Source organism: Streptomyces sp. NPDC031365 (assembly GCF_055569765.1).
In genome coordinates, this window is sequence record NZ_JBVIIM010000036.1 from 1 (window position 1) to 54,182 (window position 54,182).

The 54,182-nt window shown below is 71.4% G+C and carries 56 protein-coding genes and 7 pseudogenes (1 of these 63 running past the window's edge); 26 read left to right on the top strand and 37 right to left on the bottom strand.

Annotated features, from left to right (window positions below; genetic code table 11):
- Positions 1-377: 377 nt before the first annotated feature.
- From ACZ5C2_RS33945 to ACZ5C2_RS33960, 4 genes are all read right to left on the bottom strand, one after another.
- Positions 378-722 (bottom strand): hypothetical protein, encoded by a 345-nt coding sequence (locus ACZ5C2_RS33945; RefSeq protein ID WP_468799929.1) that lies wholly within the window; start codon positions 720-722, stop codon positions 378-380.
- A gap of 202 nt (positions 723-924) precedes the next feature.
- Complete coding sequence (locus ACZ5C2_RS33950; protein ID WP_468799931.1) at positions 925-1,629, bottom strand: WbqC family protein; 705 nt, start codon at positions 1,627-1,629, stop codon at positions 925-927.
- Positions 1,571-2,260, bottom strand: coding sequence for a YdcF family protein (locus ACZ5C2_RS33955; protein WP_468799933.1), 690 nt, complete (start codon positions 2,258-2,260; stop codon positions 1,571-1,573). Before ACZ5C2_RS33955 ends, ACZ5C2_RS33950 begins: the two co-directional genes overlap by 59 nt.
- A complete protein-coding gene (locus ACZ5C2_RS33960) occupies positions 2,257-3,300 on the bottom strand; it encodes a helix-turn-helix domain-containing protein (RefSeq protein ID WP_468799935.1) in 1,044 nt (347 codons plus the stop codon). Before ACZ5C2_RS33960 ends, ACZ5C2_RS33955 begins: the two co-directional genes overlap by 4 nt.
- A 119-nt stretch (positions 3,301-3,419) precedes the next feature.
- Between ACZ5C2_RS33960 and ACZ5C2_RS33965 the strand changes: the two genes are divergently transcribed.
- The 7 genes and pseudogenes from ACZ5C2_RS33965 to ACZ5C2_RS33995 all read left to right on the top strand — a co-directional run bounded on the left by ACZ5C2_RS33965 (position 3,420) and on the right by ACZ5C2_RS33995 (position 7,013).
- Positions 3,420-3,836 (top strand): hypothetical protein, encoded by a 417-nt coding sequence (locus ACZ5C2_RS33965; protein WP_468799936.1) that lies wholly within the window; start codon positions 3,420-3,422, stop codon positions 3,834-3,836.
- Positions 3,836-4,249 (top strand): hypothetical protein, encoded by a 414-nt coding sequence (locus ACZ5C2_RS33970; RefSeq protein WP_468799937.1) that lies wholly within the window; start codon positions 3,836-3,838, stop codon positions 4,247-4,249. The genes ACZ5C2_RS33965 and ACZ5C2_RS33970 overlap by 1 nt, the downstream gene beginning before the upstream one ends.
- A gap of 14 nt (positions 4,250-4,263) precedes the next feature.
- Positions 4,264-4,481 (top strand): annotated as a pseudogene (locus tag ACZ5C2_RS33975) (DUF7848 domain-containing protein).
- On the top strand, positions 4,469-4,609 hold the full coding sequence (locus ACZ5C2_RS33980) for a hypothetical protein (RefSeq protein ID WP_468799939.1): 141 nt from the start codon (positions 4,469-4,471) through the stop codon (positions 4,607-4,609). Before ACZ5C2_RS33975 ends, ACZ5C2_RS33980 begins: the two are co-directional and overlap by 13 nt.
- A gap of 103 nt (positions 4,610-4,712) precedes the next feature.
- Complete coding sequence (locus tag ACZ5C2_RS33985) at positions 4,713-5,873, top strand: radical SAM protein (protein ID WP_468799941.1); 1,161 nt, start codon at positions 4,713-4,715, stop codon at positions 5,871-5,873.
- The gene (locus tag ACZ5C2_RS33990) at positions 5,870-6,082 is read left to right on the top strand and encodes a hypothetical protein (protein ID WP_468799943.1); all 213 of its coding nucleotides are present in this window, start codon (positions 5,870-5,872) and stop codon (positions 6,080-6,082) included. The genes ACZ5C2_RS33985 and ACZ5C2_RS33990 overlap by 4 nt, the downstream gene beginning before the upstream one ends.
- Before the next feature lie 121 nt (positions 6,083-6,203).
- Positions 6,204-7,013: a phosphotransferase family protein gene (locus tag ACZ5C2_RS33995; RefSeq protein WP_468800071.1), complete on the top strand. Its 810-nt coding sequence runs from the start codon at positions 6,204-6,206 to the stop codon at positions 7,011-7,013.
- On the opposite strand, the gene ACZ5C2_RS34000 is transcribed toward ACZ5C2_RS33995, so the two are convergent.
- The 4 genes from ACZ5C2_RS34000 to ACZ5C2_RS34015 form a co-directional block, all read right to left on the bottom strand.
- Positions 6,984-7,790: a nuclease-related domain-containing protein gene (locus ACZ5C2_RS34000; RefSeq protein WP_468799945.1), complete on the bottom strand. Its 807-nt coding sequence runs from the start codon at positions 7,788-7,790 to the stop codon at positions 6,984-6,986. The two genes, ACZ5C2_RS33995 and ACZ5C2_RS34000, sit on opposite strands and share 30 nt — an antisense overlap.
- Positions 7,791-8,114: 324 nt before the next feature.
- Entirely contained in the window at positions 8,115-9,425 is a 1,311-nt protein-coding gene (locus ACZ5C2_RS34005; protein WP_468799947.1) for an MFS transporter, read from the bottom strand.
- Positions 9,422-10,813 (bottom strand): NAD(P)-binding domain-containing protein, encoded by a 1,392-nt coding sequence (locus ACZ5C2_RS34010; RefSeq protein WP_468799949.1) that lies wholly within the window; start codon positions 10,811-10,813, stop codon positions 9,422-9,424. The genes ACZ5C2_RS34005 and ACZ5C2_RS34010 overlap by 4 nt, the downstream gene beginning before the upstream one ends.
- Before the next feature lie 30 nt (positions 10,814-10,843).
- Entirely contained in the window at positions 10,844-11,014 is a 171-nt protein-coding gene (locus tag ACZ5C2_RS34015; protein ID WP_468799951.1) for a hypothetical protein, read from the bottom strand.
- 84 nt (positions 11,015-11,098) lie between these two features.
- Here ACZ5C2_RS34015 and ACZ5C2_RS34020 point away from each other — a divergent pair, with 84 nt between their 5' ends.
- The gene (locus tag ACZ5C2_RS34020) at positions 11,099-11,464 is read left to right on the top strand and encodes an ArsR/SmtB family transcription factor (protein WP_468799953.1); all 366 of its coding nucleotides are present in this window, start codon (positions 11,099-11,101) and stop codon (positions 11,462-11,464) included.
- A gap of 216 nt (positions 11,465-11,680) precedes the next feature.
- Here the strand turns inward: ACZ5C2_RS34020 and ACZ5C2_RS34025 are convergent.
- The 4 genes and pseudogenes from ACZ5C2_RS34025 to ACZ5C2_RS34040 form a co-directional block, all read right to left on the bottom strand.
- A pseudogene (locus ACZ5C2_RS34025) lies at positions 11,681-11,950 on the bottom strand (hypothetical protein); the annotation flags it as partial.
- A gap of 13 nt (positions 11,951-11,963) precedes the next feature.
- The gene (locus ACZ5C2_RS34030; RefSeq protein WP_468799955.1) at positions 11,964-13,049 is read right to left on the bottom strand and encodes an ArsO family NAD(P)H-dependent flavin-containing monooxygenase; all 1,086 of its coding nucleotides are present in this window, start codon (positions 13,047-13,049) and stop codon (positions 11,964-11,966) included.
- On the bottom strand, positions 13,046-14,143 hold the full coding sequence (gene arsB, locus ACZ5C2_RS34035; protein WP_468799957.1) for an ACR3 family arsenite efflux transporter: 1,098 nt from the start codon (positions 14,141-14,143) through the stop codon (positions 13,046-13,048). The genes ACZ5C2_RS34030 and arsB overlap by 4 nt, the downstream gene beginning before the upstream one ends.
- A complete protein-coding gene (locus ACZ5C2_RS34040) occupies positions 14,140-14,448 on the bottom strand; it encodes an ArsR/SmtB family transcription factor (protein WP_468799959.1) in 309 nt (102 codons plus the stop codon). The genes arsB and ACZ5C2_RS34040 overlap by 4 nt, the downstream gene beginning before the upstream one ends.
- Before the next feature lie 74 nt (positions 14,449-14,522).
- On the opposite strand from ACZ5C2_RS34040, the pseudogene ACZ5C2_RS34045 reads away from it, so the two are divergent.
- From ACZ5C2_RS34045 to ACZ5C2_RS34070, 6 genes and pseudogenes are all read left to right on the top strand, one after another.
- Positions 14,523-14,675, top strand: a pseudogene (locus ACZ5C2_RS34045) (arsenate reductase ArsC); the annotation flags it as partial.
- Positions 14,676-14,820: 145 nt separating this feature from the next.
- Positions 14,821-15,153, top strand: a complete 333-nt coding sequence (locus tag ACZ5C2_RS34050) for an arsenate-mycothiol transferase ArsC (protein ID WP_468800073.1) — start codon at positions 14,821-14,823, stop codon at positions 15,151-15,153.
- Between the two features lie 40 nt (positions 15,154-15,193).
- Entirely contained in the window at positions 15,194-15,601 is a 408-nt protein-coding gene (locus ACZ5C2_RS34055; protein WP_468799961.1) for an arsenate reductase ArsC, read from the top strand.
- Positions 15,602-15,769: 168 nt separating this feature from the next.
- Complete coding sequence (locus tag ACZ5C2_RS34060) at positions 15,770-16,111, top strand: DUF6153 family protein (RefSeq protein WP_468800075.1); 342 nt, start codon at positions 15,770-15,772, stop codon at positions 16,109-16,111.
- Positions 16,112-16,233: 122 nt separating this feature from the next.
- Positions 16,234-16,872, top strand: coding sequence for a DUF305 domain-containing protein (locus tag ACZ5C2_RS34065; protein WP_468799963.1), 639 nt, complete (start codon positions 16,234-16,236; stop codon positions 16,870-16,872).
- A 127-nt stretch (positions 16,873-16,999) separates the two neighbouring features.
- Positions 17,000-17,518, top strand: coding sequence for a DUF4396 domain-containing protein (locus ACZ5C2_RS34070; RefSeq protein ID WP_468799965.1), 519 nt, complete (start codon positions 17,000-17,002; stop codon positions 17,516-17,518).
- A 341-nt stretch (positions 17,519-17,859) separates the two neighbouring features.
- On the opposite strand, the pseudogene ACZ5C2_RS34075 reads toward ACZ5C2_RS34070, so the two are convergent.
- Positions 17,860-18,015 (bottom strand): annotated as a pseudogene (locus ACZ5C2_RS34075) (winged helix-turn-helix transcriptional regulator); the annotation flags it as partial.
- On the opposite strand from ACZ5C2_RS34075, the pseudogene ACZ5C2_RS34080 reads away from it, so the two are divergent.
- Positions 17,968-18,228 (top strand): annotated as a pseudogene (locus tag ACZ5C2_RS34080) (imine reductase family protein); the annotation flags it as partial. The pseudogenes ACZ5C2_RS34075 and ACZ5C2_RS34080 overlap by 48 nt on opposite strands.
- Positions 18,229-18,267: 39 nt before the next feature.
- Here ACZ5C2_RS34080 and ACZ5C2_RS34085 read toward each other — a convergent pair.
- A pseudogene (locus ACZ5C2_RS34085) lies at positions 18,268-18,387 on the bottom strand (sigma factor-like helix-turn-helix DNA-binding protein); the annotation flags it as partial.
- Positions 18,388-18,495: 108 nt separating this feature from the next.
- Positions 18,496-18,900, bottom strand: coding sequence for a MerR family transcriptional regulator (locus ACZ5C2_RS34090; RefSeq protein ID WP_468799967.1), 405 nt, complete (start codon positions 18,898-18,900; stop codon positions 18,496-18,498).
- 385 nt (positions 18,901-19,285) lie between these two features.
- Between ACZ5C2_RS34090 and ACZ5C2_RS34095 the strand changes: the two genes are divergently transcribed.
- Positions 19,286-20,794 carry a SulP family inorganic anion transporter gene (locus tag ACZ5C2_RS34095; protein ID WP_468799969.1) on the top strand — a complete coding sequence of 503 codons (1,509 nt, stop codon included), beginning with the start codon at positions 19,286-19,288 and terminating at the stop codon, positions 20,792-20,794.
- Here the strand turns inward: ACZ5C2_RS34095 and ACZ5C2_RS34100 are convergent.
- Positions 20,788-21,147 carry a hypothetical protein gene (locus tag ACZ5C2_RS34100; RefSeq protein WP_468799971.1) on the bottom strand — a complete coding sequence of 120 codons (360 nt, stop codon included), beginning with the start codon at positions 21,145-21,147 and terminating at the stop codon, positions 20,788-20,790. The two genes, ACZ5C2_RS34095 and ACZ5C2_RS34100, sit on opposite strands and share 7 nt — an antisense overlap.
- Before the next feature lie 74 nt (positions 21,148-21,221).
- On the opposite strand from ACZ5C2_RS34100, the gene ACZ5C2_RS34105 reads away from it, so the two are divergent.
- Positions 21,222-21,857 carry a glyoxalase gene (locus tag ACZ5C2_RS34105; protein WP_468799973.1) on the top strand — a complete coding sequence of 212 codons (636 nt, stop codon included), beginning with the start codon at positions 21,222-21,224 and terminating at the stop codon, positions 21,855-21,857.
- Between the two features lie 7 nt (positions 21,858-21,864).
- On the opposite strand, the gene ACZ5C2_RS34110 is transcribed toward ACZ5C2_RS34105, so the two are convergent.
- From ACZ5C2_RS34110 to ACZ5C2_RS34145, 8 genes are all read right to left on the bottom strand, one after another.
- A complete protein-coding gene (locus tag ACZ5C2_RS34110) occupies positions 21,865-23,808 on the bottom strand; it encodes a sigma-70 family RNA polymerase sigma factor (protein ID WP_468800077.1) in 1,944 nt (647 codons plus the stop codon).
- Positions 23,809-23,978: 170 nt separating this feature from the next.
- Entirely contained in the window at positions 23,979-24,686 is a 708-nt protein-coding gene (locus tag ACZ5C2_RS34115) for an AAA family ATPase (protein ID WP_468799975.1), read from the bottom strand.
- 71 nt (positions 24,687-24,757) lie between these two features.
- Entirely contained in the window at positions 24,758-26,026 is a 1,269-nt protein-coding gene (locus tag ACZ5C2_RS34120; RefSeq protein ID WP_468799977.1) for an ArgE/DapE family deacylase, read from the bottom strand.
- A 199-nt stretch (positions 26,027-26,225) separates the two neighbouring features.
- A complete protein-coding gene (locus ACZ5C2_RS34125) occupies positions 26,226-27,692 on the bottom strand; it encodes a HAMP domain-containing sensor histidine kinase (protein WP_468799979.1) in 1,467 nt (488 codons plus the stop codon).
- The gene (locus ACZ5C2_RS34130; protein WP_468799981.1) at positions 27,693-28,418 is read right to left on the bottom strand and encodes a response regulator transcription factor; all 726 of its coding nucleotides are present in this window, start codon (positions 28,416-28,418) and stop codon (positions 27,693-27,695) included.
- Between the two features lie 345 nt (positions 28,419-28,763).
- Positions 28,764-29,390 carry an FMN reductase gene (locus ACZ5C2_RS34135; protein WP_468799983.1) on the bottom strand — a complete coding sequence of 209 codons (627 nt, stop codon included), beginning with the start codon at positions 29,388-29,390 and terminating at the stop codon, positions 28,764-28,766.
- Complete coding sequence (locus ACZ5C2_RS34140; protein ID WP_468799985.1) at positions 29,387-30,481, bottom strand: LLM class flavin-dependent oxidoreductase; 1,095 nt, start codon at positions 30,479-30,481, stop codon at positions 29,387-29,389. Before ACZ5C2_RS34140 ends, ACZ5C2_RS34135 begins: the two co-directional genes overlap by 4 nt.
- Before the next feature lie 98 nt (positions 30,482-30,579).
- Positions 30,580-31,470, bottom strand: a complete 891-nt coding sequence (locus ACZ5C2_RS34145) for an NADP-dependent oxidoreductase (RefSeq protein WP_468799987.1) — start codon at positions 31,468-31,470, stop codon at positions 30,580-30,582.
- 125 nt (positions 31,471-31,595) lie between these two features.
- Here ACZ5C2_RS34145 and ACZ5C2_RS34150 point away from each other — a divergent pair, with 125 nt between their 5' ends.
- On the top strand, positions 31,596-31,997 hold the full coding sequence (locus ACZ5C2_RS34150) for a winged helix-turn-helix transcriptional regulator (RefSeq protein ID WP_468799989.1): 402 nt from the start codon (positions 31,596-31,598) through the stop codon (positions 31,995-31,997).
- 71 nt (positions 31,998-32,068) lie between these two features.
- On the opposite strand, the gene ACZ5C2_RS34155 is transcribed toward ACZ5C2_RS34150, so the two are convergent.
- Positions 32,069-32,578 carry a MarR family winged helix-turn-helix transcriptional regulator gene (locus ACZ5C2_RS34155; protein WP_468799991.1) on the bottom strand — a complete coding sequence of 170 codons (510 nt, stop codon included), beginning with the start codon at positions 32,576-32,578 and terminating at the stop codon, positions 32,069-32,071.
- A gap of 88 nt (positions 32,579-32,666) precedes the next feature.
- Here ACZ5C2_RS34155 and ACZ5C2_RS34160 point away from each other — a divergent pair, with 88 nt between their 5' ends.
- The 3 genes from ACZ5C2_RS34160 (at position 32,667) to ACZ5C2_RS34170 (ending at position 34,019) form a co-directional block, all read left to right on the top strand.
- The gene (locus tag ACZ5C2_RS34160) at positions 32,667-33,002 is read left to right on the top strand and encodes a YnfA family protein (protein ID WP_468799993.1); all 336 of its coding nucleotides are present in this window, start codon (positions 32,667-32,669) and stop codon (positions 33,000-33,002) included.
- 85 nt (positions 33,003-33,087) lie between these two features.
- Complete coding sequence (locus ACZ5C2_RS34165) at positions 33,088-33,864, top strand: SDR family NAD(P)-dependent oxidoreductase (protein WP_468799995.1); 777 nt, start codon at positions 33,088-33,090, stop codon at positions 33,862-33,864.
- On the top strand, positions 33,864-34,019 hold the full coding sequence (locus tag ACZ5C2_RS34170; protein ID WP_468799997.1) for a hypothetical protein: 156 nt from the start codon (positions 33,864-33,866) through the stop codon (positions 34,017-34,019). Before ACZ5C2_RS34165 ends, ACZ5C2_RS34170 begins: the two co-directional genes overlap by 1 nt.
- A gap of 43 nt (positions 34,020-34,062) precedes the next feature.
- Here ACZ5C2_RS34170 and ACZ5C2_RS34175 read toward each other — a convergent pair whose 3' ends face one another.
- The gene (locus tag ACZ5C2_RS34175; protein ID WP_468799999.1) at positions 34,063-35,256 is read right to left on the bottom strand and encodes an RtcB family protein; all 1,194 of its coding nucleotides are present in this window, start codon (positions 35,254-35,256) and stop codon (positions 34,063-34,065) included.
- A gap of 216 nt (positions 35,257-35,472) precedes the next feature.
- On the opposite strand from ACZ5C2_RS34175, the gene ACZ5C2_RS34180 reads away from it, so the two are divergent.
- From ACZ5C2_RS34180 to ACZ5C2_RS34190, 3 genes are all read left to right on the top strand, one after another.
- Positions 35,473-36,273: a DUF3558 domain-containing protein gene (locus ACZ5C2_RS34180; protein ID WP_468800001.1), complete on the top strand. Its 801-nt coding sequence runs from the start codon at positions 35,473-35,475 to the stop codon at positions 36,271-36,273.
- Positions 36,274-36,391: 118 nt separating this feature from the next.
- Positions 36,392-37,252, top strand: coding sequence for a DUF3558 family protein (locus tag ACZ5C2_RS34185; RefSeq protein ID WP_468800003.1), 861 nt, complete (start codon positions 36,392-36,394; stop codon positions 37,250-37,252).
- A gap of 88 nt (positions 37,253-37,340) precedes the next feature.
- A complete protein-coding gene (locus ACZ5C2_RS34190; protein WP_468800005.1) occupies positions 37,341-38,645 on the top strand; it encodes a DUF2637 domain-containing protein in 1,305 nt (434 codons plus the stop codon).
- A 61-nt stretch (positions 38,646-38,706) separates the two neighbouring features.
- On the opposite strand, the gene lysS is transcribed toward ACZ5C2_RS34190, so the two are convergent.
- On the bottom strand, positions 38,707-40,449 hold the full coding sequence (lysS, locus tag ACZ5C2_RS34195) for a lysine--tRNA ligase (RefSeq protein WP_468800007.1): 1,743 nt from the start codon (positions 40,447-40,449) through the stop codon (positions 38,707-38,709).
- Between the two features lie 218 nt (positions 40,450-40,667).
- Between lysS and argS the strand changes: the two genes are divergently transcribed.
- Together argS and ACZ5C2_RS34205 are read left to right on the top strand one after the other, a co-directional pair.
- The gene (gene argS, locus ACZ5C2_RS34200; protein ID WP_468800009.1) at positions 40,668-42,416 is read left to right on the top strand and encodes an arginine--tRNA ligase; all 1,749 of its coding nucleotides are present in this window, start codon (positions 40,668-40,670) and stop codon (positions 42,414-42,416) included.
- 93 nt (positions 42,417-42,509) lie between these two features.
- Positions 42,510-42,956: an HIT family protein gene (locus ACZ5C2_RS34205; protein ID WP_468800011.1), complete on the top strand. Its 447-nt coding sequence runs from the start codon at positions 42,510-42,512 to the stop codon at positions 42,954-42,956.
- On the opposite strand, the gene ACZ5C2_RS34210 is transcribed toward ACZ5C2_RS34205, so the two are convergent.
- The 10 genes and pseudogenes from ACZ5C2_RS34210 to ACZ5C2_RS34255 form a co-directional block, all read right to left on the bottom strand.
- Entirely contained in the window at positions 42,933-43,349 is a 417-nt protein-coding gene (locus ACZ5C2_RS34210) for a hypothetical protein (protein WP_468800013.1), read from the bottom strand. The two genes, ACZ5C2_RS34205 and ACZ5C2_RS34210, sit on opposite strands and share 24 nt — an antisense overlap.
- Positions 43,346-44,701, bottom strand: coding sequence for a hypothetical protein (locus ACZ5C2_RS34215; RefSeq protein WP_468800015.1), 1,356 nt, complete (start codon positions 44,699-44,701; stop codon positions 43,346-43,348). Before ACZ5C2_RS34215 ends, ACZ5C2_RS34210 begins: the two co-directional genes overlap by 4 nt.
- Positions 44,702-44,716: 15 nt before the next feature.
- Entirely contained in the window at positions 44,717-45,976 is a 1,260-nt protein-coding gene (locus ACZ5C2_RS34220) for an OmpA family protein (RefSeq protein ID WP_468800017.1), read from the bottom strand.
- Positions 45,973-46,875 (bottom strand): hypothetical protein, encoded by a 903-nt coding sequence (locus ACZ5C2_RS34225; RefSeq protein ID WP_468800019.1) that lies wholly within the window; start codon positions 46,873-46,875, stop codon positions 45,973-45,975. The genes ACZ5C2_RS34220 and ACZ5C2_RS34225 overlap by 4 nt, the downstream gene beginning before the upstream one ends.
- Before the next feature lie 267 nt (positions 46,876-47,142).
- Entirely contained in the window at positions 47,143-49,416 is a 2,274-nt protein-coding gene (locus ACZ5C2_RS34230) for a hypothetical protein (RefSeq protein WP_468800021.1), read from the bottom strand.
- Complete coding sequence (locus tag ACZ5C2_RS34235; protein ID WP_468800023.1) at positions 49,413-50,150, bottom strand: TIR domain-containing protein; 738 nt, start codon at positions 50,148-50,150, stop codon at positions 49,413-49,415. Before ACZ5C2_RS34235 ends, ACZ5C2_RS34230 begins: the two co-directional genes overlap by 4 nt.
- 467 nt (positions 50,151-50,617) lie before the next feature.
- Complete coding sequence (locus ACZ5C2_RS34240; protein WP_468800025.1) at positions 50,618-51,937, bottom strand: helix-turn-helix domain-containing protein; 1,320 nt, start codon at positions 51,935-51,937, stop codon at positions 50,618-50,620.
- Positions 51,938-52,134: 197 nt separating this feature from the next.
- Positions 52,135-52,274, bottom strand: a pseudogene (locus tag ACZ5C2_RS34245) (PLP-dependent aminotransferase family protein); the annotation flags it as partial.
- A 9-nt stretch (positions 52,275-52,283) separates the two neighbouring features.
- The gene (locus ACZ5C2_RS34250; protein ID WP_468800027.1) at positions 52,284-53,186 is read right to left on the bottom strand and encodes an SAM-dependent methyltransferase; all 903 of its coding nucleotides are present in this window, start codon (positions 53,184-53,186) and stop codon (positions 52,284-52,286) included.
- An 88-nt stretch (positions 53,187-53,274) separates the two neighbouring features.
- Positions 53,275-54,182: the 3' portion of a helix-turn-helix domain-containing protein gene (locus ACZ5C2_RS34255; protein ID WP_468800029.1), read on the bottom strand. The gene runs 490 nt beyond the window's last position; 908 of the gene's 1,398 nt are visible here — the last part of the coding sequence; the start codon falls outside the window, past its right edge; its stop codon occupies positions 53,275-53,277.

Consider the following 54,182-nt stretch of genomic DNA (forward strand, 5'->3'; position numbering starts at 1 on the left):
CAACGTCCCTGATGGGGTCGTTTCCGCGCGGTCCCGGGCCCGCCTCCAGGCCAGGTGCCGCGTATTCGCATCCGATGCAATTGGCGTCGGTAGGAACAACGGAGCAGCTGTTAGCGCTAAGGGCTTGATCTTGGTCGCTTAGCACAGAGGTCCTGGGGTAGCGGAGACCGACCTTCCCTTGTCCTGCTTGACGAATTTGGAGCAGTCGCACTTGGTGCAGGAGCTGAGCCTGTGACCACTTCGTCAGTCGTGCAGGAGCACGAGCAGGGCATCGCTGCGGGCCTGGTGTCCGCTCGCAGCGGCTACCGGGGAATGGAGGAGGACGTCCGCCGGGAACTGCGCGAGGACTCCCCGTGCGGGTTCTCCAACAAGACGGGTCAGTCGGCCGGGCCGCGGGTCGGCCTCTCGACCAACTCGCCGAGGACCTGCTCCAGCTCACGGGCGAGCGCAGCTGCGCGCTTCGTCTTTCCCTCGATCTCAAGGTCCCCGTACGCCCAGGGCCAGGGATGCACGGCGAACAGTGCGAGCTCGAACGTGCTGCTCAGAGCGTGCAGCCCTGCGGCCAGCTCGTCGTGCTGGACGGGGTTGCCGCCGACCGTCAACCAACTTGCCGCAGCGTCCAGTTTCTTGTTCGCGTCGGTGAGGGCGCCGATGATGTCTGGCTCGCGCATCCAGGAGTCCGACCTGGGCTCTCCAGCATTGCGGGCAGTGTCGTGTGTCACGCCGCGAGCCTATCGGTGGGCGAGCTGAGGGCGGGGCATGGCGGGATGCTACCGAGATAAGGAAACGGCTTCTTACCCGGCACCTGCGGCTCGGTCACGTGAAGCCCTCCATAAGCCGATGGTCTCGTTGGGCCGCCAGCACGGCAGCCAGGGCTTCCGGCCCGATCCGGCTCAGCGCCCAGAGGCTGCTGATGTGGCGGGTTCACCGCCAGAGTGGGTCGCCCGTGTCCACAGGGGTGTGGAAGGACAGCACCTGGATGCCGTGGCCATCGAACGCCTGAGTGTCGAGGTAGCGCCAGCCGCCCGTGCCGCAGAGGTAGTGGGTGCTGCCGGTGGCCGCGGCGAGGTCGGCGAGTCTCTCTGACCGGCTCACCCGGGTCGGAATCGCGCTGCTGCGCAGTACCTCGCCGCTCCAGCCCAACGCGGTGAGCAGGGCGACCGTCGACGCCTTGGCAACGTCGGATACACGGTCGGTGTCCTCGAACTGATCGAGAACCGCGTCCAGGACGTCGCGCACCGCGGGCCAGTAGCGGCTGCAGCCGTAGTACTGGCGTGTCAACAGGCTGACGGTGCGACGGGATCGGCCGGGTTCGGCGAGCCGTGCCTGGTCGATCGATGTCGGGCGCCCGTGAGGAAGGCGGGTCGGGAGCGTGAGCCACTGCTGCCGAGCGGGCTCGTCCAGGGCCGCCAGACGAGCCCGGTGCTGGTAGTCGCGCCGGGCGAACTGGACGTCGTCGAGGACGATCCACCGGTCGGCGGCGTACAGCTTGGCCAGCGTGGAAAGTCGCGGGAACAGGTTCGGTTGGTGGATCGCGCACAGCCCGTCCGACGCATCGGCGCTGGGCGGCTCAGGTGCTGATGAGGCGGCTGTCGAAGCCGGCGCCCAGGAGGCGCTCGTAAGCGTCATACACATCCCCCGGTACGTCCTGCTCGACGGCGAAGCCGAGCTTCGGGTACTCGATCACCCGTTGCAGGTCGCCGACGAGCATGTCGACGACGAGCTTCTCGTCGCCGATGGACTTGATGTAGTCGTCCAACTCCAGTGGCTCGGAGGCGCAGACAACCTCCGCCTCGGGCCACAGCTTGCGGCACGTCGCGTACGAGCGGCGCTCCATGTACGGCTTGGAGATCAGCAGCAGCGACTCCACCGCGATGCCGGCCTCGGCCAGCAGCTCGCGGGAGAACGTGATGTTCTGACCAGTGTTGGCTGCCTTCGGCTCGACCAGGATCGCTTCGTCCGGTACACCCAGGCTCAGCGCATGCTCGCGGTAGTGCACCGCCTCGCCGCGCGGGAAACGGGCCCGGGTGGTGGGGCTGTTGCCGCCGCTGAACACCACGACTGGGAAGAGACCGGCGCGGTACAGATCGGCGGCTGCGGTGGCCACCCCGAGGTCGTGGCTACCCAGGCCGATCGCCGCCGAGCAGGGCCGCTGCTCGTGGCCCATCTGGTGGTAGTTCCAGATCAGCGTCGCGTCGTGGAACTGCTCGTCGGTGATCTGGCGCTGCTCGTGCTCCGGCACTGGCACTCCCTGGCTCATCCCTGCTGGTCCTTGCGGATGCCCTCGATGCTGCGCAGCTGGTGGCTCAGCCCGTACTGCCGGGCCACGTGTGCCGCCTGATCGAGGACGGACAGCCCATCATTCCGGGTCGCCGCATCCGACAGAAGGATGTGCCCGTACGCGGTGTCCAACCGCACCCGCTGCATCGGGGAGTCGACCGTGCCGGTCGTGCGCGCGATGCCGATGTAGTGCAGGGCCTGCTTCAGGTCGCCGGCACCGCGGTGGGCCAGGGCCAGCTTCTGGTGCGCGACCGACCAGTCCTCCGGTTCGCCCAGATCCTCGAAGGAGCGGGTGGCCTCGACCATGACGCCGGTGGCGTACTCGTTGTCGCCCTCCTTGCTCAGCGCCGTACCCACCCAGAGCCGGGCCCTGGCGCGGTCGCGCGGGCTCAAGCGCTCGTCCCCGGCGAGCAGTTCGTAGTGGCGGGCGGAGGATTCCAGCTGGCCCGACATCTCCTGGACGACAGCGAGGGACAGCTCGATCTGGGCCACCCGGCGCGGGATGTCGAGCTCGGTGAACATGCCGCGAGCGGTCAGGTAGGAGTGCCGGGCTGAGAGTGGGCCGAGGATCGCGCCCTGATCGCGCTGGAGGTCGCCAAGGAGCACGAGGGAACGGCCGTACAAATAGAGGCCCTTGTCGTCCAGTTGGTGGGGTGCACGGCTGCCCAGCCAGCGGTTCAACAGGGTTGAGGCGAAAGGGAAGTCCTGGCGGCTGATGCAGACAACAGCGCGCTCGTTGTCCTCGGTCCAGGTCTCGTAGTCCGTCGGCCGCGCGCTCTGCCGTTCAGGGAACAGCACTGTCTCGAACCGGGATTGGGAGGCGGAATCCGCCCGTGCGAGCGCAGTGTCGAGGATGGCCTGGGTGTCCGGGCGTGGCTGCGTCTCCGCGCCGAGGCTCTCCCACTTCGCAACCGTGCGCAGCGCGACACCGAGGTGCTCGGCGAAAGCGCGCATGCTCATACGCAACGCGGCGCGCAGGGCGCTCGCCTCCCGACCTGTCCACTGCTGCACGCTGACCACGGATGACCTCCCTACGTCACGTATGGAAGCACTGTCAGTGACGACGTGGGGCGGGAAGTGCAACGGAAGTACAACAGCAGGTCATTTCGAGGCCGTTCACGACGGCCGACGCTGTGGGCATGGACGACGACCTCATCACCGAACGCCGCCGCGTCGCCTTCCCCCAGGTCTTCGGCTACCTACGCCACGTCATCGGCGGGCTGTCCCGCCACGCGGCGCTCGTCGACTGCCTCACCGAGTACTGCGACCGGCACGAACTAGCCTTGTGCGGCGTCTTCACCGACCGCGACGCCACAGTGATCATCCGCTCCCCCGCCTTCGTCGGTCTGCTCGACGCGCTCGAACTCCCCGATGCCTACGGGGCCGTAGTTCCAGCTCTCAGCCACCTCGGCCCGAAGGGCCTCGGCACCGAGCGCGAGCGGCAGATAACAGCAACAGGCGCTCGTCTGATTGTGGTCCGCCCTCTCACGCCGACCACGCGATCCGCCTCTTCGCTCAGCGCAAGCCAAAGTCTTCGGCCGCAGGGAGGTGTGTGATGTCCGTGCGTGACGCGTTGCGAAGTGCGCCCATGGTGAACGACGTGCCGGGACTGCGGCTACTGAAGGTCGGCGACGGCTGGGACGTCGTGCGCACCTCGGCCGAGATCGGCCTCTTGGCTCTGGCCTACCTGCGCGGCACCGGTGCCTCCGTCGGCCCCGTGCTCTACGACAGGCCCAACGGGCGTCTCTACTACGCCGTCCCGACAGGCTCCGAAGCCAGCTGGGACGATCTGCCGGTACGGCACCTCTCCACCGACTCCTGGCTCTTCGCCCCCGGCCTGGAACTGCTCGACGGCTGGTTCGGCGGATGGTGCGAGCTACCCGACGACGACACCCTCACCGACACGCATGCCCTCCGCGCTGCTCTCCAGCACCCTTACGTCGCCACAACTCTGGAGTCGGTTCGATGACCAGCCGCGCGATCATGTGCCGCAAGCGGTGGACCCTCCAGCCCGACCGGGAACCCGACGCCGAGCCCACCACGTACGCGATGCAGTGCGCGGTCTGTGGCGAAACCTCACTGTCCGGCACCGACTTCACCGAACCGCAGAGCGGGTGTTCACGCATGGTGGCCGCAACCCCTCACACCATACGTACCGGGAGATCATCACCCGCCCGTGGAGGGCCTGGTGGAAGCCGTGAACCGCCGTGTCGCCGCCCAGGTATCCAGAGCCGCCCGCTACGCCGGACCACTGCTGATCGTGCTCGTGTCCGCCTCGTGCGGCTTCGTGATCGGCGTGGCCGCCTCGACCGCACGGCTCACGCCCTGACCCGCGCTTGGTGAAGGGACCCACCGGCCGAGCGGGCGGCCAACCTGATCGCCGCCCACCATCAGGCCCGACCAACCCCTCGCACCCACCTCGTGGAGGTCCAATGATCGAGACGAAGACCAACGGCAAGAGGCTGCGGCCCAAATCAGCTCCGCGGCTCGTGGCCAGCCCGTTTCTCGCCCAGTACCTTCTTGTCCAGCCCGGCCTGACGGCCGGCGTGCGCATCCCGGAGGTCCGCTACGAGGAGCTGCGGGCCGCGGGCGCTGAAGGCCGATCCGTCCCGGACTGGCTGGCCGACGCGGCGAGGGAAGCGTGGGGGACCGAGCTGTCCTCGTCGCCGGTCGGCGACATCGTCCTCGTCCGCGAGCGGTCGCTGTACGGGTACGGCAAGGCGTCGTGGGAGATCAACCTCGGCTGCGACTACGACTGCGAGTTCTGCTACCTCGGGGAGAAGCGGTTCGAGGGCCTGGACTGGGCCGGTAAGCAGACGCTGCTCCAGACACTGAGGGACGCCGGTGTCCTGTGGTTGCAGATCACAGGCGGTGAGGCGCTGATCGACCGCGAGTTCGGCGCGGCGTACGAGTACGCCCACCAGCTCGGGATGATGGTCCAGGTCTCATCGAACGGCTCCTCGCTGCGGAAGCAGCCGATCCGGGACCTGTTCGCCCGCCACCGGCCGTACCGACTGACTCTGAGCGTCTACGGAGCCACCGCCGAAACGTACGACAAGGTGACGCGGAATCGCGGGGCGTTCGGCCGGTTTCTGAAGGGCCTGGATGCCGCCCGCGAGGACAAGCTGCCGGTCCGCCTGAACGTGATCGTGTCGGACGGCAACGCGCACGAGACAGACGCGATGGTGCGCCTCTCGAAGTCGTACGGCTTCCCTCACCAGGTCTTCACGAACATGTCGCCCACGATCGACGGCGAGGCGAACCCCCTGGCGACGCAGGCACTGGGCCATCTCAAGGCCCGCAGCATCTTCACCGGCTGCAACGCCGGCCACACGTTCTTCCACGTCAACCCGCACGGCATCGCGTCGATCTGCAAGGTCGGCCGTGACCCGAGCGTGAACCTCATCACCGAGGGCGTCGAAGCCCTCCCCCGACTCGGCGCGGTCGCCGAGTCCCTACAGCTCCGCACCGGTGGATGCTCCGGCTGCACGAAGGTCGGCACGTGCCGCACGTGCCGGCCGCTGGCCAGGCTCTACCAGGAGGCGGGGGACCGACGAGAGCTCTACTGCCAACATGGAGGTTACGGATCATGACTCCGCCCACCGCACTCCTGACCCCGCCTCGCGAACCGGTCATGCTCACGATCGGCCGACGCCCGGCGGACAACCCGCCCAGCGCCCTGCCGGTGCCGCTGACCGCCGCGTCGATCAAGGACGACGAGTTCCAGATCATCGCCGACCTGGACGAGGCTGCCGAGGGCGCCGAGTGCAGCTGCTCGGCTGGGGACGACCAGCCGTACTAGATCCACCACGGGTGGCACCCGTGCCGCCCGCTCGTTCCACCCCCTCAGTGCCGCCCCGGCCGTACCCTGGCCAGGGCGGCATTCCCCGTACCCGAGCACCCTTGAGGAACCGCGCGTGTCCATGTCTCGCATCCCGTTCGAGCAGCTTCCCGCCGACGTCCGCCGAGCCGTCGCCGACAAGAGCGGCGCCGTTCACCAGGCGGTGACCGTGCAAGGCGGCATGAACTCCGGCATCGCCTCTGTCCTGGAGACGAACGGCGGCCGGGTCTTCGTGAAGGGCATCCCGGCCGACCATCCCCAGGTCGCTGCCCAGCGCCGCGAGGCGGCCGTCGCGCCATACCTGCCGGCATCCTGTCCCCGCTTGTACTGGCACCTGGAGTTCGGTGGTTGGAGCTTGCTCGGCTACGAGGTAATCGACGGCCGCCACGCCGACTACACGCCAGGATCGCCCGACCTGCCGCTCGTGGAAACCGCGCTTGTCGAACTGCAGGGCGTTACAGCACCCGCCGGCATTGGGATCAAGGACGCCGTCGACCGGTGGGCGGACTACGCACCGCCAGGTACGCTGCACTACTTCGAGGGCAACACTCTCCTGCACACCGACTTCGCCCCGGACAACATCCTAATCACCGGTGCCGGCGCACGACTCATCGACTGGGCCTGGCCAACGCGAGGGGCGGCCTGGATCGACCCCGGCGCACTTATCCTCCAGCTCATGGACGCCGGGCATTCCGTGGAGGAGGCCCTCGCCTTCGCAAGTCGGTTCCCGTCCTGGCGGGACGCAACGGCCGAGGCACTCGCGGCGTTCAGCTCGGCCACGGCGGCACTGTGGCGGGAGATCGCTGAAGTAGACTCGGCGCCCTGGAAGTTGGGGATGGCGGAGCAGGCGGCGACGCTCGCGTCATCCGGTGCAGGAAGCTGTAGACGCTAGGTGCTGGTAACAGGGCGGTTCAGGCGAACGCGCCAAGCTACGACGCGGGTATCGCGCACGCGGCATCAGGAGGACTCGCACGTCCCGGAGTGACGGCACGACCTGCAGCTCTGCCACCGCAACGAAGGCAAGCACCGGCTGAACCTCGACGGGAAAGCCGCATGCACTCGTCAGCGCAGCTGAGGCCCGCCGCGCCTCTGCTCGGCTCTTTCGCACGTAGGGGTACGACTGGCCGCCTATGCGAACAGAGTCATCACCCACCCAAACGCGCGCTCCGCGGTGGCGCTTCGTGTTGAAGCAGAAGGCGCCGCCCGGACCGATCAGGACGTGGTCGATGTCAACTTCCCCGGACAGGGGTATGGAGTGCAGAACTCGCCAGCCTCGCCGCGCCAGCCTCTCCAGCTCCGCTCCCACCCGGCGCTCGCCGGCCAGTCCTGCGCGCCAACTGTCCGCCTCCAGACGCCGACCGGACAGCCTGGCCAACGCCCACTGCCAGAAGCCGGGCGTCAGCTCGTCCACCTTCATCTGCAGCGCGTCTCCCGGACGGTTCCCGGCAAGATCGTCCTCAGAATGCAGTGCCTTGTGCGCTACGGGCGAAGATGAAGCAGTGAGATAGGGCGCAAGGACATCAAGTACCGCGTCCCGCTGTTCCTCAACAAGGAGCTCCAGATACCCCGTGCGGCGGTCGAACCATGCGACCTTCTTGCCGTCCGACTGATTCACGTAGAGACGGTCATGTCCGTGACGCTTCCATGCGGAGACCTGTAAGCCGCTCACGCGCCCCCCGTTTCACATCCCGTCAAAGGCCAATGACCATGTGACCAGGATCACAAACAGCGAGCAAGACAGCCTCATGTCTGCGCCGAGCAGGCTGGTGGTCGAGATCGGGCGCTTCCCAGCTGGTTCTGCAGACAGGGCGAGGGCACATCCAGGGCACATGAGCCTGGGAAACGGCGTTGACCCGCGAGAACTACCGAGAGGAGTTTTCCCAGGTCAACGCACATTCCCCTGCGAAACCCCAGGTCAGCGCCCTCCCGCCCCCCAATCGCTGCACGAGTGGCAGGACTTCTCACACCGGCTGCATGAGGCGGGGCATCAGCCCTACTGCCTGGTGTGGCCCTGAGCCGGGTGCTTCCCGGGGTGGGAGCTGCCCGCGGGCTCGACCGCGTCCCGGAGCCGCCCTCCTGAGCGATGGCCGACGCGGACAGCGGTCCACGGTGTGGTGAACGCGCCAGCCACGGAGACGGCGGCCAGGACTGCGAAGAGGTGGCCGTAACCGCCGAGTTGGCCCGCGAGTGCGGCTCCGGCGAACGGTGCGAGGGCGGCGGCGGTGGTCGCGGGGGCCGCGAGCAGTCCGGAAAGCCTGCCGTAGTGGGTGGCGCCCCAGCGGTCGGTGACGGCGGTGGCCTGGAGCAGGGTGAGATTGCCCCGGACCGTCCCGGCCACGATCGACACGGTGACCAGCAGGGCGTACGGGCCGGGTACGACGGCGAAGGCCGCGGTGGTGAGGCCGCCGAGAACGATCAGAATCGCCGTGCGGGCGGTCACGGCGGTGCGACGGGCCAGGGAAGCGTACAGAGTGCGGCCGAGGGTCTGACCGGCGCCGCCGAGTCCGAGGGCCCAGGCGGCCTGATGAGCGGTGTACCCCCGCTCCAGGAGGAGCGGGACGAGGGCGACGACAACGGCGTACATCGCGAAGGCCGACAGCGTGAAGGCGGCGGCGAGCAGGAGAAACGGCCTGCTGCGTCCGACATCGGCGGCGCCTGCGGTCGTATGCGGGGGACCGGCTGGGGCTTCGGGCCAGGGCGCGCGCAGCGCCAGTGCGTGGGCGGGGACGGTGACGAGGGCGAGCACGGCGGCGAGCACCAGGTAGGTGTGGCGCCAGGAGAGGTGGTCGGCGAGCAGGGCGGTCAGCGGCGCGAAGACGGTGGAGGCCAGACCGCCGGCGAGGGTGACGACGGTCAGGGCCCGGATGTGGTCGGGGGCCCACCAGCGGGTGAGGGCGGCGAAGGCCGGCTGGTAGAAGGTCGCCGCCATCGCGAGTCCGGCGCACGCCCAGCCGGCGAAGAAGACGGGCAGGTTGGGGGCCGCCGCGACCACCAGGAGGCTGACGGCGCCGAGCGCCGAGCCGGTCGTCATGACGGCGCGCGGGCCACGCCGGTCGAGGACGCGCCCGACGCGGATTCCGGCGAGCGCGGAGACGAGGAGACCGAGCGAGAACGCCGCCGTGGTCGCTCCGGCCGGCCAGCCCGTCGTCTGCGTGATCCGCGGGTTGAGGACGGGAAAGGCGTAGTAGACGATGCCCCAGCTCACGATCTGCGTCAGGCAGAGGGCGGGCAGGGCGGCGCGGGGCCGCGACCGGTCCGCCGTTCCGGTCGCGGCCCCGCCGTCGCGGGGGTCGATGCCGGTCACGAGCCGCAGCAGCCACCCGCCGGAGACTCCTCTGCCGCCGCACCGACCGCCGTGGGCACGGCGAGCGGGACGAACTGCGGTTCGGGCGCGGCACAGCAGCCGCCGGCCTGCTGGGTGTCGGGGGTGTCGAACAGTCCCGCGCCGCCGCAGACTCCGCTCTCGGGGAGGGTGAGTTCGACGCGGTCGGCGGCGTCGAAGTCGCCGGCGATCGCGGCGACGACGGAGCGGACCTGCTCGTACCCGGTCATCGCGAGGAAGGTCGGTGCGCGGCCGTAGGACTTCATGCCGACCAGGTAGATGCCCTGATCGGGGTGGGAGAGCTCGCGGTGGCCGTGCGGGTAAACGGTGCCGCAGGAGTGCTGGTTGGGGTCGATGAGCGGGGCGAGTTCCACCGGGGCCTGGAGGCGGTCGTCGAGACGGAGGCGGACCTCGGAGAGGAAGGAGAGGTCGGGACGGAAGCCGGTCAGCACGATGACCTCGTCCACCGGGTCGAGGCGGCGGCCGTCCTCGCCCACCAGGACCAGGCGTCCGTCGCCGTCGCGTTCGAGCTTCTCGGTACGGAAGCCGGTGACCGCGTCGGCGTGGCCGTCGTCGACGGCGGCCTTCGCCGCGAGGCCGAGCGCGCCGCGGGCGGGAAGCTGGTCGGCTTCGCCGCCGCCGAAGGTCGAACCGGAGATGCCCCGCCGCAGGATCCACACCGCGTGCGTCCCCGTGCCGTCCTCGGACTCGGCCAGGTCGGCGAGGTAGGCGAGCGCGGTGAAGGCGGAGGCGCCGGAGCCGATGACCGCGGTCCGCCTGCCCGCGTAACGGGCACGGACGGTCGGGTTCTTCAGATCCGGCACGCGGTAGGTGATCCGGTCGGCGGCGGCCTTCTCGCCGAGGGCGGGCAGGCCGTCGCCGCCGGCCGGGGACGGAGCGGTCCAGGTGCCGGACGCGTCGATCACGGCGCGCGCGCGGATCCGCTCCTCGCCGCCGTCGGCGTGGGCGACGTGGACGACGAAGGGCTGGGTCTCGCGGTCGGCGTCGACGATCCGGTCGCGGCCGGCCCGGGAGACGCCGGTGACCGTGGCGCCGGTGCGGACCTTGTCGCCGAGGGCGTCGGCGAGCGGCTGGAGGTACTGCTCGGCCCAGTCACCGCCGGACGGGTACGCCGCCGGGTCGGGCCTCGTCCAGCCGGTGGGGGCGAGGAGCTTCTCGGCGGCCGGGTCGACGACTTCGGCCCAGGTCGAGAACAGGCGTACGTGGCTCCACTCGCGGACGGCCGCACCGGCACGGTCACCGGCTTCCAGGACGAGGGGCTCGATACCGCGCTCGACCAGGTGGGCGGCGGCGGCGAGTCCGGCGGGGCCGGCCCCGATGACGACGACGGGCAGCTGCTGGGTGCTCATGGTGCTCGGTCTCCTTGAGGGGCGAAGGGGTCAGCGCGCGTAGGTGAGGGCGGTCAGCCGGGTGTGCTGCCGACGTGCGGCCGCTCGGGTGGCGCCGTCGCTGACCTGGGCGCAACTGTCGCAGAAGCTGACGCCGGCCAGGTGGCGGGCGGCGCGGCGGGCCCGGGCCGCGGTGAGCGCGGTGCGGAGGGTGGTGGTCACAACGGCTCCCTGCTTCGATATCTGTCGATATCTTTCGATACGCCGGAGCTTGCCACCCGTATCGACGAGTGTCAACATAGACGCATGTCGAAATCAGAGGTCGTGGAACTGCCCGTCCTGCGGGAGGCCAGTGCGGTGCCGTGCTGCCCGCCGATCACGGCCGGGGAACTGTCCCGGGCGGACGCGGAGAAGATGGCCCTCATGTTCAAGGCGCTGTCGGACCCGGTGCGTCTGCGACTGTTCTCGAAGATCGCTTCCCACCCGGGCGGGGAGGCGTGCGTGTGCGACGTCGCCGATGTCGGCGTTTCCCAGCCGACCGTCTCCCACCACCTCAAGAAGCTGCGCGAGGCCGGTCTGCTGACCTCCGAGCGGCGCGGCACCTGGGTCTACTACCAGGTCGCCCCGTCGGTGGTGGCGGCCATGTCCGCCATGCTCGACCTGCGCGGCTGACCCCCACCCGGGCCGGGGCGGCTGACCCCCACCCGGGTCGGGGCGGCGGTCAGCCGCCGCAGTCGGGCGGGCAGCAGCGCACCAGGTACTCCTTGAGCGCTTCCACGCGGTGGGCGCCATGGTGGCGCCGTCGGCGCGGTAGAAGACCTGCTTGCCCTCCTTGCGGGACACGACCAGGCCGCCGCGGCGCAGCAGACTCAGATGCTCGGACGCCCTCGACGGCTTGAGGCCGCACCGCTCGGCGATCTCCCCGACGGTCAGCTCGCGCCCGCCGGCACCGGGGAACCGGTCGAGGCGATCATCTGGGCCACCGGATACCGCTTCACCTATCCCTACCTGAGCGGAAGCGGCGTCCTGGCCTCCGACGGCCGGCCGCGACACCAGGGCGGCATCGCCACGGTTCCCGGGCTCGGGTTCGTCGGCATCGAAATCCAGCGCAGCTTCTCCTCCAACACCCTGCGCGGCGTGGGACGCGACGCCGCGCACGTGCTGTCCCGGCTCAGTCGCTCCCGCCGACTCGTGGGATGTCCGGCTGACGTGCGATCCGGTGGACGGCGTCGCGCGCGGTGCGGCCCACGCCGATGAGGGTGGCGGAGGCGGGTCCGGTCCAGTCGCCGTAGCCGAGCAGGTGCAGCCGGGGTTCACCGACCGCCTGGGTCCCGGCGGTCGCGACGTGGCCGCGCGGGCCGCGCAGCCCGAGCGGGGCGAGGTGGGCCAGGGCGGGCCGGAAGCCGGTGCACCAGATGACCGCGTCCGCGTCCGAACGGCTCCCGTCGTCCCACTCGACGCCGGTGGCGGTGAGCCGGCGGAACATCGGGCGGGCTCGCAGGAGTCCGGCGTCACGGGCGGCACGGACGGGCGGGACGGCGACGACGTCTCCGAGTGAGGCGACCCCGCCCGTGTCGCGGCGGCCTTCGTCGAGGGCGCGGCGGCGGGCGGTGGCGACGTCGAACAGGGCACGGCCGTCGACGTCGTCGGGGAGGAAGCGGGGCGGACGCCGGGTCACCCACGTCGCCCCGACGCGACCGTCCAGGGCGAGGTCGGCTGCGATCTGGGCGCCGGAGTTCCCTCCGCCGACCACAAGGACGTGCTGACCGGCGAAGTCGCCCGGGCGGCGGTAGTTCACCGTGTGCAGTTGCCGGCCCGTGAAGTCCTCGCTGCCGGCGACGGTGGGGACGAGGGGCCGCGACCACGTGCCGGTGGCACTGATGACCGCCCGGGCCCGCCAGGTGCCGGAGTCGGCCTCCACCAGGAGCCGGTCGCCGTCGCGGTGCACGGCCCCGACCCGGCTGCTGTGCTGGACGGGCAGGTCGTAGCGCTTCTCGTAGTCGGTGAGGTAGTCCACCACATGCCCGGCGTCGGGGTAGGTCTCGCCGGGCTGGGCGGGCATGAGCCGGCCGGGCAGGGAGGAGTGGTCGGCCGGGGAGAACAGGTGCAGCGAGTCCCACATGTGCTGCCAGGCCCCGCCCGGTGCCGGGTCGGCGTCGAGAACGGTGAAGTCGGTGCCCTGGCGACGCAGGTGGTAGCCGGCGGCGAGCCCTGCCTGGCCGCCGCCGACCACCAGCACGTCCGTGTGCCGCGTCATGAATCGGGCTGGGCGGCCGCGAACCTGCGGCGCCAGGCCAGGGAGACGTAGACCAGCGCGACGAGCACGGGGACCTCGATGAGCGGGCCGACCACGCCGGAGAGGGCCTGGCCGGAGGTGACGCCGAAGGTGGCGATGGCGACCGCGATGGCCAGCTCGAAGTTGTTGCCGGCCGCGGTGAAGGCGAGCGTGGCGGTGCGGTCGTACGCCAGGCCGATCGCCTTGCCGAGGGCGAAGGTGCCGAACCACATCACCGCGAAGTACACCAGCAGCGGCAGTGCGATGCGCACCACGTCGAGCGGCTGCGAGGTGATCGTCTTCCCCTGGAGGGCGAAGAGGACGACGATCGTGAAGAGCAGGCCGTACAGCGCCCAGGGGCCGATCCTCGGCAGGAACTTCTGCTCGTAGCTCTCGCGGCCCATCCTCTTCTCGCCCGTGCGGCGGGTGAGGAAGCCCGCGAGCAGCGGGACGCCGAGGAAGATGACGACGTTCAGGGCGATCTTCCACATCGAGATGTCCAGGTGCTCACCGTCGCCCAGGCCCAGCCAGCCGGGCAGCAGGTCGAGGTAGAACCAGCCCAGCAGACCGAACGCCAGGACCTGGAACACCGAGTTCAGCGCGACGAGCACGGCCGCGGCCTCGCGGTCGCCGCAGGCGAGGTCGTTCCAGATGATGACCATCGCGATGCAGCGGGCCAGGCCGACGATGATCAGGCCGGTGCGGTACTCGGGCAGGTCCGGCAGGAAGATCCACGCCAGGGCGAACATCACCGCGGGTCCGAGGATCCAGTTGATGACCAGGGACGAGATCATCAGCTTCCGGTCGCCGGTGACGGCATCCAGCCTGTCGTAGCGGACCTTCGCCAGGACCGGGTACATCATGACCAGCAGGCCGAGCGCGATGGGCAGGGAGATGCCGCCGATCTCCACCTTCGCCAGGGCGTCGTTCAGGCCGGGGATCACCCGCCCGAGGGCGAGGCCGACGGCCATGGCGATCAGGATCCATACGGCGAGGAAGCGGTCGAGCGTCGACAGCTTCGCGACGACGGAGGAATCCTCGCCGAGGCCGGTCGCGGGTGCTTCGGTGCGGGTCACGGGCAGGCCCTCTTGTTGTCGGCGGCGTTACGGGCGGATTCGGCCAGGTCGGCGAACTGCCCGGCGAGCGAGGCGATGACGTCGGGGCGCAGCTTGTAGTACGTGTACCGGCCGCACGGCTCGGTCTCGACGACCCCGGCCTCGCGCAGGACTCTCAGGTGGTTGGAGAGATTGGTCTGCCGGGCACCGGTCTCCTCGACGAGGTGGGTGGTGCACAGCGTCTCGCGGGCGAGCAGGGTCACGATCCGGAGCCTGAGCGGGTCGGCCAGCACCCGGATCAGATCAGTGTCGACTGACGTCATCATGGACTGATACTGTCACATCACCCGGCGCTGATACCAGCCGGAGCCGGCCTCCAGGCCCGTCGAAAGGGTCTTCCATGTCCACCGCTCCCTCTCCCGCCCTGCCCGACGAGCGCCTTGCCGCCGGTGCGGCCCGCCTCGCCACTCGGCACGCCGGCCGCTTCGCCGTGGAGACCGTGCAGCGACTGCTCGGGGACTCCTACCAGCGCCTGGCCGCCACCGCGCGGGTCACCACGCACCTGGTGGTGCTGGCCGAGCGTTTCACCGCCGAGCGCCTCGACGCCCTCGCGCACGCCCAGGGCGCGCCGGGAGCCGGGCTGCCGCGGGTGCTGTTCGTGTGCAGCCACAGGGCGCTCCCAGCTCGCCGCCGCGCTCCTGCGGCAGCGCGCGGGCGGCCGGGTCACCGTCTCCTCGGCGGGCACCCACCCCGGGCCCGGGATCAGGCCGTACATCGCTCAGGTCCTCACCGAGGCAGGCGCCGATCCGGCGGGGACGTTCCCCAAGCCGCTGACCGACGAGGTCGTACGGGCCGCCGACATCGTCATCACCATGGGCTGCGGCGACGCCTGCCCGATCGTGCCCGGCCGCCGTTACCTGGACTGGCCGGTGGCCGACCCCGACGGTGCTCCCCTCGGAGCCGTCCGCCGGATCCGCGACGACCTCGACCTCCGCATCACCGACCTGCTCGCCGGCCTGCCGGGCACCTGAACCCCGCGCCACCCGCCACCACTTCGTGAAGGAAGAACGCATGTCCTCCGCTCCGCTCGCCTCCGTGCTGTTCGTCTGCGTCCACAACGCCGGCCGCTCCCAGATGGCCGCCGGGTTCCTCCAGCACCTCGCGGGCGACCGCGTCGAGGTCCGCTCCGCGGGTTCCGTCCCCGGCGACCGGGTCAACCCGGCCGCCGTGGAGGCGATGAAGGAAGTCGGTGTCGACATCACCGGCGCCAAGCCGAAGATCCTCACGACCGAGGCCGTCCAGGCGTCCGACTACGTCATCACCATGGGCTGCGGCGACGCCTGCCCAGTCTTCCCCGGCAAGAAGTACCTCGACTGGGCCCTGGAGGACCCGGCCGGCAAGGGCGTCGACGCCGTCCGGCCCATCCGGGACGAGATCAGGACCCGCGTCGAGGCCCTCATCGCCGAGATCGACGCGTAGCAGGAAGCGCGGCCTCGTTGACGTGCTCCCTGCGACACTCCGTTCGGGGCCCCCGATCGGACCGTCGCACCTGCCGCTCCCGCAAGCGGTCCGTACGATGGGCGCGTGACGACCAGGAGCACCCGATCAAGCAGCCGCCCGGCCGGGCGGCTGCTCGTGCTGCTGGTCATGGCGGTGCTGACCGGCGTGCTGGGCATGCACGGCATCACCCCCGGAGCGGTCCCGGTGGCCACGGATGCCGGCCACGGCACCATGGTGATGGGCGCGGCGGACGGCGTGGCGCACGGGGGCGGGGACTGCGCGCACGACGACGGTGGACCGCGTCATCTCGCCCACGCCGACGGGACGTGCGCGGCTGCCGGAACCGGTTCGGCGTACACGCCGCCCGCGCTGACCGACGCCCCGCTGGACGCTCCCCCGGCCCTGTCGCCCCCTGCGGCGTCCTCGGGGTCGCCTCACGAGGGCCGGGCGCCGCCCGACCTCTCCGAACTGCAGCTCCTGCGGATATAGAGCAGCCCGCCCGGCATCCCGGAGCCCGGTGTTCTCCGGTGACGGGTGCCGTGCTTCCGCGTGCTCCGACATCCGTTCCCACCGCGCGTCACGAACGGCGCGCGTCGAGGAGTTGCACCACCATGATCTGCAAGCATTCACTCGTCCGCCGCAGTGCCGCCGTCGTGGCCGCAGGTGCGGCAGCGCTCGTCCTGGCCGCCTGCGGCGGGGACAGCGGCAGTTCGGCCGGACACGGCGCCACCGCGTCCCCCTCCGCGCCCGCTCCGGCGTCACAGGGGCAGCACAACGCCGCCGACGCGGCCTTCGCGAGGAGCATGATCCCCCACCACCGTCAGGCCGTCGAGATGGCCGGCCTCGCACCCGAGCGGGCGCAGTCGGCCGAGGTGAAGGCTCTCGCCGCGGACATCAAGAAGGCTCAGGGCCCGGAGATCGAGACGCTCTCCGGCTGGCTCACGTCGTGGGGCGAGGCGGTGCCCGCCGAGGGCGCCATGGACCACTCGGACCACGGCATGGACGGCATGGACGGCATGGACGGCATGATGACGGGCGAGGAGATGACCCAGCTCGGGAACGCCTCGGGCAAGGCGTTCGACACCGCCTTCATGGAGATGATGATCAGGCATCACGAAGGCGCGGTCGACATGGCGAAGACCGAGCAGGCCGACGGCGCGTACGGACCGGCCAAGAAGATGGCCGGAGACATCATCGCCTCCCAGAACGCGGAGATCGAGCAGATGAACAGGCTGCTCGGCAAGGACTGACCACACCACATCAGCACGGGGCGGGCAGCACCAAGGCCCGCCCCGTGACTGTCCGCGGCATTCCGGAATACCCCCCAGGGGTATACTGTTGGCGGTACGTGCGGCACATCGAATGGGGATGAGGGTCATGGATCACAGCACGCACCACTCCGGTACCGCGCACGACCACACCGCCCACCGGGGCGGCCCCGACCACGGCGGTCACGCGCCCGGCGCGACCTGGGCGACGGCGATGAAGGCGACGCTGCACTGCCTGACCGGGTGCGCCATCGGCGAGATCCTCGGCATGGTCATCGGCACCGCCCTGATGTGGGGCAACGTGCCGACGATGGTCCTGGCCATCACCCTGGCCTTCATCTTCGGCTACTCCTTCACCCTCTTCGCGGTGGTGCGCGCCGGGGTGTCCCTGAAGGCCGCGGTCAAGGTCGCGCTGGCCGCCGACACCGTCTCCATCGCGGTGATGGAGCTCGTCGACAACACGATCATCGCGCTGACGCCGGGAGCGCTGGACGCGCACCTGGCCGACGGACTGTTCTGGTACGCGCTGCTCGGCGGCTTCGCCGTGGCGTTCGTGATCACTACGCCGGTCAACAAGTGGATGATCGGCCGGGGCAGGGGCCACGCCGTCGTCCACGCCTACCACTGACCGTGTCCGCACGACGCCGGGCGGCCCCGGACTCCCCGGGAGCCGCCCCCGTCGTGCCGACGCCGCCCCGGCCCAGGCCGGCGAGCGGTCCGTTGCGGGCCTGCCGGCAGGCGTCCGCGGGAAGGCAGGCGTCCACGGGAAGGCAGGCGTCCACGCCCGCGGTGACACGCCTGCGCGGGCAGGGCTCGGCGGGGCACCGAACGGCGACCGGTTCCTCCGGCCTGCCGCGGGTCACCACCTCACGCACCGCAAACGGCTGCCGCCCGCCGAGCCCCGGCTGAACGGGCCGCACCGCACGCGGCGGCCGGCCCCCTTCCCCCCGTCGGCAACCCCGCGGGTCCCTACGTCAAGCCGGTCGACCGCTCGCTCCCCCAGGCGGCCAGTGGCTCGAGTGCGTCGTTGAGGCGCTTGCCGTCCTCGGTGAGCGAGTACTCGACGCGGGGCGGCACCTCGTCGTAGGAGACACGGCGCACGACGCCGTCCGCCTCCATCGACCGCCGACCAACTACGCAGCGGCGACTACACCACGTGGGGTCGTCTCCGGCCTCGCCATGCAGGTGGCCGGCACGCCGACCTTCCTGAGCACCGCCGAACAGCAGGGCGTCAGCCCGGAACTGCTGACTCCCTACTTCGCGTTGATGCGCCGCCGCCTGGCCGAGGGCGGCGGCGCGGAGGACCTGACGGGCGTGATCGACCTGCTCATGCGCTGACCGGCGGAGCCGGGGCGAGTACGGGAGGCAGGCGTTCCGCTCGTCCAGCAGCTGTGTCAGGGCCGCCCTGGCGCGGGCCGCGCGGGAGCGGACCGTCCCGACCGGGCAGTCGCCGAGCCCGGCCGCTTCCGCATAGGGGAGGCCGACCAGCTGGGTGAGCGGTCAGGAGCGCGGCGAGCAGGTGGGCGGCGAGCAGGTGGGCGGCGAGCATCCCGAGCGACGACGCGTCGCCGCCGGTCGTGGAGTGCCCCATGCACTCCTCGCTGCTCAGGGCAGCGGCGCGGACGCGAGGCGGTGGGCCAGGTCGGTGGCGAACTCCTCGGCGCGGGCGAGCTGGGTGCGCAGGGCCCCGACCCTCTGCCGAGCCGCCCGTTCGAAGTCACGGATGCGTTCCAGCAGCGTTTCCCGCAGCTCGGGGGAGAGTTCGCCGCCCGAGTCGAGCCGGTCGGTGGCTTCGAGCAGGGAACGCATCTCGTCGAGGGAGAAGCCGAGTGGCTTCATCCGGCGGATGACCATCAGACGGGCGACGTCGGCCTCGGTGTAGAGGCGGAAGCCGCCCTGGGAACGGGCGGAGGGGATGACGAGGCCGGTCTCCTCGTAGTGCCGGATGGTACGCAGCGACAGCTCGGTCCGCGCGGCGACCTCGCCGATCTGCATGTGTGCGCTGCTCACGCCGGTTCCGTCCCCTGTCCTGAGGTCTCTCGCCGGGCTGCGGGCGGGAGACACCGATCTCTACCCTAACGTCAGGGTAGAGTTACCCGGGTCAGCCGTGTCGGGGCCGACGATGCCCCCGGCGAAGACCATGGTCCACAGGAGAGAGCGTGCGCATGTCCGTGCTGCCCGGCGCCGCTGTCTGCCCGCCGTGACGCTCCGCCCGCCGACGGCACCGAAGTCCCGCACCCGCCGCCTCGCCGCCGCCCTCTGACGTCGGTCCGCCGTTCACGGACTTCACGGACGGACGACCGCCCGAGGCCCTCCGCGTCCCACACACGTCCCATGTTGGCCCGCACGCCCGCCGTGACGCGGGCGTGCCCGAGCACGACAGGTTCCCTTCGTCTTGACCACCTCCGCACTGTCCCCGTCCGCCTGGCTGCGCGGCTCCCGGCGCCCGTCCTGGCTCTCCGACCCGAAGGTGCTGCGCACCGAGGTGCTGGCCGGTCTCGTGGTCGCGCTGGCGCTGATTCCCGAGGCGATCTCGTTCTCGATCATCGCCGGGGTCGATCCGGCGGTCGGTCTGTTCGCCTCGTTCACGATGGCGGTGACCATCGCGGTCGTCGGCGGCCGACGGGCCATGATCTCCGCGGCCACCGGCGCCGTCGCCCTGGTCATCGCCCCGCTCAACCGTGAGCACGGCTTCGGTTACCTGATCGCCGCCGTCATCCTCGCCGGTGTCCTCCAGATCGTCCTCGGCGCGCTCGGGGTGGCCCGGCTGATGCGGTTCGTGCCGCGCAGCGTGATGGTGGGCTTCGTGAACTCCCTGGCCATCCTCATCTTCATGGCGCAGGTGCCGGAGATGACGGACGTGCCCTGGCCGGTCTATCCGCTGATCGCCGCCGGACTGGCGCTGATGGTCTTCTTCCCGAAGGTCACCACGGTGGTCCCGGCGCCGCTGGTGTCCATCGTGATCCTCACCGTCGTCACGATCGCGGCCGGGATCGCGGTGCCGACCGTCGGTGACAAGGGCGGGCTGCCGTCCTCGCTGCCGGTTCCCGGACTGCCGGACGTGCCGTTCACCCTCGACACCCTCACCACCGTCGCGCCGTACGCCTTCGCCATGGCCCTGGTCGGGCTGATGGAGTCGCTGATGACGGCCAAGCTGGTCGACGACATCACCGACACCCACTCCTCCAAGACCCGCGAGTCCGTCGGCCAGGGTGTCGCCAACATCGTCACGGGCTTCTTCGGCGGCATGGGCGGCTGCGCGATGATCGGCCAGACGATGATCAACGTGCGGGTGTCCGGGGCCCGTACCCGGTTGTCGACGTTCCTGGCGGGCGCCTTCCTGATGGTGCTGTGCATCGTCTTCGGGCCGGTGGTCTCCGACATTCCGATGGCGGCGCTGGTCGCCGTCATGGTCATGGTGTCGTTCGCCACGTTCGACTGGCACTCCGTCGCCCCGAAGACGCTCAGGCGGATGCCGGCCGGGGAGATCACGGTCATGGTGGTCACCGTCGTGTGTGTGGTCGCCACCCACAACCTCGCGATCGGTGTCGTCGCCGGTTCGGTCACCGCGATGGTCGTCTTCGCCAAGCGCGTCGCCCACCTGGCCGAGGTCACCGCCGTCACCGACCCCGACGGCGGGACGGTCGTCTACCGGGTCACCGGTGAGCTGTTCTTCGCCTCGTCCAACGACCTGGTCGGCCAGTTCGCGTACGGTACCGACCCCGACCGGGTCGTCATCGACCTGTCCGCCGCCCACATCTGGGACGCCTCGTCGGTGGCCGCGCTGGACGCCATCGAGACCAAGTACGCCCAGCGCGGCAAGCGCGTGGAGATCGTCGGGCTGAACGAGCCCAGCGCCCGCATCCACAGGACGCTCAGTGGTGAGCTCACCGGCAGTCACTGACCGGCGATCCGTGCCCTCGGGGCCGTGTCGTGTGCCGCGGTGAGGCGTTCGGCGGTCTCCCAGAGCTCGGTCTCGCGCCGGGGGTCGTAGGACTCCTCCGACGAGCGGTCCGCGCGGCCCCGGTCGACGTAGGACCAGCTCGGCGCCGGCGTGATGCCGAGGACGACATCCGCGAGACGGCGGCCCGCCGCCTCACGGCTCACGGCGAACGGGGTGAGGGTCGGCACCGGCAGGACGCGGCGCATCGCGAACCGGGAGACGGGACCGGCGTTGCGGGCGAGGCCGGTGCCGGGCACGAATCCCGGGTTGTAGGCGACGGCGTCGATCCCGGCGGGCGCGTCACCCGTGGCCACGTCGCCACCGCTCAGCCCTGACCGGTCAGTTTTCGAGAAGCGGTGGCGAGGGGGTCGCCCCTACCGTCGTAGGCATGAACTCCATCGACTCCGTCGCCCTGGAGGTGGCCGATCCCACGGCCGCCGCACGCTTCTACTCCGACGCCTTCGCACTGGACGGGTCCCGGGTGCGCGTACGCGGCTCCGAGGCTCCCACGACCGGCTTCCGCGGTTTCACCCTTTCCCTCGTGGTGTCCCAGCCGGGCAACGTCGACGCGCTCCACGCCGCCGCCCTCGACGCCGGCGCCACCAGCCTGAAGCCCGCGGAGAAGTCGCTGTGGGGCTACGGCGGCGTGGTCCAGGCCCCCGACGGCACGATCTGGCAGCTCGCGACGTCGTCGAAGAAGGACACCGGGCCGGCCACCCGGGACGTCGACGAGATCGTGCTCCTGCTGGGCGTCGAGGACGTCAAGGCGAGCAAGCAGTTCTACGTCGAGCGGGGCCTCACCGTGGGCAAGAGCTTCGGCGGCAAGTACGTCGAGTTCACCACGGCCCCGGACACGGTCAAGCTGTCGCTGTACAAGCGCCGCGCCCTCGCCAAGGTGGCGGGCGTCCCCGCCGACGGCACCGGATCGCACCGGCTCGCCGTCTCCAGCCCGGCCGGCCCGTTCACCGACCCCGACGGGTTCGTCTGGGAAGGCCCCGGTCAGCAGCCGGACGCCGCCGGCTGACAGCGGATCAGTAGCCGAACACCTGGGTCCACGTCCAGTCGCTCTCGGTCACGCCGACGCCGAGTGTCTTCAGTGAGCAGTTGAGGATGTTCGCGCGGTGGCCCGGGGAGTTCATCCAGGCGTCCATGACGCTCGCGGCGGAACTCTGGCCCCGGGCTATGTTCTCGGCTCCGGGGCTCGGGTGGTCCTGTGCCTTGGCCCGGTCCACGAAGCTGCTGCCGTTCTGGCCGGTGTGCGAGAAGTAGTTGTTGGCCGACATGTCCTCGCTGTGCAGCTGGGCCGCCCTGGCCAGCCGGTCGTCGGACGTCACGGGACCGCAGCCCGCCTTGGAACGCTCCGTGTTGGTGAGGCTCAGGACCTGGGCCGCGGGGCCTCCGGCGGGGGGCGCGGCCGGCTCGTCCGGCTGCGGCGGCGCGGGCTGCTCCGCGGGCGCCGAGGTGCGGACGGGGGCGGACTTCGCCTCGGACTTCTCCGGTCGGGGCGTGGCCGGGGGTTTCGGCTTCCTCGTGGACGCACTGGGCGACGGGGAGGACGAGGGGGGAGCCGACGAGGAGGAGGTTCCGGCGGACGGGGTGGCAGCCCCGGGAGTGGCTGCGACGGACTCCGGGCCGCTCTCGGACGCCGCCCGCACCCGGTCCGCGTCGCCGTCCGGGGTCAGGAGGGCTATCCCGGATATCGTGCCGCCGGTGACCAGCAGCGCCGCGGCCACGGCCGCGACGGTCCGGCCCCGCCGCTTGCGCCGACGGCTCCGCGCGCGCAGGTTCGTACGGTGGCCCACCACCGTGCCCGGTCCGGAGGCCGCGGCGGGATTGTCCGCGGCCACCGGTCCCGTGCCGTCCCCGTACGCGGCCGCCCGGCCGTCCGGCACCCCACCGGGGCCTTCCTGCGCACCGCCACCCTCCGTCCACACCCCGCCGGATCCGGCATGCGCACCGCCACGGTCCGTCCACGCCCCGCCGGATCCGGCCGACAGCCCTCCCAGGTCACCACCCGCACCCCCGGCGTCACCCGGCACACCCCCCGGGTCGCCCCACGCCCCGCTCCGGCCCGTGGGCACCTCACCCGGCCCTCCTGGTCCCCCCGGCCCCGCGAACGTCATCCCCGGGTCGCCCGGGCCCGGCACCATGCCCGGCCCGTCATGCACCGCCCCGGGTCCCGTCGCCTCCCCGGCATGGGACAGCTGCGACGCGTCCGCCGTTCCGGCGCCGAAGACGGTGAACAGGGCGGAAGCGGCGAGCAGGCTCGCGCCCACCGGCACCAGCCCCAGGCCGACCAGCAGGCCCTCCGCCGGAACCAGGCCCGACTGGAAGCCCGCGCAGACCGTGCAGTCCCGGGCGTGGCGGGCGATGCGCTTGCGCCACAGGGTCGAGGGGACGGCGTCCCAGGACGCGACCACGTCGTCGAGAAGGACGCACCTCGGCCGGGCGGACAGCGCCCGCACCACCAGCCGGGCCGTCTCCAGCTGCGCCTTCGTCCGCTGCACGCGCACCGCCGTGTGCTGCGGTGACAGGTCCAGCGCGGCCGCCACCTCCGCCCGCGTCAGCTCGCCCGCCGCCTCCAGCCACCACAGCGACAGCAGCGCCTGGTCGTCGGGGTCCAGCCAGCGAGTGGCCTCGGCGGCCTCACGCCGCTGACCCTCGAGCCCGAGCCGCACGATCGTCAGGTCCACGAAGTCGGCACCCGGGTCGGCGACGTCGTACGCGTCGTGCAGCCCCGAACTGGCCGGAGCCGTACGGTGACCGCGCCAGTGGTGGCGGAGCTGGTTCATGGTGACGGCGACCAGCCAGGACCGGAACCCGTAGGGGTCCTTCAGTGAGCCCAGCGCGGCGAGGGCGCGGAGCATGGTCTCCTGCACCACGTCATCGACGTCGGGGTGCCCGTTCAGGGCCCGGCCCACGATGTTGTAGACCAACGGGAGGTGAGTGGCGACGAGTTCGTCCTGTGCGCGCATGTCGCCACGCTGTGCCGCCTCGACCGTCGCCCTGTCGGGTCCGATGCTCGCTGCCACGCTCGTCCACGCTCCTTCTCGGTCCTGGACCGTACTGTCCTGGCCCTGTCACAAGAGGAGAGCCATCGCCCCGGGCCGGATAACGGAAACCGGATGACTGAAACGCGCGGGCGTCATTCCAGCACGTGCCGCAGATACGCCCCCGGGTCGGTGAGGTAGCGGCGCCAGTGGTCGACCAGGGCCAGGTCCTGCCAGGCGGTGCGGCGCATGCCGTGGTCACCGACCTCGATGATGTCCGCGCCGGGGAGCGCGGTCAGCAGGGGTGAGTGGGTGGCGCAGATGACCTGTGCGCCCGCGCCGGTCAACTGGTCGATGTGACCCAGCAGTTCGAGGCACGAGGAGAAGGACAGGGCGGCCTCCGGCTCGTCGAGGACGTACAGGCCGGGGCGCAGGAACTTACCCCGGAACGCCGCCAGGAAGCCTTCACCGTGGCTGCGCGCGTCGGGGTCCAGGCCCTCCCGGCCGAGGGCGTCCAGGGCCGTCTCGGCGCGCAGGAAGAAACCCTGGCGGGCGGACCAGGAGGTCAGCATGCGGCGGCCCCGGGGAGCCGCGTCGAAACGGATGCGTTCGCCCAGGACGGACTTGGTGCGGTGGCTGGCGTAGCGCCACTCGTGCGAGCCGCCCCAGGGGTCCAGGCCGAAGCCCTCGGCGAGGGCCTCGACCAGGGTCGACTTGCCCGAGCCGTTCTCACCGACGACGAAGGACACCGGGGCGGTGAAGCGCATCCCGTCGCCCAGGAGTTCGCGTACGCAGGGGACCGACCAGGGCCACTCCCCCTCGTCGTACGCGCCCTTGTGTGCGTACGCACGTTCGATGATCACGGGCCCGAGTCTCCCATGAGGGAGGGGCCGGGGTCAGGCCCCCGCCCGGTACGCCGCCGGTGATCCGCCCCTCACTTCGTGCCGACGGTACGCAGCACCGTCAGCACCAGCGCCCTCGCCGCCCGCACCGTCTCCCGCAGGGAGACCCGCTCGCGGGCGCTGTGGGCGACCGCGATGTCGCCGGGGCCGTACTGCAGCGTCGGGATGCCGGCCCCGGTGTAGTGCCGCAGGTCGCTGCCGTACGTGGCCCCGCGCAGCCTCGGCCGCCGGCCGCCGCCCGTCGCGTCCGCGTACGCCGTCCCGACCACGTCCGCGAGGGCGTGTCCCTCCGGAAGCCGGCCGCTCGCGAACTGCCCGCCGGGCCAGCTCACCGTGGCCGGATGGTCCCGCAGCCAGGGGTCCGCGGCGCACGCCTCGGCCACGCACCGCTCCAGCGCGGCACGTGCGTCCGCCGGGTCCTCTCCGAGCCGTACGCCGAACCGGCCCTCGGCGAGGAGCAGATCGGGCACGCTGCTCGCCCAGTCCCCGGCGCGCAGGGTGCCCACCGACAGGCCGTACGGGATCGGGTACTCGGCGAGCAGCGGGTCCGGGTCCCGGTTCCGTTCGGTCTCCAGCGCGGCCAGCGCGCGGTGCAGCGGCAGATAGGCGTCGACGGCGCTGACCCCCCGCTCCCGCGAACTGCCGTGCGCCGCCCTGCCGGGCACGGCGATACGGAACGTCAGCGCGCCCGCGTTGGCGGTGATCAGGGTGCCGGCCGTGGGCTCGGCGATGACGCAGGCGTCCCCGCGATGACCGCGCCGCAGGGTGCCGAAGGCGCCGAGCCCGCCGTCCTCCTCGCCGACGACGAAGTGCGCGGCGACCCGGCCGCGCAGGCGTGTCCCGGCCGTCCGTATCGCCGCCAGGGCGGCGAGGTGCGCCGCGAGTCCGGCCTTCATGTCACAGGCCCCGCGCCCGTGTACGAGGTCCCCGGTCACCCGGGGCACGAACGGATCCCCCTCCCATGCGCCGAGGTCGCCCGGCGGTACGACGTCGACGTGGCCCTGGAGGATCAGGGTGGGTCCGTCGCCGCCGTCGGGTGTGGTCCCGACCAGCCCCCACGCCTCCTCGCGGGGCGCCTCCGTACCCGGGAAGTCCGGGTCGCCGCGCAGCGCGGGCAGGTCCAGCGGCCACAGATCGATGTCCAGGCCGAGCCATTCCAGCCGCCCGGCCAGCTGATGCTGGAGCTCCGACTCGGCGGCGCTCCCGGTCACACTCGGCACCGCGATCAGCTCCAGCAACGTCCGCCCCAGAGCCTCCTCGTCGACCGCCGCCAGCGCGGCCGCCTCCTCGTCCGTCAGCACGCTCCGCCCTCCCCTCGCCCCCGGGGCGACACCCCGTCGCCCCCGCATCCATACCTGCGCAGCGAGAGCGGGCCCTACGCCTGCGTCGCGGTGCCGTTCGACGGCTCCGGCACGGCCGCCCGCAGGGGCGCCCATGTGCGCGACGGTCATGCCCCATCCGGCCCCACGGCCAGGTGGCTGGGTCGGGAGGGCCCCCGGGCTACCGGCCGCGCCGCTCCTCGCCCCCGCGCTCGCCCGTTCTCCCCGCTCCACCGCCCACCGTGAACCCGGTCACCGTCCCGCCGTCCTCCCGCCGGAAGGCGTACGGGGCTCCGCCGTGGGCCAGCGCCACCTCCCGGACGATGGACAGACCGAGCCCCGATCCCGGCAGGGAACGTGCGTCGGCGGCGCGGTAGAAGCGGTCGAAGACGCGAGTCAGGTCGTCGTCGGTGATGCCCGGACCCCGGTCGCGCACCTCCACGCGTACCGTGCCCGGACGCGCCGGGCCCGATACGCGGATCTCGACCGGTGACCGGCCGTCCCGGTCGAACTTGACCGCGTTCTCCACCAGGTTGGACAGCGCCCGCGTGAGCATCCCGGGTCGCCCGTCGGTCGAGGTGTCGCCGCTCGCGCGGACCACGATCTCCCGTCCGGAGCGCCGCCGGGCCAGTCCCGCCACGTCCTCGGCGATGTCCGCGAGGTCGACCCGCTGCGGCGGCTCGGTGTCGGACTGCCCGGCCGCGAGCTCGACCAGTTCATTGACGAGGTCGGTCAGTTCGCGGGCCTCCTGGGTGAGGTCGGCGACGAGCTCCTCACGGGTGCCGGGCGGCAGTTCGTCGATGCGGCGCAGCAGCGAGATGTTGGTGCGCAGCGAGGTGAGCGGCGTACGCAGCTCGTGCCCGGCGTCCTGCACCAGCCGGCGCTGGTCCTCCTCGGACTGGGCGAGCCGGCCCAGCATCCGGTCGAAGGCGCGGCCGAGGCGCCCCACCTCGTCGTAGCCGGCGACCGGCACCTGGATGCCGAGCCGGCGGGTGCGGGCGACGACCTCGGCGGCGTTGGTGAGGACGACGAGGCGGCGGGTGATGCGCCGGGCCAGCCACCAGCCGAACAGCCCTGCGCCGATCACGACCGCCACCATCAGGATCAGCGTGCGCCGCTGGAGTGCCCGCAGCAGGTCCTCGGTGTCGCTGAACTCCTGCGCGACCTGCACCGCGCCCCGCTCGCCGCCCAGTGAGACGGTCGCGACGCGGTAGACGTCGTCGCCGACGTCCACGCCCGCGTGCACGACCACCCGTCCCGCCGTGGCGGCACCGGCGATCCCGCGGTCGGCGTCGACCACCGGCAGCCCCGGGTCGCCGGGGTCGAAGATGCTGCCGTCCGCCCCGAGCACCTGGACGTCGGTCCGCGCGGGCCGCACCAGATCGTGGCCGGGTGCGGCGGAGGAGAAGTCGAGCGGCGTCATCCGGTTCTCCCGGACCTCGCTGCGCAGGTCCTGCACGACCTCGTCGAACACGGACTGCTGGTCGACCCGTACCAGCCGGGCGGCCGCGTTGTAGGACAGGATGCCGACCAGCACGGTGATCGTGGCGGTGACCGCCGCGAACGCCACCGCGAACGTGGTCCCCAGCGACAGCAGCCGCAGCCGCCGGCGCGGAACCGACGACGCCCGCACACCGCCCGCGGTCACTCAGCCCTCCCGCAGCACGTAACCCACACCGCGCACCGTGTGGATCAGCTGCGGCGCGTCGGGCTCGTCGAGCTTGCGGCGCAGATAGCCGACGTAGACGGCGAGGTTCTTGGAACCGGGGCCGAAGTCGTAGCCCCAGATACGGTCGTAGATGGTGGCGTGTTCCAGGACGACGCCGGCGTTGCGGAGCAGCAGTTCCAGCAGTTCGAACTCGGTGCGGGTCAACTCCAGTTCCCGTTCACCGCGCCAGGCCCGGCGCGCCTGCGGGTCCATGCGCAGCCCGGCCGCCTCGACGAACCGCCCGGTGGTGTCCGGCCCCGGCTCCTCCACGGGCCCGGGGGCCGGCGCGGGCGCGACGGGGGCCGCGCGGCGCAGCAGGGCGCGCAGCCGGGCGAAGACCTCCTCGACGTCGAACGGCTTGACGACGTAGTCGTCGGCGCCCGCGTCGAGTCCGGCGATCCGGTCGGCGGTCTCCACCAGCGCGGTCAGCATCAGCACGGGAGTGCGGTCGCCCTCGGCGCGCAGCGCCCGGCACACCTGGAGCCCGTCGATGCCGGGCATCATCACGTCGAGGACCAGGACGTCGGGCCGGCTGCGGTGGGCCTGTGCGAGTGCCTCGACGCCGTCGGCGACGGCCGTGACCCGGTAGCCCTCCAGGGTCAGGGCGCGCTCCAGCGCGTTGCGGATGGCGCGGTCGTCTTCGGCGAGCAGAAGGGTGTGCGGCACGCGCCCAGTGTGCCAACCGCCCGGGTCCCCCGGCCCCGGTGGACGGTGCCGGGGCGCGCTTCTTACCCGTATCTCACCCGGCGGCCTCACCTCCCTGGCCCAGCGGGCCGGCCCATGCGCGGCGATGGGCCACCGTGCCGAGCGAGCCGGCCCATGCGCGGCGATGGGCCACCGTGCCCAGCGTGCCGGCCCATGCGCGGCGATCGGCCACCGTGCCGAGCGAGCCGGCCCATGCGCGGCGATGGGCCACCGTGCCGGTGATGACCGGTGCCCGGTGCGACGGCGGGGCGGGGGCGGCTGTCGCTCACCGGAGCTGACCGGGTGCCGCTGCGTCCCGTCCCCGTCTCACCCCGTCGGCCGCAGCGCCGCCAGCCGCTCCTCGAACGGGGTGACCTCCTCGAAGGAGTCCCGCCGGGGCAGCGGGCGGGTGGCCGACAGCCCCGCCATCAGCGCGGCCAGTTCCCCGGCCGCCCGCTCGACGCGTCCGTCGAGCCCTTCGGCCCCCCAGTCCTCGGAGGCGGCGTAGACGCCGGTCGGCACGACGACGGCCCTCAGGTAGGAGAAGAGCGGACGCAACGCGTGGTCCAGCACCAGCGAGTGCCGTGCGCTGCCGCCCGTCGCGGCGATCAGCACCGGCTTCCCGGCGAGGGCGTCGGGGTCGGTGACGCTCAGCGCGTCGAAGAACGACTTGAACAGCCCGCTGTACGACGCCGAGAACACCGGCGTGACCACGATCAGCCCGTCCGCCCCCGTCACCGCGTCGAACGCGTCGGACAGTGCCCGGCCCGGGAAACCGTTGGTGAAGGTGTGCGCGATCTCCACGGCGAGGTCACGCAGTTCGATCACCCGGATGTCCGCCGGCCCGGGTTCGGGAGCGGTCGCGGCCGGGGCGGCGACGGCGGCCAGCCGGTCACCGAGCAGCCGTGTGGAGGACGGGACACTCAGTCCGGCCGATACGACGACGAGCCTCATGCCCGCGCTCCTTCCTTCCGCCTGGCGGTGGCCAGCAGCGAACTGTGGGCCGGCGCGTCCGGCACGCCGGCCGGGCGGTTCCTGGCGAACTCCTCGCGCAGCACCGGGACGACCTCCTCGCCGAGCAGGTCGAGCTGCTCCAGCACGGTCTTCAGCGGCAGACCCGCGTGGTCCATGAGGAACAGCTGGCGCTGGTAGTCACCGGCGTAGTCGCGGAACGACAGGGTCTTCTCGATGACCTGCTGCGGGGAGCCCACGGTCAGCGGGGTCTGCGCGGTGAACTCCTCCAGCGAGGGACCGTGCCCGTAGACGGGTGCGACATCGAAGTAGGGGCGGAACTCGCGCACCGCGTCCTGCGAGTTCTTCCGCATGAACACCTGACCGCCCAGGCCGACGATCGCCTGCTCCGGAGTGCCGTGCCCGTAGTGGGCGTACCGGGCCCGGTACAGCTCGACCATGCGCTTGGTGTGGTCGGCCGGCCAGAAGATGTTGTTGTGGAAGAAGCCGTCGCCGTAGTACGCGGCCTGCTCGGCGATCTCCGGCGAGCGGATCGATCCGTGCCAGACGAACGGCGGTACGCCGTCCAGCGGGCGGGGCGTGGAGGTGAAGCCCTGCAGGGGGGTGCGGAACTTCCCCTCCCAGTCGACGACGTCCTCGCGCCACAGCCGGTGGAGGAGGGCGTAGTTCTCGATCGCGAGGTTGATGCCCTGGCGGATGTCCTTCCCGAACCAGGGATACACCGGGCCGGTGTTCCCGCGCCCCATCATCAGGTCCATCCGGCCGTCGGCCAGATGCTGGAGCATCGCGAAGTCCTCGGCGATCTTCACCGGGTCGTTGGTGGTGATCAGGGTGGTCGAGGTGGAGAGGACCAACCGCTCGGTGCGCGCCGCGATGTAACCGAGCATGGTCGTCGGCGAGGACGGCACGAACGGCGGGTTGTGGTGCTCACCGGTCGCGAAGACGTCCAGGCCCACCTCCTCGGCCTTCAGCGCGATGGCGACCATGGCCTTGATCCGCTCGCGCTCGGTCGGCGTGCGCCCCGTGGTCGGGTCGGGGGTGACATCCCCGACGCTGAAGATCCCGAACTGCATGCCCGCTCACCCTCCAGGTTGTTGACGGTTCAACTATACCCCTGGAACGACGCCCCGCCCCCTCCTATTCCCACCGCCGGGTACCCCCGATGCCGCGGCTACGGCACCAGCACCAACCGCCCCCGCACCCCGCCCTCCGCCAGCCGCGCGTGCGCCTTCACCACGTCGGCCAGCGGATACGCCTCCGCGACCCGGAGCGTGAGCGCCCCCTCGTCCACCAACCGCACCAGCTCCGCCAGCCGGGCCCCGTCCGCGGCCACCTCGACGGCGGCCACCCGCACCCCGCGCGCCGCCGCCGGCTCCGCGCGTGGAATCACACCGGCGTACGCGCCTCCGTCCCGCACCCACTCCAGCGCCCGCTCACCGAGCACCGCCGCGTCCAGCACGGCGTCGAAGCTCCCCGCCTCCACCGCACCGCCCGTGAAGCGTGCGGCGCCGAGCGAACGCACGAGCTCCTCATCGTCCTCCCGGGCCAGGGCGGTGACGGTGATCCCCTGACGCGCGGCGAGCTGGACGGCGTACCCACCGACCGCCCCCGCCGCGCCCGTCACCAGCAGCGACCCGCCCTCGGGCACGGCCAGCAGATCCAGGGCCTGCGCGGCCGTCAGCGCGTTCAGCGGCAGCGTCGCCGCGTGCACGGCGTCGGCCGTCCGGGGCGCCCGCGCCACCGCCTCCGCCGGTACGACGACATACTCGGCGTGCGTCCCCAGCGGCTTCACCATGCCGTGATCGAGCGCGACCACCCCGTCCCCGGCGCTCCACGCGGTCGCCGCCCCGGCCGCGTCGACCGTCCCCGCGACATCCCAGCCGAGCCCGATCGACTGGCCCGCCCCACCGAAGACGCCCTCCCGGACCGCCGCGTCCACCGGGTTCAGTGCCGCTGCCCCGACCCTGATCCGGACCTGACCGGCCCCCGGCTCCGGCACCTCCGCCTCCACGACCCGCACGACCTCGGGCCCACCGAACGACGTCACCACTGAAGCACGCATGACAGAAGCTCCCTGATTGTTCCTGTTCACCACGGTTCCTCCGCGGCTGACCACAACCCTAGGAAGAGTTACTATCCAGAAGTAAGTAGTTACCTGAGAGTGCGTTTGTCTCCCGGAGGTGAGCCATGGCGACCACGACAGCGGCCCAGCGGCGCGAACAGGCACGCGTCGAGTACGACGCGTTCCTCAAGGACTGCCCGACCAACCAGCTCCTGGACCGCATCAGTGACAAATGGGTCGGCCTCGTCGTCAGCGCCCTCGCCACGGGCCCCATGCGCTACAGCGACCTCGGTCGCAAGATCGCCGGAGTCAGCCCCAAGATGCTCACCCAGACACTGCGCTCACTGGAACGCGACGGCATCCTCACCCGCACCGTCACCCCGTCCGTCCCCGTCCGCGTCGATTACGAACTCACCCCGCTCGGAACCAGCCTCAGCCTGCTCCTGACCGCCGTGAAGGACTGGGCGGAGACCCACTTCGACGAGGTGCACCGGGCCCGCGAGCACTACGACGCCGAGACGGACTAGCCAGACCTCCTGAGCCCTCCGAGCCTCCTGAGCCCTCCGAGCCTCCCGAGCTCCTATACCTCCTATACCTCCTATACCTCCTGGACCTCCCCCGACCGCAGCCGGGCCGCCTGTTCGGCACCGAAATCCGTCGCACGCTTCATATGGTCGACGAACAGGGCGAGTTCGGAGTCGTCGAGGTCGTCGAAGAGCGCGATCCAGCCGCCCCCGAGACGCTCCCACACCCGCCCGAACTCCGCGGCCTTCTCCGGCACCGGCGCCACCAGCACCAGCCGCCGGTCCCCCGCGTCCCGCTCCCGCACCACATGGCCCGCCCGCTCCAGCCGGTCCACCAGCCGCGTCGCCGACCCGGTCGTCAGCCCCGTCAGCTCCGCGATCCGCCCGGTCGTCACCGGACCGGCCTCCAGCGTCAGCAGGTTCAGACACTGCAGATCGGTGGGATGCAGCCCCAGGTGGTCGGCGAGCGCCTGGTTGAACAGCGCGTACGACGCCATGTACCGCCGGGACACCACGGCCAGCTCCGCGGTCAGCCGCGGCCGCGCGCTCACCGGCACACCCACTCCTCTCGGCCCGTCGGACATACCGCATGTATCCCCGCCGCGGCCCGGACCAGACGCCCTCCAACAGGTGACGTACGGCCCGCCGGCAGACGCGTGCGAGGCTGCGCGCATGCTGATCCTCCGCTCCGCCGCCCTGTTCGTCCTCGCCGCGCTGCTCGAGATCGGCGGCGCCTGGCTGGTCTGGCAGGGCGTACGCGAACACCGCGGCTGGATGTGGGCGGCCGGCGGTGTCCTCGCCCTCGGCGCCTACGGCTTCGTCGCCACCTTCCAGCCCGACGCCCACTTCGGCCGGGTGCTGGCCGCGTACGGCGGCATCTTCGTCGCCGGCTCGATCCTGTGGGGCGTGGTCGCCGACGGCTACCGGCCGGACCGCTGGGACATCACCGGCGCACTGGTGTGCCTCGCCGGCATGGCCGTGATCATGTGGGCCCCGCGCACCGGCTGACGCCCCCGGCGACCGCCCCGCCGGCCCCCGCCCGGCCCCGCCTATGCTGGCCGGGCACGGCCCCGACCGCCCGAGGAGCAGCCCCATGGCCACCGCCGCACCGCCCGCCGCATCCCGTATCGCCGTCGTCACGGGCGCGAGCAGCGGAATCGGTGCCGCCACCGCCCGCCGGCTCGCCGAGGCCGGCTACCGGGCCGTCCTCACCGCCCGCCGCAAGGACCGTATCGAGGCCCTCGCCGAGGAGATCACCGCGGCCGGCCACCAGGCCACGGCCTATCCCCTCGACGTCACCGACCGCACGGCCGTCGACGAGTTCGCCACCGCCTTCACCACCGTCGGCGTGCTCGTCAACAACGCCGGCGGCGCACTCGGCGCCGACCCGGTCGCCACCGGTGACCCGGACGACTGGCGCACCATGTACGAGACCAACGTCCTCGGCACCCTCCACCTCACCCAGGCCCTGCTCCCCAAGCTGGACGCGAGCGGCGACGGCACGGTCGTGGTCGTCTCCTCCACCGCCGGTCACTCCACCTACGAGGGCGGCGCCGGCTACGTCGCCGCCAAGCACGGCGCCCACGTCCTCGCCGAGACCCTCCGCCTGGAGATCGTCGGCCGCCCGGTGCGCGTCGTCGAGATCGCGCCCGGCATGGTCAAGACGGAGGAGTTCGCCCTCACCCGCTTCGGCGGCGACACGGAGAAGGCCGAGAAGGTGTACCAGGGCGTGCCGGACCCCCTCACGGCCGACGACGTGGCCGACACCATCACCTGGGCGGTCACCCGCCCGCCCCACGTCAACATCGACCTGCTCGTGGTCCGCCCCCGCGCCCAGGCCTCCAACGCCAAGATCCACCGGGAGCCGTGATGCCGAACGCCGAACAGCGTGCGAACGCCGAACAGCGCCGCCTGGCCCTGGAGACGAAGCGCGAACGCATCGTCTGGTACTACCTCGCCTACTTCCTCTTCGGCATCCACATCGTCGCGTTCGTCATGATCTACGCGGTGAGTCACGCGAAGTAGCGGGCCCCGCCCGGGGCCCGCTCTCCTTGTCGCCTTCGCCTCGTCAGCCCTTCACGCAGACGACCTGCTTCAGCTTCGCGACGACCTCCACGAGGTCCCGCTGCTGGTCGATGACCTGCTCGATCGGCTTGTACGCGCCCGGGATCTCGTCCACCACCCCGGAGTCCTTACGGCACTCCACGCCCCGCGTCTGCTCCTCAAGGTCCTTCGTCGAGAAGCGCCGCTTCGCCGCGCTGCGGCTCATCCGCCGACCTGCGCCGTGCGACGCCGAGTTGAAGGAGCTGGTGTTGCCGAGGCCCTTGACGATGTACGAACCCGTTCCCATCGATCCCGGGATGATCCCGTACTCACCGGAGCCCGCCCGGATCGCGCCCTTGCGGGTGACGAGCAGGTCCATGCCGTCGTAGCGCTCCTCGGCCACGTAGTTGTGGTGCGCGCTGATCTCCGTCTCGAACGCCGGCTTCGCCTTCTTGAACTCCTTGCGGACCACGTCCTTCAGGAGCGCCATCATGACCGAGCGGTTGTACTTCGCGTACTCCTGGGCCCAGAACAGGTCGTTGCGGTACGCCGCCATCTGCGGGGTGTCCGCCACGAAGACGGCGAGGTCACGATCGACCAGGTTCTGGTTGTGCGGAAGCTTCTGGGCCACACCGATGTGGTGCTCGGCGAGTTCCTTGCCGATGTTCCGGGAACCGGAGTGCAGCATCAGCCAGACAGCACCGGTCGTATCCGTGCACACTTCGACGAAGTGGTTGCCGGATCCGAGCGTTCCCATCTGCTTCGTGGCGCGCTCCTGACGGAACTTGACCGCATCCGCCACCCCGTCGAACCGTCCCCAGAAGCCGTCCCAGCCGGCGGTCTGGAAGCCGTGGAAACGGGACGGGTCGACCGGGCCGTCGTGCATGCCCCGCCCGACCGGAATCGCCTGCTCGATCTTCGACCGCAGCCGCGAGAGGTCGCCCGGGAGGTCGTTCGCCGTCAGGGACGTCTTCACGGCCGACATTCCGCAGCCGATGTCGACTCCCACCGCCGCCGGGCACACCGCACCGTGCATCGCGATGACCGATCCGACCGTCGCGCCCTTCCCGTAGTGCACGTCCGGCATCACGGCCAGGCCCTTGATCCACGGCAGGGTGGCGACGTTCCGCAGCTGCTGGAGCGCGCCCTCCTCCACCGTCGCCGGGTCGGCCCACATACGGATCGGCACCTTCGCGCCCGGCATTTCCACGTACGACATAACGTCCTCATTCCCCCGGCAGACCTACAGAAGTCTCGTACCGCAAAACCGGCACCAAGGTCGACGAAAAGGGATGACGGACCGGCGTCCACGGCAGTGCGTGCGATACACATTGTCTGTGATGGGCGCCCCCCTGCGGCAAGCGAATAACCAGCGGGGACACTGGGAAGGCCCGGCGGGCACCGGCCCGCGCACACCGTCGAGAGGAGCCCGACCGTGCAGCGGAAGGCGTACGTATCCGGCGTCGCCGCGCTCCTGGCGGCCGTACTGGCCGGCTGCACCGGCAGCCCGGACGACGGCGGCCAGTCGGACAATTCCAACCCGGGGAGCACCGGTACGGCGACCCAGGCGGCCCAGCCCGGCAAGTACGCCACGCTGCCCGAGCCCTGCGGAGTGGTCGAGGACCAGACGCTCGACGAACTCCTGCCCGGCATCGGGGAGATGACCGACGAGGTCAAGCGCGAGAAGGCGTACGCGGGCGAGGCGACGCTGACCTACGACACCGACCGCAAGGTGGGCTGCCGTTGGAAGGTGGAGTCGGCCACGGCCACCGACCATCTGCTGGTCGACTTCGAGCGGGTCGTCTCCTACGACAACGCCGTGAGCGACGACGCCCAGGCCGAGCAGCTCTTCGCGACGAAGCGGTCGGGGGCGGAGCTCCCCGAGCCGGTGGTGACGTCGACGGATTCCACCTCGCCCTCCACCGAGGCGTCCGCGGACCCCAGTTCGTCCCCTTCCTCCGCCCCTTCCACGTCACCCTCCGCCGCACCCACCGATCTCCGGCCCCGCGTCCTGGAGGAACTGGGCGATGAGGCATTCCTCGACGACGAGCTCGACAGCGCCGGTTCGACCGCCCAGCAGCGCACGGTGACTGTGGCGTTCCGCACGTCCAACGTGATCGTGACCGTCGAGTACGCGGAGCAGCCGATGACCGTCGGCAGCGTCCCGGACAGCAGGGAAATGCAGGACAGGGCCGGGAAACTGGCCACCGAGCTGGCCGATTCGCTGGGCGGCTGAGGCCCGTTCACGGCCCCTCCGCCCGCCTGCGTGAACCACGCGAAGGAAGACCGAGCGGGCGGCTCACCGCGTACCGTGACCCCTCGGACCCGATCCGACCGCAGGGAACAAGAGCGTCATGAGTGAAGGAACCATGCAGCGACGAGCACAGCGAGAGCAGCCCGAGCGAGCGAAGCGCCTTACCCGCGTCCTTGTCTGCGCGGCCGCCGTCCCGGTGATGCTGATCGCCGCCGGCTGCTCCTCGGACTCCGGCTCCGACGACGGCAAGGACAAGGGAGCCGACGCCTCGGCCTCGACGTCCGCGAGCCCGTCCCCGACCGTGCGGGCAGCCGCGTACAAGAAGCTTCCCGAGGCGTGCGGGGTGCTGTCGAAGAAGACCCTGAAGGACCTGGCCCCGAAGGCGAAGTCGGGCAAGCAGGGCGACTCGGACGACGTCTCCGCCCGTGCCAGCTGCTCCTGGAACAGCCTGGACAACAACGGCGTGAAGGGCTCGCAGTTCCGCTGGCTCAACGTGTCACTGCTGCGCTTCGACTCCGACACCACCCGCGGCGCGGGCGACAAGCTGGCCGAGAAGTACTACGACAAGCAGGTGCGGGACGCCCAGGCGGTCGAGGGTGCGAAGGGCACCAAGGTGGAGCCGCTCACCGGGACTGGTGACGAGGCCACGACGGTGCGTTACAACCTGAAGAAGAAGGAAGGCACCTTCAAGCAACAGACGGTCGTGGCCCGCGTCGAGAACGTCGTCGTCACGCTCGACTACAACGGTGCCGGTCTCGCCGGTGACAAGACACCGGACGCCGACGACCTCCTGAAGGACGCGAAGAAGGCGGCCAAGGAGGTGCTGACCTCGGTGACGGAGGCCAACGGCACGGGTGCGGCGGGCAGTTCGCCGTCCGCGTCGGCGTCGGCGAAGCCGTCCAAGGCCGGGTCGGCAGAGCCGTCCAAGCGGGCCACGAAGTCGTCCTCCGGCAAGAGCTGAGCCCTCTGAACCAGAACCGGCCACCCGTGCCCCGCACACATGTGCCACTCTGTTGCGCGCAACGACACGCACTGGGAGGGGAGTACGGGTGGCCGCGCCACTTGAGCTGACACGGACGCACCGGATTCTCATCGGTGTGGTCGTCTTCGGTGCCGTCATCATCGCCGGGATCGGCTTCGCGGGTTCGTACGCGGCCGTCCGTGAGCTCGCCCTGCAGAAGGGCTTCGGGAAATTCAGTTACGTCTTCCCGATCGGCATCGACGCCGGTATCTGCGTCCTGCTGGCGCTGGACCTGCTGCTGACCTGGATCCGCATCCCCTTCCCACTGCTGCGGCAGACGGCATGGCTGCTGACGGCGGCGACCATCGCGTTCAACGGCGCGGCGGCATGGCCGGATCCGCTCGGTGTGGGGATGCACAGCGTCATTCCCATCCTGTTCGTCGTCTCGGTGGAGGCGGCCCGGCACGCGGTCGGCCGGATCGCCGACATCACCGCCGACAAGCACATGGAGGGCGTCCGGCTCACTCGCTGGGTACTGTCGCCGCTTCCGACGTTCCTGCTGTGGCGCCGGATGAAGCTGTGGGAGCTGCGCTCCTACGAGCAGGTGATCAAGCTGGAGCAGGAGCGGTTGGTCTACCGGGCCCGCCTGCGTTCCCGCTTCGGCCGCGGCTGGCGACGCAAGGCCCCGGTCGAGTCCCTGATGCCGCTGCGCCTTGCCAAGTACGGCGTCCCCCTGGCGGACACCGCCCCGGCCGGTCTGGCGGCAGCGGGCATAGAACCGGCCCTCCTTCCCCCGGCCCCCGCCCCCGGGGCGGCCATGGGCGGTCGTGCCTCCGGGGCGGCACAAGTGGGCGCGGCACCGCACAACGAGCAGTTCCTGGAACTCGAGGGCAACCGCCAGCCCGAGCGCACCCGGAACAACGACCGGGAAGCCGTCACGGACGACCAGAACCAGTGGCTCCATGCCCGGGACCCCCGCACGGTCGAGTACCAGGGCGGCTACGACCCCACCTACGACCCGGACGAGGAAGACGCCCGCTGGTACGAGGAGCAGCAGCACGCCGAGCAGTACCAGGACCAGTACCAGGAGGAGCCACCCCTTCGGGAGCCCTCCCCGGAGGAGACCGGCAGCTTCCCCATCCCGGTGGTCCCCGGCGGCCGCACCCGTGAGCTGGGCGAGGGCGGTGGCACTCCCGCCGACGGCCCGGACGAGGAGGCGTACTACCAGGTGTTCCGTCAGTCGATAGACGGCAGCTATCCCACGCCCCGCGTCCTCGGCGACAACATCCAGGCCACCTATGGGACGACCCTGACCCCGAGCGCCCTGAAGGACCTCGCCGAACGCTTCCAGCAGCGCCACACGGCGGAACTGGAAGAGGACCACATCGCGTAGGGCGGTACGGGGGAGGGGGGCGCCCGACCGGGACCGGGCGCCCCCTCCCCCGTGGGACCGCTTACTCCCCGAGCAGGGCCCGCACCCGGTCCTGTCCGACGGCCAGCAGCAGTGTGGGCAGCCGCGGTCCGGTGTCCCGTCCGACCAGCAGGTGGTACAGCAGCGCGAAGAACGACCGCTGGGCGGTCTTGATCTCCGCCGGCAGCTCCTTGGGTGTGGCGTCGGCGGAGAAGCCCGCCTGGACCTTGGGCACGCCGTAGACGAGGTGGGTGAGTCCGTCCAGCGACCAGTTGCCGGCGAGCCCGTCGAGCAGCAGCCGCAGCGACTGCTGTCCCCGCTCGTCGAGCGACTTCAGCAGCTCCGCGTCGGGCTCCGCGCGGACGATGGTGCGCTGGTCGGCGGGGACGTGGGTGTTGATCCACGCCTCGGCCTTGTCGTAGCGCGGCCGTGCCTCGTCCAGGGAGCCCAGCGGGTTCGACGGGTCGAGGTCGCTCAGGATCCGCAGTGCCTGGTCCGCGTGACCGGCGGTGATGTCGGCCACCGAGGCGAGCGTGCGGTACGGCAGCGGCCGGGGCGTCCTCGGCAGCTCACCGCTCGCGGTGCGCACCGCGCGGGAGTGCGCGGCCACGTCGGCGGGCAGCGCGGAGCCTTCGGCGACCTTGGCGTCGAGGCGGTCCCACTCGTCGTAGAGACGCTGGATCTCCTGGTCGAAGGCGATCTTGAAGGACTGGTTGGGCCTGCGCCGGGCGTACAGCCAGCGCAGCAGCTGCGGCTCCATGATCTTCAGCGCGTCGGCCGGGGTGGGCACCCCGCCCTTCGACGACGACATCTTCGCCATGCCGCTGATGCCGACGAAGGCGTACATCGGCCCGATGGGCTGCTCGCCGCCGAAGATCCCGACGATCTGTCCGCCCACCTGGAACGACGAGCCGGGGGACGAGTGGTCGACACCGCTGGGCTCGAAGATCACGCCCTCGTAGGCCCACCGCATGGGCCAGTCGACCTTCCAGACCAGCTTGCCGCGGTTGAACTCGTTCAGCCGGACGGTCTCGGAGAAGCCGCACGCGGTGCAGGCGTAGGTCAGCTCGGTGGAGTCGTCGTCGTAGGAGGTGACGGTGGTGAGGTCCTTCTCGCAGTTGCCGCAGTACGGCTTGTACGGGAAGTACCCGCCCGAACCCGAGCTGCCGTCGTCCTCGGCGGCCGCGCCGGAGCCCTCGGCGGCCTCCAGCTCGGCCTCGTCGACGGGCTTCTGCTGCTGCTTCTTCGCCGGGGCCTTCTTGGTGCGGTACTGGTCGAGGATCGCGTCGATGTCGCCGCGGTGCTTCATGGCGTGCAGGATCTGCTCGCGGTAGACGCCGGAGGTGTACTGCTCCGTCTGGCTGATCCCGTCGAACTCCACGCCCAGCTCGGCCAGCGACGCGACCATCGCGGCCCTGAAGTGCTCGGCCCAGTTGGGGTGGGCCGAGCCCTTGGGCGCGGGGACGGAGGTCAGCGGCTTGCCGATGTGCTCGGACCATGTCTCGTCGACTCCGGGGACACCGGCCGGGACCTTGCGGTACCGGTCGTAGTCGTCCCAGGAGATCAGGTGCCGGACCTCGTGGCCGCGGCGGCGGACCTCGTCGGCGACGAGGTGCGGGGTCATGACCTCGCGGAGGTTGCCGAGGTGGATCGGGCCGGACGGGGACAGGCCGGACGCGACGACGACGGGTTTGCCCGGGGCCCGACGCTCCGACTCCTCGATGACGTCATCCGCGAAACGGGAGACCCAGTCGGTGGTCTCGGTGCTCTGAGCCACGATCGGCACGTCCTTCTTTCTGCTGGAGCAGCCGGTACGGTCGCACGGCTGGCCGCTCCATTCTCCCAGCAACGGCGGCAACGGCGAAAACGCCTTTTCACCAGGGCGCCCAGGGGCACCGCCGGGCCGCCCGCCGTGCGGCTCCGCTGTCGAGAAAACCGCTTCACCCCCCATGGGATACTGACCGCGTCTATCTGCACCCACGAGGAGAACAGGCACCCACTCACATGGCCTCGGTCACATCGCTCACCGATCTCGTCAACCAGCAGCTCACGTCCGCTCTCCCGGCCACCCAGCCGGAGGCGGACCCGCTGCTGCGACGTAGCGACCGGGCGGACTTCCAGGCCAACGGCATCCTCGCGCTGGCGAAGAAGGCGAAGGCGAACCCGCGGGAGCTGGCGGCCGAGGTCGTCTCGCGCGTCACCACCGGCGACCTGATCAAGGACGTCGAGGTCTCCGGCCCCGGCTTCCTCAACATCACGCTCGCCGACCGGGCGATCACGGAGAACCTCGCCGCGCGGCACGCGGACGGCGAGCGTCTCGGTGTGCCGCTGAAGCAGGACGCGGGCGTCACGGTCGTCGACTACGCCCAGCCCAACGTGGCGAAGGAGATGCACGTCGGTCACCTGCGGTCGGCGGTCATCGGCGACGCGCTGCGCTCCATGCTCGACTTCACCGGCGAGCAGACGATCGGCCGGCACCACATCGGCGACTGGGGCACCCAGTTCGGCATGCTCATCCAGTACCTGTTCGAGCACCCCGGTGAGCTGGCCCCGGCCGAGGACGTCGACGGCGAGCAGGCCATGTCGAACCTGAACCGGGTGTACAAGGCGTCGCGCGCCGTCTTCGACTCGGACGAGGAGTTCAAGGAGCGGGCCCGGGGACGGGTCGTCGCCCTCCAGTCCGGTGACAAGGAGACGCTCGAGCTGTGGCAGCAGTTCGTGGACGAGTCGAAGGTCTACTTCAACTCCGTCTTCGACAAGCTCGACATGGAGATCCGCGACGAGGAGATCGTCGGCGAGTCCGCGTACAACGAGGGCATGCCCGAGACCGCCCGGCTCCTGGAGGAGATGGGCGTCGCGGTGCGCTCCGAGGGCGCGCTCGTGGTGTTCTTCGACGAGATCCGCGGCAAGGACGACCAGCCGGTCCCGCTGATCGTGCAGAAGGCCGACGGCGGCTTCGGCTACGCGGCCTCCGACCTGACCGCGATCCGCAACCGCGTCGTCGACCTGCACGCGACCACGCTGCTGTACGTCGTCGACGTGCGTCAGTCGCTGCACTTCAGGATGGTCTTCGAGACGGCCCGCCGGGCCGGCTGGCTCGGCGACGACGTCACCGCGCACAATATGGGCTACGGCACGGTGCTCGGCGCGGACGGCAAGCCCTTCAAGACGCGTGCGGGCGAGACCGTACGCCTCGAGGACCTGCTGGACGAGGCGGTGCAGCGGGCCGCGCAGGTCGTACGGGAGAAGGCGCGGGACCTCACCGAGGAGGAGATCCAGGAGCGGGCCGCGCAGGTCGGCATCGGCGCCGTGAAGTACGCGGACCTGTCGACCTCGCCGAGCCGCGACTACAAGTTCGACCTGGACCAGATGGTCTCGCTCAACGGCGACACCAGCGTGTACCTCCAATACGCCTACGCCCGTATCCGGTCCATCCTCCGCAAGGCCGGTGAGGTCCGCCCCGCGGCCCACCCGGAGCTGGCCCTGCACGAGGCGGAGCGCGCGCTGGGCCTGCACCTGGACGCGTTCGGGGACGCCGTCTTCGAGGCGGCCGCGGAGTACGCCCCGCACAAGCTGGCGGCGTACCTGTACCAGTTGGCGTCGCTGTACACGACGTTCTACGACAAGTGCCCGGTGCTGAAGGCCGATTCACCGGAGCAGGTGGAGAACCGCCTCTTCCTCTGCGACCTCACGGCCCGCACGCTGCACCGGGGCATGGCCCTGCTGGGCATCCGGACGCCCGAGCGGCTCTGACCACCCGTACACACCCCCGCGCGGCCCGTCCTCTCCCTGGTGGGAGGACGGGCCGCGTCGTGCACACGAGGCAACCGGCTTTGAAGGAGTGACATGTCCGACCGCGCCGAGGGCGGGCACCGGGACGACGAGGCCGTCGACCGAGACCCGGCATCCGACTGCCCGTTCTGTCTCATCGTGCGGGGTACCGCGCCCGCGCGGGTGGTACGGCGCTGGGCGGACGCGCTGGCCATCACGCCCCGGGGCGGAGGCGTGACCCATGGGCATGTACTGGTCCTGCCCACGACGCACGTCCCCGACGTGGCGGCCGATCCGTCCGTCTCCGCGACGACGATGCGGTACGCCGCCGAACTCGCCGCCGAGGTGGGCGACTGCAACATCATCACGTCGCGGGGCGCGGCGGCCACGCAGACGGTCCGGCATCTGCACGTCCATGTGGTGCCGCGTCGGCCCGGGGACGGCATCCTCCTGCCGTGGACGGCACCGGAGGGTTCGGGCGGCCGGGAGCGGGTGGGGTCAGCGCAGGGCGAGGATCAATAGGCTGTCGGCGGCGACGAGGATGCCGTAGCAGAAGAGGAGCGGCCGGGACAGCAGCACGCCCGGCCAGGAGACCGGGCCGCCGTACCGTTCGGCGTCCATCGTGAGCGCGGGGGGCGGGCCGTCGCCGGTGACGACCTTCTCGTAGAGGGTACGGAACAGCCGTTCCTGGCGGAGGTAGTAGCCGTCGAGCAGCCAGAAGCCGACGGCCACGGCGACGGTCACCAGGACCGGCTTCCAGCCGTGGCCACGGTCCGCCACGGCGATCAGCACACTGCTGAGCGTGATGCTCCAGCCCTTCACCATGAACGAGTTGTTGCTGAGGCGGCTGATCACGCTCTGCAGCAACTCCAGGTGTTTGAGGTCCTGTTCGCGCAGGTGGCGGGGGGCGGTCATGGGGCGGGGGCCCGCTGCGCGGGGGCGGCCGGTCCGGACTCCGGCAACGTGAACTGCTCGTTGAGTTCCCCGACGCGGTGTTCCAGCCAGTCCTCGAGCCTGCCGGGGGCGTAGCGGCGCAGCAGGGCCTGGCCCTGGTCGAGGATCTCCAGGCGCAGCCGCGGGGTGGCGGCTCCGGTCCCCTCTTCGCCGGCGGTGGGCCACTCGTAGTCGCGCAGGGGCATCTCCATGCTGCCGGCCAGACCGGACTCGGCCCGCTGTTCGACGATCAGCGCGCAGGCGTCGTCGACGACCTGGTACGCGTCGGCCCGGGCCTGTTCCAGGGCGGCGCGCAGTCGGTGCCAGGAGTCGCTGTGCGCGGTGATCAGCTGCCGTGCGGGGGGCACCAGCCCGCCCACCTGCCGCTGCGCGGCGGTCAGGGCGGTCCGGGCGTCCTTGTCGCTCTCGGCGAACGGATTGTGGGCGAGGGCCGTGGTGGCCAGGGTGGCGAGGCTGAGCGTGAGGACGAGGAACACCGCGACGGCGCTGCCGCCCGGACCGAAGTCCGCGGGGTCGCTCTTGTACACCCGGGACGACGCGGTGAAGCCGAGCATCGCGATCAGCGCGAGGTTGGCCAGGACCGGCCAGAACAGGACGGGCCAGGGCAGATCGTCGGGCCGCCGGGTCTCGGTACGGGGGCCGTCCGGTCGCCACAGGTGCCGCCAGGCCGCCCGCAGCGGGCGCCGTACGCGTTCCGGGCGACGGCCGACGCGCACCCGCCATCGGAAGAGCGACCTGCCGAGCAGATGGCCCAGGGCGAACTGGAGGACGGCCACGCCGAGGGTGACCAGGTAGACGAGGTACTCGGCGGCCGTGTCCATGACGCCGTCGCCGCCGATGCTCAGCATCTCCGCCATGGCCCGGCCGATGAACGGCAGGTCGAACGCGGCGTTGGTGATGAGCGCGATCCACTGGAGCCATGCCCACGGCATACGGCCGCGGCGCAGCCCTTCCGGGCCGTCCGCGGTGTGCCGGGCACGTACGGCGGCGGCCTGGTGCCGTGCCTCGCCCGCCGTACGGCCGAGGGTGAGACGCTCCACGGCGTCGATCCCCGTCAGCGCGGCCTGGTACGTCTTCAGCAGGGCCGTGCCCAGTTCCCCCAAGGGGTTCTGCACCCTGCTGAGCCCGGTGTTGGCCCGGGTGAAGGCCCGCATCAGGGTGACGCGCTCCTGGCTGTCCACGGGGTCGACCGGGCGTCCCGCCGGGCGTGCCCCGATGCCGATGTCCACGACGCGCCGGTGGGCCGGGCAGGGTATGGGGGCGTCACGCGGCCCGCCCTCCGGGGGCGAGCCGTTGATCTCGGTCGTCTTCATGGTGGGCGTCCGGCCTCACTTTCCGATGATCTTCACGTCCACACGCCGGTCGCACTGCAGCCGCTGCTCCCGGGTCCTGCTCTCCTCGGTGACGTCCTCGGGGCATCCCGGCGACACCCCCTTGCCGTACGCCTTCACCCGGGAGGCGGGCACCCCGTGCTCGACGAGCCTGTCGGCCACCGCGTCCGCGCGGGCCCCCGAGAGCTCCCGGTCGTTCAGGCGCGTCCCGCGCGGGTCGACGTACCCGTAGACCTCGACACGGTCCAGCGAGGGTGTCGTGCGGGCGGCCACGGCGATGTCGGCGAGGGCCCGCCCGGCCTTGTCCCGCAGCCGCGCGGAGTCGGTGGCGAACAGGGCGGCGCCCGGCAGGGTGTACGTCCGGGTGCCTCCCTCACCGAACGACACCACCGGGTCGTCCGGGAGTGGGCCGCCGGCCCGCTCACCGGACTCCCCGGTCCTGCCGACGGGTGCCTTGCTGACGGTGCACGACGTGCCGGCGCCCGCGCGTTCGCACAGGGTCTTCCACAGTTCGCCCAGCCAGGCCCGCCGGCCGGTGTCGGCGGAGGGCTGTCGGCCGGCGGAGTGCCCGAGCCCCATGAAGGTGACCGATACGTCCTTCAGGTCGGGGAGTTCGCCGAACTCGCCCTGGGTGGCGCACAAGGAGACAATGGACTTCAGGTCCTGCGCGGAGCCGAACCGGGCGTTCCTCAGGTCCGCGCAGCCGGTGGTGGACAGCCCGTCGCTGAGCACCAGCAGCCGTCGCTTGCCCTGAACGCCGTCGAGCATCTCGGTTCCGGCCGCGAGCGCGGCGAGCACGTCGGTGCCCCCGGCGGCGGGCACCGTCTGCCGGGCCGCGGCGACGTCGTCCCGGAGGCACTCGTTCGCGTCCTCGCGGTTGTCCTTCTGGCGGGCCTCGTTGTCGTTGCTCCGCCGCCAGTCGGCCGAGCGGCGCAGCACGCTCCACTCCACCTGTCCGTCGGGTCCGCCGAACGTGCCGATGGTGATGACCTGGTTGCTCTTCCCCTTCTCGCTGAGCAGGTCGCCGATCAGGGGGCCGTAGTCGATGTCCGGCCCCCCGGCCGTTGTACCCCGCGTCGACGTGGTGCCGTCGACGAGGACGACGGTCGCGTCCGCGCCACCGACGGCTTCCTGGTCGTCCATCCAGCGGCAGCCCCGCCTGGGGTCGTCCGCCGAGCAGCCGGTCAGGCCGCCGAGGACGACCGTGAGGGCGGCCGCGGCCGCGAGAATGCCCCTCGTCCGCCGCCCGGCGCTCATCGGTCCGTCCCCTCGGCCGCGACGGCGTCCTCGACCCAGGAGAACGGACCGACGCCCATCTCCCGGCAGAAGGCGCTGAGCGCCTTGTCGTAGGCGTCGGCGAACTCGAACAGGCCGGCCTCCTGGTGGTCCCCGCGCGCCCCCTTCAGGGCGGCCACCAGGGCGTCGACGCTGGTACGCCGCTGGTGACGCAGCGCCTCCAGCACCGTACGGAAGTCCGGGTCGGCGAAGGTGGCCGCGAACGGGACCAGTAGGCGCCGCTGGTGCGCGTCCAGCTCGCCCATGAGCTCCAGCCGGCTGATCACGTCCAGCCAGGCCTCGGTGAGCGTCCGTGCCCGCTCGGCGCGGATCATGCCCAGCCGCTGCGTCTCCTTGAGCGTCAACTCCTCGAGGTGGTACGGCAGTACGTGCTCACGCAGCGCCGGGTCCACCCGGGTCCGGACGGACGGTGTGCAGCGGATGCGTCCCTCGGCGTCGTCGAAGCACCAGTTGCCCTCGGTGGCGAGTGCGGTGTTGACCGCGGTCTCGGCGGCGACCGCGTCGGCCGGGTCGCACCCGCGGGCCGCCGGCCAGGCGACCCGGAGCAGTTCCTCGCGGGCCGTCTCCTCGTGCAGGCCGACGCGCGCCTTCAGCGTCTCCTGCGACATGGTCTGGCTGGTCCACTGGAAGGTGGGGAAGGCCTGGAAGGAGAACACGTCGTCACGGGCCGGCAGCGGGAGGGGTTCCTCCTGCGGGCGGGACCGGACGAACGCATCCCTGCGCGGGGTGAGTTGCGAGCCGTTGCCGTCCGGGACGCCGGGATCGGTGCTCACCTCCGGGAAGTCGTCGTGCTCCGTGCGCCGCCATGCGCGGTATGCCTCGCGCAGGGTGGCGAACAGGCCCTTGGGCCGTCGTGTCATGGTCGGTCCTCCTGGAGTTCTGGGGTCGGCGGGTTCGGGGTCGGCGGCTGCCGGGGTCGGCGGCTGCCGGAGGTTCCGGGATGGGTGGGTCCCGGCGTCTTGGGTTGGCGGTCCTGGCCGGTCGGTCCCCGCGGTCCGGGGTTGCCGGGGCCGGGCTCTCTCGTTCAGGTGTGAGGCGCCGGGGTCCGGGGTCCGAGGTACGCAATCCGGGCAGGCGCGCGGACCAAGTGCCGGAATCGGGGTGGAACGTGGCGGCGGACGGCGGGGTCAGGGGCCGCCCAGGGCATCCAGGACCTGCCGTACGACGACGGCATCCGGGTGCGCCCGTGCGCACCGCCGCAGGTGGAACATGCTTCGGCGGCGGCGAGGAGCGCAGACTCGCGGTACGAACTTCTCCGCGAACCGGGCGAGTTCCGCGTCCTGGTCGGCGATCAGCAGCCAGTCCAGCAGCACTTTCCACGCCTGACCGGAGTGCGCCGGGTCGACCAGCGCGTCCTGCCACAGCAGCAGGAGCGTCTCCTCCCGGTCGGCGTCGTCCATCGCCTGCTGGGCGAGCCTGGGCCGCGTCTGCAGTTCGGGCCCGACGACGAGGGGGCCGAGGACGAGCAGGGCCCGGACCGCGTGCCGGGGCAGGTTGTCGTTGTCCGAACGGATCCACCGCCCGAGCGCCTCGGTGACGGGTCCCGCGCCGTCCTCGGCAAGGAACAGGGCCGTGAGGGAGTAGGCGACGGAGGCGTAGGGGACGAGGGCCGGCCGGCCCGCCAGTACCTCCAGGGCCGGCAGGGTCGCGGACACGTCCCGGGTGCCCAGGACGGTGCCGTAGGCCCGGGCGGCACTGTCCTGGAACGCCCACTTGGGGCTGTCGGCCCAGGAGGCGACCTGTCGGGCGACGCGGTCCGACAGCCACTCGTGGCCGGCGTCCAGCGCCACGGCCAGGGCGAGGGCGGCGCACCGCCGGTCGCTCACCGACTTGCTGAGCGCCCACACCTTCACCAGGTTCCGGTAGACGCTGTCGAAGTCGTGCCGGAGCAGGTGGCCCGCGAGCACCCCGGCCCGCGTCCGGACCCGCTGGAGGCCGTCGGAGCCGAGCGTCCGCAGCCACGCCACCAGCGGTTCGCGCAGCCAGGGAAGGTCGTGCCAGACGACCTCGACGGCGGTCGGCATCAACTCCGGGTCCGCGAGCCGGGCCCGCCGGGGGTTGTCGTGCATCGCCCAGCCCCGTTCGGCCGCGATGCCCCCACCCGGCGGTGCCAGGCGGTCGAGGTCGGCCTCGAAGACGGGCCGGGCGGGCGCGGAGTCCCGGTTCTCGACGCGCAGCATGTCGGCACCGAGCAGGGTGCCGGCCCTGATGACGTCGGACAGCGGCATCTCGTGGCCGAGCAGATAGGCGATGCGCAGCGCCTGGTGGTACGGGCCGGCCGCCAACGGGTCCGTCGTCCGCTCGGAGAGCATCAGGAACCGTCTGACCACGCCTCGCAGGTCGTCCGCGGGAGTGTCGAGGAGGGTGTCGAGTGCTCCCTCGGGTCCGTGCAGACATCCGGCGAGGTCCCGGGCGAAACGGGTGACCCAGTGGACGGAGGCGGCGGCGCCGAGTTTCCTGACCGTCCGTCCGTCCGCCATGACCCTCTCGCGGAACTCTCGGGTGGCATCGATGGTGCAGTTCTCCGCGCACCGTGCGCGGTGCTCGGCGAGCGCGGCCGTCAGATGCGCTTGCAGGACTTCGGCGAGGTCGGGTCTGCGGTGGTGGAAGGCGTACGGGCCGAGGTCGTGGCCGGCCTGGGGATCCTCGACGATCACCACGGCGTAGGCCTCGCGCTCCCTGGCCCGCAGGGCGAGTGCTTCCAGGGCGGCCGGGTCGGGCCGGTGCGTGCCCACGTTCACGCGGACGCCGCGGCCCCGCTCCAGCCGGCGGCCGTTGCGCTCGATCAGGACCTGGACCAGACGGTCGTGCGGGCCGTGCAGCACGCTGACGCCCGCGCTGCCGCACGCCTCGGTCAGCAGCACACAGCCCGTGGCCTCCCGCCCGCTGCCCCTCGCACCGACCACCACGACGAGATGGTGCTCGATGAGGCTGTCGGCCATCCCCTTGTGGTCCGGGACCGTCTCGTACAGCTCCCATATTCGGCTCGTCTCGGCGACGTCGAGGTCGATCCGCTGGAACTCGACGGGCTGGGCCCCGCCCACGTTCAGCGCGAAGGCGTCACCGTGGAGGGCGACCGCACTACCGAACGCCTCCAGCTTCTCGATCCGGTCGACGTCCCGCTCACCGGGGTCCGGCAACCGGCGCTCAGGCTTCCCAGGCGGGTCCCCGGGGATGTCCCGCGTCCGCCCGGATGGCCGGGTTCCGTCGTCCGGGCGGCCGGCGGTCCCCTCCTCGGGAGGGCCGGCGGGGGTGTCGTCGTCGGAGGGCGCCGGCCGGGTGCCGTCGGCGGGGGTTCCGGTGTCGTACGGGGTGTCCGGGCCCGGCTCGGCCGTGGTGGTCTGTTCCGGACCGTCGTGCTCGGGGGTGTCGCCCCCGGAGAAGTCGTCGGTGGAGCTCACGATCGTTCCTCGTCCTGGTCGTCGTCGCGCTTGTCCTCGAAGTCGCCGTCGAAGTCGCCGTCGTTGTCGTTGTCGAAGTCGTTGTCGAAGCCGTCGTCGAAGCCGTCGTCGGGGTCGGAGGAGTGGTTGCGGACCACTCCGCTGTTGCCGCTGCCGCCGAGGAGCACCACGCCGCGGTCGGACCGGATGCTGCGGACATTCCCCACGCTGCCGGTGCCGGTGCCGCCGCCGCTGCCGCCGGCGTCGTCCCGACGTCGCTTGGGGCCGAGCGCCGGAACGGCCGCGCGGACCGCCTTGATCAGGGGCGGGAGGTAGATTTCCTCGCGGTGCGGACGGAAGTGGATGGCCTGGCGGGACGCCATGGCCCGGATGTCCTCCGGGAAGTCCGCCCGGTCGGGCATCTCCTCGCGGTCCACCAGGACCGGAAGGACCTTCAGTCCCCACTGCAGGGCGAGGGCGATCTCCAGGCGGACCCAGTCGGCCTCGTCGTCCAGGCACCGGCGGCCGTTCTCGTCCACGGCCGTTTCCCACTTCCGGCCGATGAGGGCGAGCAGCAGGTCGCACTTGCGCAGCTTCGTCTTGATCTGCTCGGGGTAGTACGCGCCCTTGTCGATGGAGCGCTGGTCGCGGAACACCTCGGAGGCGCCGAACCTCCCCCGCAGCCCCGTGTCGAGATGGGGGGCGGTACCACCGGTGTCGGCACGACGGAAGTTGATGAAGACGGAGGGGGCCATGCTGTTCCTCGTTTCACGGGAAGCGCATCCGGCGTGGTCCGGACGGCCGCGGTGGTGCCGGGGGAACTGGTGGTGCCCCGGCGGATGTGGATCGGGGACGGCCCGCCTGCGGTGAGCAGACGGTGGGCGGTCGGTGGACGGACTCGGAGGTAGCGGGGCCCGGTCGTGGGATCGGTGAGGCCCGGGTCCGAACTCGGTGGAGTAGATCGACGTTTTCAGCCGGTTCAAAGGGGGTCAATGAGTTGCCTGTGGCCACTTGCGCAGGCAACAGGGCACATCGGAGCCGGGTGGGTCTGCCGGGCCTCGCGAGGCGCCGGGGTGCGATCAGGGGTGGGACGTGCCCGAACGCATGCCTCGTGAGGGCGGCGGAGCGGGAGAAATGTACGGCCGGATCAGTGAATTCGGCCCGACGGACTGTCGGCGCCGACAGCTCCGTCGGCGGGCGGCTCGGCCCTGTCGGCCCCGGCTCAGCCGCTGCCTCCCCCGGCGTCCTGGTCCCCGCGCAGACTCGCGGCGATGAGGGGGAGCGTGTCCCGGACGGCAGGGTGTTTGCGCCGGGTGGCCAACGCCGACCGCAGTTGCCGCAGTTCGGCGCGGACGGTGCTGGAATCGGTCGTCATGGCGTGGTGGACCACCGACACGGTCTGCGCGCAAGCCCGTTCGACGTCTCCGGCGTCCGCCAGGGCCAGCGCCAGCCGGGCGCCGTGGCGGGCCCGGGCCCGCAGGGCATACGGAGCGATGGACTGCCTGCTCCCGTCGAGCAGCGCGACGGCTTCCTCGGCCTCGCCCAGTTCCCGCAGGCACCACGCCGTGACGAAGGCGGTGAGGTCGGGTAAGTGGGTGCTGCCCAGGACCAGGTCGTCCTCGCTGTCCGTACTCGCGCCGTCGGCCAGTCCGGCCGCCCGCTCCAGTGCGCGCCGGCACTGGGTCTCGTTTCCCATGAGCGCGTAGCCCTGGGCTTCTCGCTGGGTGGCCAGCTTCCTGGTCCGGACGTCGTGGGCCTGCGTCCCGGCCGCTTTGGCGAGTTCCACGGTGGACATCGAGTCGTCCTGATACAGGGCGATTTCGGCCCGGCGTAACAGTGTGTAAACGGTCATCTCGGTGTCACCGGCCGCCTCTGCCAGGCCCGCGGCCTGGCCGGTCCACCAGCGTGCCGCGGAGTCGTCGCCGGCCTCCTGCGCCATCCAGCCCGTGTACTCGGCGAAACGGGCCGCGAGCCGGAGAGCGGCGGCCCGGTGACGGGACGGCTCTTTGCGGCTCAGGCCACGCAGCGCCGCGGTCGCCGCGATGCTCATCGGTACGACGGCGGCCGGGCCGGAACACTGGCCGAGACTCCGGCACTGCCGGTACACGCCCCGGTAGACGGTGAGTGCCTCCTCCATCGCGCCGCCCGTGAGGGAACGCGGTGCGACGGCCCACTTCGCGGCGACCGCCGGAACGCGTTCGTCCGTGGCCGGGCCCGGGTCGCAGGCGGTGAAGTCGGTCGCCCCGTCGGCACCGAGGTGGAGCGACCAGGGACCGGAGCCGCCGAACGGTGGGACGGGCGCGACCTCTTCCGTGCCACCGCGCGCCGGACGCTCCAGCAGCGCGACGAGTTCACCACCCGCGCCGAGCTTGGCGTCACACAACCGCGCGAGCCGGTCGCTGGGGGTGCCCATCTCACGTTCGATCTTGCTCAGGTATTCCCTGGAGCAATGGACCTTGCCGGCCAGTTGAGCCAGTGACATTCCGGAAGAAGTCCTCAGCCGGCGCAGTTCCGGTCCGAAGGCCGGACGAACTGGTGCCATGGTCGCTCCCCCCGCAGTGCCCCCTTGCCGAGCCGAGTTTGCCATAGCTTGGTCGCCAGTCAACCGATCAGTGACTTTGTCGTACTAGATGAACACCTTTGAGTGACACGCGACGTGTTATGCGCTTTGGCAGCCCTTTTGAGACCGTCGAGGATCGATCGGCTCACGAAAGCAGGCTCGCAGCACCGCACCCGGCGCCTGCGCAGACCCTCCGCGATCTCCTCCGGTGTCTGCGTCACGAAGCACAGGCGAACGGTGGCAAGTCCGGGTCGGTGGCGTAGGAGCGTGCGCCGGGGACGTACGCCACGTCGTGCCGGACCACTTCGGGGAGCAGGGCGGCGGGCGGTCAGCCCTTCACGCCCACCGCCCCGTAGACATTGATGTCGGCGTCCGTCACGTCGTCGATGTCCTCGTAGCGGACCCGTTCGATGGGGTCCAGGCTCTCCAGGTAGGAGGCTTCCGGTCGCTCGGGGACGGGGGCCGCGTGGTCGGGGCGCCAGCGGTGGACGGGGACCACACCCGGGTCCACGACGCCCAGGGAGTGCTCGGTGAAGAAGCGTCCGACCTCCGCCCTCGTGCGCAGCACGAACGTGAACCCGCGCTCGGTGTATGTCCGTTGCACCGCCCGCACGTTGTCGGGGTTCAGGTCCTCGGTGAGATGGCTGAGCACCACGCGGCTGCCGGAGGGCAGCGCGTCGACCAGATCCCGCACGATCGGGTACGCCTCCTCGTCCTCGACGAAGTGCAGGACGGCGACCAGGCAGAGCGCGATCGGCCGGTCGAAGTCCAGTGTCTTCGCGGCGTGTTCGACAATGGCGGCCGGGTTCTTCAGGTCCGCGTCGATGTAGTCGGTACGTCCCTCGGGGCCGCTGGTGAGCAGGGCGCGCGCGTGCGCCAGCACCACCGGGTCGTTGTCGACGTACACGACCCGCGACTCGGGGGCGACGCCCTGGGCGATCTGGTGCACGTTCTCGGCGGTGGGCAGGCCGGTGCCGATGTCGAGGAACTGACGGATGCCGTCCTCCGTCACCAGCGTGTTCACCGCGCGCCGCAGGAAGTCCCGGTTGTGCCGGACGTCGAGGTACCCGCGCGGGTTCGCCGCCAGCGCGGCGGCGGCCGCCGACAGGTCCACGGGGTAGTGGTCCTTGCCTCCGAGGAACACGTCGTAGACCCGGGCCGGATGCGCCTTGCTGCTGTCGATCCGCCTGCGCAGCTCGGCGGGATCCTGGCTGAGCGCGTCACCGGACATGGGCGTCTCCCTGGGGGGTTGGTGATTCGGCCAACGCTCAACAACCTAACCCGCGAAGGGACTTGATGTGCCCGGTTCGTGCGGCCGGTCACTCCAGCACGGTCGTGCCCTCCGGCACCCACTCCTGGCCGCCCAGCGGGAACTCGTACGCCGGGCGCCCGTTGTTGCCGCTGGTGCGGTAGGGGCGGCCCTTGTCGTCCACGGTGAGCGTGCCGCTGCGGGAGCCGCTGGACCACTTCAGCTCCAGGTACCAGCTCACGTCATACGCGGAGGCGTCGGCGGTGATGTAGTAGACCTCGGGGTCGGACTCGCTCACCTTGAAGGGGAAGTCGCGGTGCCCGGACACCGGCGTCACGGCCGGCCGCGCGGCGTCCAGGGCGACGGTGAAGGCACGCGTGGGTACGCCGCCGCCGCATCCGACGCCGGGATAGCCCATGACGAAGTCGTTCCAGGCGAGCGGCGTCCGCTTGCCCGCGATCCGCACGGTGAGCGCGTTCACGACCACCGTCTCCGCGCTCGTCCCCTGCACGGTCAGCCGGACGTACTGCTTCCCCGACGAGACCGCGCCGGCGGCCCCGACCCACGCCGGTGCGTCCTGTTCCGTCGGCGGCGGGCCCACCTGGCCCGCCGGCCGTTTGATCAGATACCGCTGCAGACAGGGGCTCTCCCAGATGTACGGCTCGGTCTGGACGGTGAGCGGTACGGCAGCGTCTGCCCCGGGCTTGTTTCCCGGCGAGGCAGCGGCACTGGTGGCCGGCGGGCTGCTCGCGTCCCTGTCCTTGCCGGGGGACGCCGACACGGACGGGGAGGAGGAGGAGGAGGAGGTGGTGGAGCGCGAGGGCGATGGGGTGACGTCCTTGCCGTCGACGCTCGCGGCGCCCACCGGTGTGCGCCGGTCGCCCCCTTCCGTCCCGCCGTCGCCCCGCAGATCGACGGCGAGTGTGACTCCGCCGAGCAGGGCGGCGACGGCGATCCCCGCGAGGAGGGCGCTACGGG

Excerpts from the sequence above, each read along its gene's own strand:
- ACZ5C2_RS33950 (WP_468799931.1), bottom strand. The coding sequence starts at position 1,629 with ATGACGCTTACGAGCGCCTCCTGGGCGCCGGCTTCGACAGCCGCCTCA.
- ACZ5C2_RS33955 (WP_468799933.1), bottom strand. The coding sequence starts at position 2,260 with ATGAGCCAGGGAGTGCCAGTGCCGGAGCACGAGCAGCGCCAGATCACC.
- ACZ5C2_RS33965 (WP_468799936.1), top strand. The coding sequence starts at position 3,420 with ATGGACGACGACCTCATCACCGAACGCCGCCGCGTCGCCTTCCCCCAG.
- ACZ5C2_RS33970 (WP_468799937.1), top strand. The coding sequence starts at position 3,836 with ATGTCCGTGCGTGACGCGTTGCGAAGTGCGCCCATGGTGAACGACGTG.
- ACZ5C2_RS33985 (WP_468799941.1), top strand. The coding sequence starts at position 4,713 with ATGATCGAGACGAAGACCAACGGCAAGAGGCTGCGGCCCAAATCAGCT.
- ACZ5C2_RS33990 (WP_468799943.1), top strand. The coding sequence starts at position 5,870 with ATGACTCCGCCCACCGCACTCCTGACCCCGCCTCGCGAACCGGTCATG.
- ACZ5C2_RS33995 (WP_468800071.1), top strand. The coding sequence starts at position 6,204 with ATGTCTCGCATCCCGTTCGAGCAGCTTCCCGCCGACGTCCGCCGAGCC.
- ACZ5C2_RS34010 (WP_468799949.1), bottom strand. The coding sequence starts at position 10,813 with ATGAGCACCCAGCAGCTGCCCGTCGTCGTCATCGGGGCCGGCCCCGCC.
- ACZ5C2_RS34020 (WP_468799953.1), top strand. The coding sequence starts at position 11,099 with ATGTCGAAATCAGAGGTCGTGGAACTGCCCGTCCTGCGGGAGGCCAGT.
- ACZ5C2_RS34030 (WP_468799955.1), bottom strand. The coding sequence starts at position 13,049 with ATGACGCGGCACACGGACGTGCTGGTGGTCGGCGGCGGCCAGGCAGGG.
- ACZ5C2_RS34040 (WP_468799959.1), bottom strand. The coding sequence starts at position 14,448 with ATGATGACGTCAGTCGACACTGATCTGATCCGGGTGCTGGCCGACCCG.
- ACZ5C2_RS34055 (WP_468799961.1), top strand. The coding sequence starts at position 15,194 with ATGTCCTCCGCTCCGCTCGCCTCCGTGCTGTTCGTCTGCGTCCACAAC.
- ACZ5C2_RS34060 (WP_468800075.1), top strand. The coding sequence starts at position 15,770 with ATGGCGGTGCTGACCGGCGTGCTGGGCATGCACGGCATCACCCCCGGA.
- ACZ5C2_RS34065 (WP_468799963.1), top strand. The coding sequence starts at position 16,234 with ATGATCTGCAAGCATTCACTCGTCCGCCGCAGTGCCGCCGTCGTGGCC.
- ACZ5C2_RS34070 (WP_468799965.1), top strand. The coding sequence starts at position 17,000 with ATGGATCACAGCACGCACCACTCCGGTACCGCGCACGACCACACCGCC.
- ACZ5C2_RS34105 (WP_468799973.1), top strand. The coding sequence starts at position 21,222 with ATGAACTCCATCGACTCCGTCGCCCTGGAGGTGGCCGATCCCACGGCC.
- ACZ5C2_RS34110 (WP_468800077.1), bottom strand. The coding sequence starts at position 23,808 with ATGCGCGCACAGGACGAACTCGTCGCCACTCACCTCCCGTTGGTCTAC.
- ACZ5C2_RS34135 (WP_468799983.1), bottom strand. The coding sequence starts at position 29,390 with ATGAGGCTCGTCGTCGTATCGGCCGGACTGAGTGTCCCGTCCTCCACA.
- ACZ5C2_RS34140 (WP_468799985.1), bottom strand. The coding sequence starts at position 30,481 with ATGCAGTTCGGGATCTTCAGCGTCGGGGATGTCACCCCCGACCCGACC.
- ACZ5C2_RS34145 (WP_468799987.1), bottom strand. The coding sequence starts at position 31,470 with ATGCGTGCTTCAGTGGTGACGTCGTTCGGTGGGCCCGAGGTCGTGCGG.
- ACZ5C2_RS34150 (WP_468799989.1), top strand. The coding sequence starts at position 31,596 with ATGGCGACCACGACAGCGGCCCAGCGGCGCGAACAGGCACGCGTCGAG.
- ACZ5C2_RS34155 (WP_468799991.1), bottom strand. The coding sequence starts at position 32,578 with ATGTCCGACGGGCCGAGAGGAGTGGGTGTGCCGGTGAGCGCGCGGCCG.
- ACZ5C2_RS34160 (WP_468799993.1), top strand. The coding sequence starts at position 32,667 with ATGCTGATCCTCCGCTCCGCCGCCCTGTTCGTCCTCGCCGCGCTGCTC.
- ACZ5C2_RS34165 (WP_468799995.1), top strand. The coding sequence starts at position 33,088 with ATGGCCACCGCCGCACCGCCCGCCGCATCCCGTATCGCCGTCGTCACG.
- ACZ5C2_RS34170 (WP_468799997.1), top strand. The coding sequence starts at position 33,864 with ATGCCGAACGCCGAACAGCGTGCGAACGCCGAACAGCGCCGCCTGGCC.
- ACZ5C2_RS34175 (WP_468799999.1), bottom strand. The coding sequence starts at position 35,256 with ATGTCGTACGTGGAAATGCCGGGCGCGAAGGTGCCGATCCGTATGTGG.
- ACZ5C2_RS34185 (WP_468800003.1), top strand. The coding sequence starts at position 36,392 with ATGAGTGAAGGAACCATGCAGCGACGAGCACAGCGAGAGCAGCCCGAG.
- argS (WP_468800009.1), top strand. The coding sequence starts at position 40,668 with ATGGCCTCGGTCACATCGCTCACCGATCTCGTCAACCAGCAGCTCACG.
- ACZ5C2_RS34205 (WP_468800011.1), top strand. The coding sequence starts at position 42,510 with ATGTCCGACCGCGCCGAGGGCGGGCACCGGGACGACGAGGCCGTCGAC.
- ACZ5C2_RS34210 (WP_468800013.1), bottom strand. The coding sequence starts at position 43,349 with ATGACCGCCCCCCGCCACCTGCGCGAACAGGACCTCAAACACCTGGAG.
- ACZ5C2_RS34215 (WP_468800015.1), bottom strand. The coding sequence starts at position 44,701 with ATGAAGACGACCGAGATCAACGGCTCGCCCCCGGAGGGCGGGCCGCGT.
- ACZ5C2_RS34220 (WP_468800017.1), bottom strand. The coding sequence starts at position 45,976 with ATGAGCGCCGGGCGGCGGACGAGGGGCATTCTCGCGGCCGCGGCCGCC.
- ACZ5C2_RS34225 (WP_468800019.1), bottom strand. The coding sequence starts at position 46,875 with ATGACACGACGGCCCAAGGGCCTGTTCGCCACCCTGCGCGAGGCATAC.
- ACZ5C2_RS34235 (WP_468800023.1), bottom strand. The coding sequence starts at position 50,150 with ATGGCCCCCTCCGTCTTCATCAACTTCCGTCGTGCCGACACCGGTGGT.
- ACZ5C2_RS34240 (WP_468800025.1), bottom strand. The coding sequence starts at position 51,937 with ATGGCACCAGTTCGTCCGGCCTTCGGACCGGAACTGCGCCGGCTGAGG.
- ACZ5C2_RS34250 (WP_468800027.1), bottom strand. The coding sequence starts at position 53,186 with ATGTCCGGTGACGCGCTCAGCCAGGATCCCGCCGAGCTGCGCAGGCGG.